Genomic DNA, 56,167 nt, shown 5'->3' with positions numbered 1-56,167 from the left:
CGGGCAGGGTGGCAGCGTGCTCACTAAGGCTCCTTGAGGATGTGGTTCGCTAAAAGTCGCACATTGTATAAGGTTTTTGCCGTGAGAGGGCAGGCAACAAAAAGCCGCAGGCTTCAGAGAAGGCTGCGGCTTATGGTGAGGCGGGCAGAATCAGTGCGTGCGCGCGACCGCAAACTCACTCAGTTCAACCAGTGCATCGCGGTATTCGCTGGCCGGCAGCGCATCGAGGCACTTGATCGCACGGGCCACGTAATCACGGGCCAGTTGCGCGGTGTACTCCAGCGAACCGGACGCTTCCACGGCGACGCGGATGCTTTCCAGGTTTTCGATCCCGCCTTTCTGGATCGCCTGGCGCACCAGTGCAGCCTGCTCAGGCGTGCCTTCGCGCATGGTGAAGATCAGCGGCAGAGTCGGTTTGCCTTCGGCCAGATCGTCACCGACGTTCTTGCCCAGGGTTTCGGCGTCGCCCTTGTAGTCGAGCAGGTCGTCGACCAGTTGGAACGCCACGCCCAGGTGATCACCGAAGGTGCGCAGGGCTTCGCTCTGCTCGGCGGTGGCACCGGCCAAAGCGGCGGCGCTGTGGGTCGAAGCTTCGAAGAGCATCGCGGTCTTGCCGCGGATGACTTCCATGTAGGTTTCTTCGGTGGTGCTGGCGTCGCGCACCTTCGACAGTTGCAATACTTCGCCTTCGGCGATGATGCGCGTGGCCTGGGACAGGATCTTCATCACCGGCATCGAGCCCAGTTCGACCATCATTTCGAACGAGCGCGAGTACAGGAAGTCGCCGACCAGCACGCTCGGGGCGTTGCCCCACATGGCGTTGGCGGTTGAACGGCCACGACGCATGCCGGACATGTCGACGACGTCGTCATGCAGCAGGGTGGCCGTGTGCAGGAATTCGATGGTCGCCGCCAGCAGGCGCATGTCGTCGCCTTCGCGACCCAAGGCCTTGCCACACAGCAACACTAATAAAGGACGCAGACGTTTGCCGCCGGCCGACGTGATGTAGTCGCCGATTTTCGATACCAGCGGCACTCGGGAAGTCAGCTGCTTCTTGATGATGCCGTCGACGGCGCTAAAATCGTCCGCCACCGCGCGGTAGAAAGCTTGGGGTTGCATCAGCGAGAGTCGCTCCAGAAGGGTTGCGCGGCATGCTAGGACCCCCGTCCAGACCTGTCAAGGCGCGATGGACGGCTACTTGCAAGCCTGCCGCGCCTTGCGTACAATCGCGCACCCTGAACTTCCTGGGCAGCACCTGCCTTACGCAATTGCAAGCAGGCCTTCCAGCCTCATGCAGCCATGCCAGCCAATACCTCTTCTTATAAAGAGCTGGGTGAGCAGGATTATCGGAGAAATACCATGTCTTATGCAGTAATCGTTACTGGCGGCAAGCAATACAAGGTCGCCCCAGGTGAATACCTGAAGATCGAAAAACTGGAAATCGCTACTGGCGAATCCGTTACCTTTGATCGCGTTCTGTTGGTTGCCAATGGCGACGACGTGAATATCGGCGCTCCAGTTGTTGCTGGCGCTACTGTTGTGGCTGAAGTGATCTCCCAAGGTCGTCACGATAAAGTCCGCATCATCAAGTTCCGTCGTCGTAAGCACCACATGAAGCGTATGGGCCACCGCCAGTGGTACACCGAGATCAAAATCACCGGTATTCAGGCTTAATTTCAGCCTAATTCCTCACTAGGAGAATTGAACTCATGGCACACAAAAAAGCTGGTGGTAGTACCCGTAACGGTCGCGACTCAGAAGCCAAACGCCTTGGCGTCAAGATGTATGGCGGCCAGAAAATCATTCCGGGCAACATCATCGTGCGTCAGCGCGGCACCCAATTCCACGCCGGTTACGGTGTTGGCATGGGTAAAGATCACACCCTCTTCGCGAAAATCGAAGGCGTGATCAAGTTTGAAGTAAAAGGCGCGTTCAACCGCCGTTACGTGAGCGTTGTCGCAGCTTAATTGCGCAATCGCTGGAAGAGCCCTGTCTTGCGACGGGGCTTTTTCGTTTGTGGGGTGAGTCTCTTGCAAAACTGTTTGTATGGGCTGTCGGCGTGCGATGCAGGTCGTGTATTGGGGTCGCTGCGCTCATTTTTGCAAGAGTCTTATGTCTTGATTGTTTTTCGGCTCGTCCGTATGGCGAGAGGCGTTGGTTATGAAGTTTGTTGATGAAGTATCGATTCGCGTAAAGGCTGGTGACGGCGGCAATGGTGCCATGAGTTTCCGTCGGGAAAAATTCATCGAAAACGGTGGTCCGAACGGTGGTGATGGCGGTGATGGCGGTTCCATCTACATGATGGCCGACGAAAACCTCAACACCCTGGTGGACTACCGTTACACCCGGCACTTCGATGCCGAGCGTGGCTCCAACGGCGGCAGCACCGACTGCACCGGCAAAAAAGGTGAGGATCTGATCCTGCGCGTGCCGGTCGGTACCACGGTGATCGACTCCGCCACCCAGGAAGTCATTGGCGACCTGACCAAGGCTGGCCAGAAGTTGATGGTTGTGCAGGGCGGCTGGCACGGTCTGGGCAACACCCGTTTCAAATCCAGTACCAACCGTGCGCCGCGTCAGACCACTCCGGGTAAGCCGGGTGAGCAGCGCGACCTGAAGCTGGAAATGAAAGTGCTGGCCGACGTCGGTCTGCTGGGCTTGCCGAACGCCGGTAAAAGTACTTTTATCCGTTCGGTTTCGGCGGCCAAGCCGAAAGTTGCCGACTACCCGTTCACCACGCTGGTGCCGAACCTGGGTGTGGTCAGTGTCGATCGCTGGAAGAGCTTCGTCGTTGCCGATATTCCGGGCTTGATCGAAGGTGCTTCTGACGGTGCTGGCCTGGGTATTCGTTTCCTCAAGCACTTGGCGCGCACGCGTCTGCTGCTGCATCTCGTCGACATGGCGCCGCTGGATGACTCCAGCGCTCCGGATGCGGCGGAAGTGATCGTCAACGAGCTGATCAAATTCAGCCCGTCCCTGGCTGAGCGTGATCGCTGGCTGGTGCTGAACAAGTGCGACCAGATCCTTGAGGAAGATCACGATGCTCGCGTCAAGGAAATCGTTGATCGCCTAGAGTGGACTGGTCCGGTTTACGTGATCTCGGCCATCGCCAAGATCGGCACCGAGCGTCTGTGCCACGACATCATGCGTTACATGGAAGATCGCGCCGATCGTCTTGCTGCCGACCCGGCTTACAAGGAAGAGCTGGCCGATCTGGATCAGCGCATCGAAGACGAAGCGCGTGCGCAATTGCAGGCGCTGGACGACAAGCGTGCCCTGCGTCGCAGCGGCGTGAAGTCGGTCCATGACATCGGTGACGATGACTGGGATGAAGAAGATGTGGATGACGAAGACGGTCCGGAAATCATTTACGTGCGTGACTGATTCGTTGCAGTAAACTTAAGCGCCGCTCAATCGAGCGGCGTTTTAGTATCTGGAAATCGATCGTTGGTCAGGAACAGCCACGAATAACGTCACGGGCAGCGCTGGGTCGCGCTGTCCTCAAGCTAAGGTTGAAGATGATGCGGAGCAAGGTGACAGGTGCGCAGCGTTGGGTCGTAAAGATCGGCAGCGCTTTGCTGACAGCTGATGGCAAAGGGTTGGATCGTGCGGCAATGAGTGTCTGGGTTGAGCAGATGGTGGCCTTGCATGAGGCCGGCGTCGAGTTGGTGCTGGTGTCCTCCGGGGCGGTGGCGGCCGGCATGAGTCGTTTGGGCTGGACCGCACGACCCAGTGCGATGCATGAGCTCCAGGCGGCCGCTGCGATCGGTCAGATGGGCTTGGTGCAGGCGTGGGAATCGAGCTTCGCCGAGCATGGCCGACACACGGCGCAGATTCTCCTGACCCACGACGACCTGTCCGATCGCAAGCGCTACCTGAACGCCCGCAGTACCTTGCGTGCGCTGGTCGAGCTGAAAGTCATCCCGGTGATCAACGAAAACGACACTGTAGTCACTGATGAAATTCGTTTCGGTGACAACGATACGCTGGCGGCGCTGGTGGCCAACCTGGTCGAGGCGGATCTGTTGGTGATCCTGACGGATCGCGATGGCATGTTCGACGCTGATCCGCGCAACAATCCCGATGCGCAGATGATCTACGAGGCGCGTGCCGATGATCCGAGTCTGGATGCGGTGGCGGGCGGCACTGGCGGTGCGCTGGGGCGCGGCGGTATGCAGACCAAATTGCGCGCGGCGCGGCTGGCGGCGCGCTCAGGTGCCCACACCATCATCGTCGGTGGGCGGCTTGAGCGGGTGCTTGATCGTCTTAAGGCTGGCGAGCGTATCGGCACCTTGCTGTCGCCTGAGCGAGGCATGCTGGCTGCACGCAAGCAGTGGCTGGCCGGGCATCTGCAGACCCGTGGCACCTTAGTGCTGGATGATGGTGCGGTGTCGGCGTTGTCACAGGGCAACAAGAGCCTGCTGCCGGTGGGCGTCAAACTGGTGCAGGGCAGTTTCCGTCGCGGGGAAATGGTGGTTTGCGTGGCGCCGGACGGTCGTGAGATCGCTCGTGGTCTGGCCAACTACAGTGCGCTGGAAGCACAAAAAATTATCGGACAGTCGTCGGATGCGATTGTCGGTTTGCTGGGTTACATGGCTGAGCCGGAACTGGTTCACCGTGACAATCTGATTCTGGTTTGAGGAAAGCTCGATGCGTGTAGCAAAAGGATTGTTGGGTCTGCTGATTGCGTTGCCATTGCTGGCCTCGGCCGAGGAAATCGGTCAGGTGTCGACGGTGTTCAAGTTTGTCGGGCCGAACGACCGGATCGTGGTCGAGGCCTTTGATGATCCGAAGGTGGAAGGTGTGACCTGTTATCTGTCGCGCGCCAAGACGGGTGGTGTGAAGGGTGGTCTGGGTCTGGCCGAGGATCGCGCCGAAGCCTCGATCGCTTGCCGTCAGGTCGGTCCGATCAATTTCAAAGGTGAGCTGAAAGATGGTGATGAGGTGTTCAAGGAGCGCACGTCACTGGTGTTCAAGACCATGCAGGTGGTGCGTTTTCTCGACAAGAAACGCAATACGTTGGTGTACCTGGTCTACAGCGACCGCTTGATCGAGGGCAGTCCGCAGAATGCGGTGACGGCGATTCCGATCCTGCCGTGGGTGCCGGTTCAGCAATAAGGCAAGAAAATCCATGTGGGAGCCAGCTCCCACATTTTTTTGCTCTGTATTCACCAAATCGCAGGCAATAAAAAACCGACCCTGAGGTCGGTTTTTTAATGACTACGTCGCTTAGGCAGCTTCTTTCAGTGCCTTGACGTGGCCATTCAGACGGCTCTTATGACGAGCAGCCTTGTTCTTGTGGATGATGCCTTTATCGGCCATGCGGTCGATAACTGGCACAGCCAGAACGTATGCAGCTTGAGCTTTTTCAGCGTCTTTTGCGTCGATGGCCTTAACTACATTCTTGATGTAGGTACGAACCATGGAACGCAGGCTGGCGTTGTGGCTGCGACGCTTCTCAGCCTGTTTTGCACGTTTTTTGGCGGAAGGTGAGTTGGCCACCGTCGAGCTCCTCGAAAGACTTTTTAGGAAATAGCAAACAAAATAGGCCGCGAATCATGCCGATGAAGAGATGTCTTGTCAAGGGCACTTCAATCGTTCCGCTAAGTGGTAGGTATAAAGAGGCGGGATATTTATTTCCGGCGCTTGACCTGTAAACTCGCGAGCTTTGGCTCTGTGCTGTTGCGGCGCGGAGTATCGCACAAGTAGGCGCATTGTTCGCCTGCTGTTTATCGAAAGGCCCTGATTTCCTCAATGAATCTGCTCAAATCGTTGGCCGCCGTCAGCTCTATCACGATGCTTTCCCGTATTTTGGGATTTGTTCGTGACACGCTCATTGCTCGCACATTCGGCGCCGGAATGGCGACTGACGCCTTCTTTATCGCCTTCAAACTGCCCAATCTGCTGCGGCGAATTTTTGCCGAAGGCGCGTTCTCTCAGGCATTTGTGCCGATTCTGGCCGAATACAAAAGCCAGCAGGGCGAGGAGGCGACTCGAACCTTTATTGCCTACGTATCGGGTCTGTTGACCCTGGTATTGGCCGTGGTAACGGCCCTGGGCATGATCGCTGCGCCTTGGGTGATCTGGGCCACAGCCCCCGGTTTCACCGATACACCGGAAAAATTCCAGCTCACCTCTGATCTGTTGCGGGTGACCTTCCCTTATATATTGCTGATCTCCCTGTCGTCGCTGGCCGGGGCAATTCTCAATACCTGGAACCGTTTCTCGGTGCCGGCCTTTGTGCCGACATTGCTCAACGTCAGCATGATCGTGTTTTCGCTGTTCCTCACGCCGTACTTCGATCCACCGGTCATGGCCCTTGGCTGGGCGGTGCTGGTCGGTGGTCTGGCGCAATTGCTCTATCAACTGCCACACCTGAAAAAGATCGGCATGCTGGTGCTGCCGCGCCTGAATCTGCGCGACACCGGTGTCTGGCGTGTGATGAAGCAGATGCTGCCGGCGATCCTTGGTGTCTCGGTGAGCCAGATTTCGCTGATCATCAACACCATCTTTGCCTCGTTTCTGGTCGCAGGTTCGGTGTCGTGGATGTACTACGCCGACCGCTTGATGGAGTTGCCATCCGGCGTACTGGGCGTCGCGCTGGGCACGATTCTGTTGCCGACTCTGGCCAAAACCTACGCCAGCAAGGACCGCCACGAGTATTCGCGCATTCTCGACTGGGGCCTGCGCCTGTGCTTCGTGCTGGTGCTGCCGTGCTCGCTGGCGCTGGGAATTCTCGCCGAGCCATTGACCGTTTCGCTGTTCCAGTACGGCCAGTTCAGTGGCTTTGATGCCGAGATGACTCAGCGCGCATTGATTGCCTATTCTGTCGGCCTTCTCGGGATTATCGTGATCAAAGTGCTGGCGCCGGGCTTTTACGCGCAACAGAACATCCGCACTCCGGTGAAAATCGCAATCTTCACGCTGGTGGTTACTCAACTGTTCAACCTGGTGTTGATCGGCCCGTTGGCCCACGCCGGGCTGGCGTTGGCCATCAGTGCAGGTGCCTGTCTGAACGCCGGTTTGCTGTTCTATCAACTGCGCAAACAGCAGATGTACCAGCCGCAGCCTGGTTGGGCGAAGTTCGGCTTCAAGCTGGTTGTGGCCGTGGCGGTGATGTCGGTGGTGTTGGTGGTCGGCATGCATTTCATGCCGGCCTGGGATCAGGGGCACATGCTGGAACGCTTCCTGCGTCTGGGCGCTTTGGTCGCGGCGGGCGTGGTTTCGTATTTCGGTATGTTGCTGCTGCTCGGTTTCCGTCTGCGCGACTTCAATCGCAAGGCCTTGAGCTGAGGTTTTACCCCTTATAAACGGGCACGGGCCGGCGGTTTTGTCGGCTCGATCACTTTGCGTTACGGTGTTGCCTGTCGTCTGCCGCCGGGTGTGGTTATAATCGGCCACTTTATGAGCAAGAAGCGCGTTATGCAGCTGGTTCGAGGCCTCCACAACTTGCGCCCCCAGCATCGGGGCTGCGTCGCCACTATTGGCAACTTTGACGGTGTTCACCGTGGTCACCAGGCTATCCTGGCCCGGCTGCGTGAGCGTGCGCTTGAGTTGGGCGTACCCAGCTGCGTGGTGATTTTCGAGCCGCAGCCACGGGAGTTCTTTGCACCCGAGACCGCGCCGGCACGTCTGGCCCGGTTGCGCGACAAACTGCAACTGCTGGCGGCCGAAGGTGTTGACCGGGTCTTGTGCCTGGCCTTCAACCAGCGTCTGAGCAAGCTCAGCGCCAGTGAGTTCGTCGACACCATTCTGGTAGACGGCCTCGGCGTGCAGCATCTGGAGGTCGGTGACGACTTCCGCTTCGGCTGCGACCGCCTCGGTGATTTCGATTTCCTGCTGCAGGCCGGGCAGGTTCACGGGTTTAGCGTGGAAGCTGCGCAAACCGTCGAGCTGGACGGCATTCGCGTCAGCAGCACCCAGGTGCGCAACGCGTTGGCCGCCGCCGATTTTGCCTTGGCCGAACGGTTGCTCGGCCGCCCGTACCGCATCGCCGGTCGCGTGCTGCATGGCCAGAAACTGGCCCGGCAACTGGGGACGCCCACTGCCAATATTCAACTCAAGCGTCGTCGCGTGCCGTTTACCGGGGTGTATCTGGTGGATGTCGATATCGACGGCAAGACCTGGCCCGGCGTCGCCAATATTGGCGTGCGGCCCACGGTGCAGGGTGATGGCAAGGCCCACCTTGAAGTCCATCTTTTAGATTTTGCCGGCGATCTGTATGACCGGCGTTTGACGGTGGTTTTCCACCAAAAGCTGCGTGAAGAGCAGCGTTTCGCCTCCCTGGAGGCGCTGAAAACGGCGATCAATGCGGATGTCGCCACCGCCCGTGCACTAGCCGCACCTAGCGCCCATCGCTAATGAAGAGCCTTAAATGACCGACTATAAAGCCACGCTAAACCTTCCGGACACCGCCTTCCCAATGAAGGCCGGCCTGCCACAGCGCGAACCGCAGATCCTGCAGCGCTGGGACAGTATTGGCCTGTACGGAAAGTTGCGCGAGATTGGCAAGGATCGTCCGAAGTTCGTTCTGCACGACGGCCCTCCGTATGCCAACGGCACGATCCACATCGGTCACGCACTGAACAAGATTCTCAAGGACATGATCATCCGCTCGAAAACCCTTTCGGGTTTCGATGCGCCGTACATTCCGGGTTGGGACTGCCACGGCCTGCCGATCGAGCACAAGGTTGAAGTGACCCACGGCAAGAACCTGGGCGCGGACAAGACCCGCGAACTGTGCCGTGCCTACGCTACCGAGCAGATCGAAGGGCAGAAGACCGAGTTCATCCGCCTCGGCGTGTTGGGCGACTTCGCCAACCCTTACAAAACCATGGACTTCAAGAACGAGGCCGGTGAAATCCGCGCCCTCGCCGAAATCGTCAAGGGCGGTTTCGTGTTCAAGGGCTTGAAGCCTGTGAACTGGTGCTTCGACTGCGGTTCGGCTCTGGCTGAAGCGGAAGTCGAGTACGAGAACAAGAAGTCCTCGACCATCGACGTAGCGTTCCCGATCGCTGACGAAGCCAAACTGGCTGCCGCGTTCGGTCTGCCGTCCCTGAGCAAGCCTGCCTCGATCGTGATCTGGACCACCACCCCGTGGACTATCCCGGCCAACCAGGCGCTGAACGTTCATCCGGAATTCAACTACGCCCTGGTCGACGTCGGCGACAAGCTGCTGGTGCTGGCTGAAGAACTGGTCGAAGCCTGCCTCGCTCGTTACAGCCTGGAAGGCTCGGTCATCGCGACCACTACCGGTAAAGAGCTGGAACTGATCAACTTCCGTCACCCGTTCTACGACCGTCTGTCGCCGGTGTATCTGGCCGACTACGTCGAGCTGGGCGCTGGCACCGGTGTGGTTCACTCCGCTCCGGCCTACGGCGTGGACGACTTCGTGACCTGTAAGAAGTACGGCATGGTCAACGACGACATCCTGAATCCGGTGCAGAGCAACGGCGTTTATGTGCCGTCGCTGGAATTCTTCGGCGGTCAGTTCATCTGGAAGGCCAACCCGGCCATCGTCGACAAACTGACCGAAGTCGGTGCGCTGCTGCACACCACCGTCATCGAACACAGCTACATGCACTGCTGGCGTCACAAAACTCCGCTGATCTACCGTGCCACCGCGCAGTGGTTCATCGGCATGGATAAAGAGCCAACCAGCGGCGACACCCTGCGTGTGCGCTCGCTCAAAGCCATTGAAGACACCAAGTTCGTCCCGGCCTGGGGCCAGGCGCGCCTGCACTCGATGATCGCCAATCGTCCGGACTGGTGCATCTCCCGTCAGCGCAACTGGGGCGTGCCGATCCCGTTCTTCCTGAACAAGGAAAGCGGCGAGCTGCACCCACGCACCGTCGAACTGATGGAAGAAGTCGCCAAGCGCGTTGAAGTCGAAGGCATCGAAGCCTGGTTCAAGCTCGACGCCGCCGAATTGCTGGGCGATGAAGCGCCGCAATACGACAAGATCAGCGACACCCTCGACGTCTGGTTCGACTCGGGTACCACGCACTGGCACGTCCTGCGCGGTTCGCACCCGATGGGCCACGAGACCGGCCCGCGCGCCGACTTGTACCTGGAAGGTTCCGACCAACACCGTGGATGGTTCCATTCGTCCTTGCTGACTGGTTGCGCCATCGACAACCACGCGCCGTACCGCGAACTGCTGACTCACGGCTTCACCGTCGATGAGTCCGGCCGCAAGATGTCCAAATCGCTGGGCAACGTGATCGCACCGCAGAAAGTCAACGACACCCTGGGCGCCGATATCATGCGTCTGTGGGTCGCTTCGACGGACTACTCCGGCGAGATGGCCGTGTCCGAGCAGATCCTGCAACGCAGTGCGGACGCCTATCGTCGTATCCGTAACACCGCGCGCTTCCTGCTTTCCAACCTGACCGGTTTCAATCCGGCCACCGACCTGCTGCCGGCTGAAGAAATGCTGGCGCTGGATCGCTGGGCGGTGGATCGCACCCTGCTGCTGCAACGCGAGCTGCAAGAGCACTACGGCGAATACCGTTTCTGGAACGTCTACTCGAAGATCCACAACTTCTGCGTGCAGGAGCTGGGTGGTTTCTACCTCGACATCATCAAGGATCGCCAGTACACCACCGGCGCCGACAGCAAGGCGCGCCGCTCGGCGCAAACTGCGCTGTTCCACATCTCCGAAGCGCTGGTGCGCTGGATCGCGCCGATCCTGGCGTTCACCGCCGACGAGTTGTGGCAATACCTGCCGGGCGAGCGCAACGAATCGGTGATGCTCAACACTTGGTACGAAGGTCTGACCGAGCTGCCAGAAGGCTTCGAGCTGGGTCGTGAGTACTGGGATCGCATCATGGAAGTGAAGGTTGCGGTCAACAAAGAAATGGAAATCCAGCGCGCGGCCAAAGCCGTCGGTGGCAACCTGCAAGCCGAAGTGACGCTGTTCGCCGAAGAGGCGCTGAGCGCCGATCTGGCCAAGCTGAGCAACGAACTGCGCTTTGTCCTGATCACTTCGACCGCAAGCGTTGCGCCTTTCGTGCAGGCTCCGGCCGATGCCGTAGCCACCGAAGTCAGCGGCCTGAAGCTGAAGATCGTCAAGTCTGCCTTCGCGAAATGCGCCCGTTGCTGGCACTGCCGCGAAGACGTCGGCGTGAACCCGGAGCATCCGGAAATCTGCGGTCGTTGCGTCGACAACATCAGCGGCGCTGGCGAGGTTCGTGACTATGCCTAATGCCGTTGGCCGTTTCGGACGGTTGAGCTGGCTCTGGTTGAGTTTGCTGGTTCTGGTCATCGACCAGGCCAGCAAGTTCTACTTCGAAGACAAGCTCGAAATGTTCCAGCAGATCGTGATCATTCCCGATTACTTCAGCTGGACCCTGGCTTACAACACCGGCGCTGCGTTCAGCTTCCTGGCTGACAGCTCTGGCTGGCAGCGCTGGCTGTTCGCTTTGATCGCCATTGTTGTCAGTGCGGTGCTGGTGGTCTGGCTCAAGCGTCTGGGCCGCAACGAAACCTGGCTGGCCGTCGCTCTGGCGCTGGTGCTGGGCGGTGCGCTGGGCAATTTGTATGACCGCATTGCCCTGGGCCATGTGATCGACTTCATTCTGGTGCACTGGCAAAACCGCTGGTACTTCCCGGCGTTCAACTTCGCCGACAGCGCCATCACCGTTGGTGCGGTGATGCTCGCACTGGATATGTTCAAAAGTAAGAAAACCGGAGAAACCGTTCATGACTGAACAGGTATTGGCTGAGCAACGCATCGGCCAGAACACGGAAGTCACCTTGCACTTTGCATTGCGCCTGGAGAACGGCGACACGGTCGACAGCACCTTCGACAAGGCCCCAGCGACGTTCAAGGTCGGCGACGGCAACCTGCTGCCGGGTTTCGAAGCCGCGCTGTTCGGCTTCAAGGCTGGCGACAAGCGTACCCTGACCGTTGAACCGGAAAACGCTTTCGGCCAGCCGAACCCGCAGAACGTTCAGGTTATCCCGCGTTCACAGTTTGCTGATATGGAACTGTCGCCTGGTTTGCTGGTGATCTTCAACGATGCAGCCAATACTGAGCTGCCGGGTGTGGTGAAAGAATTCGACGACGCGCAAGTGACCATCGACTTCAACCACCCGCTGTCTGGCAAGACGCTGACCTTTGACGTCGAGATCATCAACGTCAAAGCGCTGTAAAAAATGTAGGAGTGAGCCTGCTCGCGATGAGTGCCTGACATTCAAGGTTGATGTTGATTGACACTGCGCCATCGCGAGCAGGCTCGCTCCTACAGTTTTGAAATTCTTTGTTTTTTCGCGCGCAAGACACGAGGCACAGCATGCAAATCAAACTCGCCAACCCCCGTGGCTTCTGTGCCGGTGTGGACCGGGCGATCGAAATCGTCAACCGCGCCCTTGAAGTCTTCGGGCCGCCGATCTACGTGCGCCATGAAGTGGTGCACAACAAGTTCGTGGTCGAAGACCTGCGCAGCCGTGGCGCAATCTTCGTCGAAGAACTGGATCAGGTGCCGGACGACGTCATCGTGATCTTCAGTGCCCACGGCGTATCCCAGGCTGTGCGTACCGAAGCCGCTGGCCGTGGCCTGAAAGTCTTTGACGCCACCTGCCCGCTGGTGACCAAAGTGCATATCGAAGTCGCGAAATACAGCCGCGACGGTCGTGAATGCATCCTCATTGGCCATGCCGGTCACCCGGAAGTCGAAGGCACCATGGGGCAGTACGACGCCAGCAATGGCGGCGCCATCTACCTCGTCGAGGACGAGAAAGATGTGGCCGAATTGCAGGTGAACGATCCAGAAAGATTGGCGTTCGTCACCCAGACCACCCTGTCGATGGACGACACCAGTCGTGTTATCGACGCCCTGCGCACACGTTTTCCGGCCATCGGCGGCCCGCGCAAGGACGACATCTGCTACGCCACGCAAAACCGTCAGGATGCGGTCAAGCAACTGGCCGACGAATGCGACGTGGTGCTGGTGGTCGGCAGCCCGAACAGCTCCAACTCCAACCGCTTGCGTGAGCTGGCTGAACGCATGGCCACGCCGGCCTACCTGATCGACGGCGCCGAAGACATGCAAAAGAGCTGGTTCGATGGCGTCGAGCGTATTGGCATCACCGCCGGGGCTTCCGCGCCGGAAGTGCTGGTGCGTGGCGTGATTCAGCAATTGCAGGCCTGGGGCGCTACCGGTGCCGATGAACTCGCCGGCCGCGAAGAGAACATCACGTTCTCGATGCCTAAAGAGTTGCGCGTGCGTTCGATCTGACGCTTTTGACTTTTTGACACAGCGGCTGTTCAGTCTTCTCACTGCCCAGGCGCACTCGACCGGTCGCCGCCAGCACCACTTGACGCTGGCTGACCGGCTCGCGAGTCGAGCAAATATGTAATGTTCCTGCCTGAAACGCCCGCCCGGGCATCAGTGGTTGTCCAAGACTGCTGAACCGCACGTAACGACTGACCAACCAATTGCCGACAATCGGCACCCCCGCGTCACGCGCATTTTCCATCATAAGTGGATTGCTGCTGTCTTCCGGCCCCTTGCCGCTGATATCCAGAATGATCCGCCAGCCCTGACTCCAGTCACCGTTGATGCCGTGAATCACCACGCTCTGATTGCGCGTGATCGCCATTGTGCGGGCGTTGCGAATGCCGTCGAGCAAAGCCTGCGCGGCCTGATCGCGATGATTCGATTCCGTGATAGTGGCAAACGCCGGGCTGACCAGCAGCAGAACAATTGCGCCAATCGCCAGTCCCATAAGCAGTTCTATCAGGCTGAAACCCTGTTGCGACATGAAAACTCCCTCCATGGAGTGTGATGAGCGGCGCGCTCCTGCGCCGGGCAGGGCAAATCAACCGACAGAGTCCGGTTGAATGTTCTAGCGTGTACAAGCAGGTATAGCCGACGGCAACGGAGGGCATCGATGGATCATCGTACAAAAGGTTTCACGCTGATCGAGTTGCTGGTCGCGGTCGCGATATTCGTGATCCTGATCACCCTGGCGGTGCCTGCGTTCACCCGTTCGATACAAGGCAGCAAGGCCGATACCGAAATGGGCGACCTGCAACGGGCCATCAATTTCGCCCGTCTTGAAGCGATTGATCGAGGCGTGACAACGCGGCTGCGACCGACGGCTGGCGGCAGCGTCTGGACCGGCGAACTGTCGGTCTACGACAGTACTGGCAATCCGGCCAATGTGTTGCGGGTTGTTCCGGCGATGAGCAGCGGCGCAACTCTGACGCTAACCTCTGGAGTGACCGCGCTGGATTTCAACAACCTTGGCGGTCTGGCCGCACCCTCGACGGCGGTGGTCATCAGCTACACGCTGGGAACGCAAAGCAGGACGCTTAACGTGTGTTTGAACGGACGAATTCAATTGGGTGGAAGTTGCGGATGAGGCCAGGGAGCAAGGGCGTTCAGCAGGGCATGACGCTGATCGAAGTGTTGGTCGCGTTGCTGATTCTGACGGTCGGGCTGTTGGGTGCGGCGGCGGTGCAAATGAATGCACTGAAGTACACCGACAGTTCACGCATGACCAGTCAGGCCAGTTTCATCGCCTACGACATGATGGACCGCATCCGCGCCAACTCCGGCGCCGACTACACCGTCACGCCACCGACGTCAGGAAACCTCAGTGTTGCCCGGGATCAGGACCTCTACGACTTCACTACCAACATCGTCAACTTCGGCGGGCCGACCGCCACCGGCACGATCGCCCGCAATCAGCGGGTGTACACGATCACAATCAACTGGAATGACTCACGTGCAGCGAATGCCGCCGGCACTGCGCGCAGCTTTGTCCTGACCAGTCGCGCCACGGTAGAACCGGTGGCCACGCCATGAAGCGCCATAACCGTGGTTTCGGCCTTATCGAAATGCTCATCGCCCTGGCGCTCGGGCTGATCGTGGTGCTGGGAGTGGTGCAAACTTTCCTCGCTGCGAAGAATACCTACGTCAGCCAGAACAGTGCTGCCGCCATGCAGGAAGACGCACGCTTTGTGCTGAGCAAAATGATTCAGGAACTGCGCATGGTCGGAATGTTCGGTTGTCTGGGCACGATCACGGATTCAAGCTCCGCCGGTGACTTCAGCGCCGCGCAGATCACGCCGATCAGTTGGGACAACGCCAATCTCAAGTTGACGCTGGTGACCGCTGACGTCGGCAGCGCTGGTGGCACTCCCACCTGGACTGTGGTCTCCGATTGTCGCAACAGCGCGACGGCCTATACCGGGTTACGCAGCGCGGCGAGCGGACAAATCGCCTTCCCGATCCGGCGTCTTGTCTACAGCTTCAGCAACAACCAGATCCTGATGGGCACCGGCAGCGGCACACCGACCCAGCAGGTGCTGGTTAACAACGTCAGTGCCTTCAACGTGACGTTCGGTCTGGCCAGTTCCGCGACTGATGTAGCCGCCTCGACTTACAGCACCAACCCCAGCGATCCGGCGCGTATTCGCAGTGTGCGCCTTAGCCTGACTCTCAACGATCCGAACAGTCGGGTCGCCAATCAAACCTTCAACGTGGTTGCCGCTTTGCGCAACCGCTTGCAGTGAGGGCCTGGGTGATGAGGATTTCTCTCCATCAACGTCAGACCCAGCGCGGCATGGTGTTGCTGGTCAGTCTGGTGTTTCTGTTGTTGCTCACAGTGATTGGCCTGTCGTCGATGCAGAGTGCCAACCTGCAGGAGAAAATGGCCGGCAGTGTGAGCCTGCGCAACCAGTCGTTCCAGACCGCCGAAGCGGCGTTGCGTGTGGGCGAGAGCGCGGTGCAACTGGACAGCTACTCGTTGGCCGTATGCAGCGGCACGACGCAATGTGCGCCGCCTGAGGAGTCATCGGTGGTCAGTGCGGCAGGGCTCAATTCGACGTCCGGTGTAACCTGGATCGCCGCCGGGAGCGGGTTCTATGGCGTGCAGAACATCGGCACAACGCTGACCGCCGTGAATGTGCCGAGCAACACCTCGGCGACGCTGTATCGAGTGACCGCTGTCGGGATCGTCGGCACTTCGCGTAGCGTGGTGGAGAGTGTCTATGCGAAGTATTGAACGCTACAAATCGCTGCTGATCGGTATGTTGCTGAGTTTCTATCTGACGGCGCCTGCCTATGCATTTACGCCGTCCGATTCGCCGCTGCTGAGCGCTGCGGCAGTGGCGCCGAACGTCATGCTGCTGATCGATGACTCGGGGAGTATGAACAGCATCATTTATGCAGCGGGATTCGATCCCACCGAAGACCGAACGCCGGCCCGGGAGTGCAATGCATTCCTCGGGTTGTGCTCGGCCCTGAATGCGCCAGCGATTACCGGCGATACCGTGTTTTTATCGAGCCTTCCAACCTCCGGATGCTCCGGTGGGGCGTATGCGTTCTACAACAACAGCCTGGCGCCGCTGTGTCTGAAACTGCCGGACCCGGTGGGCAACGGCAACACGCGTTATTCAGGGGATTACATTGCCTACGTGGTCAGTCTTGCGATCAACAACGGCACCCGCGACTTCACCAATGGGGCGATTCCCAACGATTACCGCATCAACGTTGCGCGCAACGTCTCCACGGCACTGGTCACAAGCAACAGGACGTTGCGCATCGGTCTGTCGACATTCAACCCGGCCACCAACAACAACTCGGGCAATGGCGGTTACATCGCCCGCACCATCACCGACATGTCACCGGTTTCCGGCAGCGTGACCCAGGGCCAGGCTGATACCAACTACAACGCGCTTATTTCAGCCATTAACAATCTGAGTGCCGTGGCCAACACGCCATTGGCGGAAACCTATTACGAAATCACCCGCTACATGCGCGGCATGGCGCCGTATTACAACAACACGCCGAATACTTACACCAGCCCGATCCAATACCGTTGTCAGAAGAATTATGGCGTGGTGATTACCGACGGTTTGCCCACCTTTGACCGTACCTTCCCGAGCAACGACCCGCTGGGCGGCAGCCGCTTGCCGAACTGGGACGGGGTCAACAATGACGGCAATAACCTCAATGGCGACAGCGAGGGCAACACGCTGTATCTGGACGATATCGCCAAGTTCGCTTTCGATATCGACATGCGTTCGACCGGCAATGATGCGGCGGGCAAGAGCTGGAACGCAGTGGATTTTCCCAAACAGAACATGAACACCTACACCGTGGGTTTCGCTGCTGACAACGACATGCTCTCTGATGCGGCGAGTTACGGGCAGGGCAAGTACTATCAGGCGACTGACGACACAGGCCTCAACGCCGCCTTGTCATCGGCTCTGAGCGATATCACCTCCAAGGCCGGTTCTGGCGGCGCCGGTGTCGTTAGCGGAACCACCTTGAGCAGTAACAGCAATTTCTTTCAGACCACCTATGACCCCAAGGATTGGCGCGGCACTATCAAGTCTTTTGGCTTCACATCGGCGGGGGCGCTGAACACGTCTACTGCAATCTGGAGCACTGACACGACCATTGTGCCGGGTGCCACCGCACCGACTTATCAATCGTGGAACACTTCCAGCAACGCTGCTGTGACACTGGCATACGGTAACTTTTCCGCAGCGCAACAGACGACGCTCAGCCAAGGCCTGCCCACCGGCATCACGGGTATCGATCTGGTGGAGTGGAGCAAGGGCACCAACAAAACCGGGCTGAAGGTCCGCAGCGTCTTGTTGGGCGACATCATCAACTCGCCACTGGTGCTGGCATCGCCAACGGACAAGACCGCCTCCGATCTGTCGGGCGACACCACCTACAGCACTTACCTGGCGACCAAAGCAGCGAACATGAATACCAGTCTGGTGGTGAATGCCAATGACGGATTCGTCAACGTCATCAACTCGGCCAACGGCACTCGACGTTACGCTTACATGCCGTCCAGTGTTTTGCCGTCTCTGCGGCTGATTGCCGATCCGACCTACATCAATGGTGTCAGCCATAAGTTTCTGGTCGACGGCCAGGTCGGGGTGTTTGACGCCCAACTCAACAGCGCCTGGAAGACTCTTGCCATCGGTGGCACCGGTGCCGGTGGCAAGACGTTCTACGCGCTGCAACTGTTCGACGCGTCGGCCGGTAATGTTTTACGCGCACTTTGGGAAGTCAGTGCGCCAACGACAGCAAACACCTCCAACGTTTTTAATGATCTGGGTTATGCCTACGCGCGGCCGGAAGTGGCACGCTTGGCCGATGGTCGATGGGCGGCGTTCATTTCCAACGGCTACGGCAGCAACTCCGGCGTGGCAGCGTTGTACGTGCTGGATGTGCGCGATGGCTCGCTGATCAAGAAAATCGTGATCGACAGTTCGGAAACCACCAACGGTCTGTCGTCGGTGAAGCTCAAGGTCAATTCGCAAAATGTGGTGCAGGCTGCTTACGGCGGTGACTTGAAAGGGCGGTTGTGGAAGTTTGATCTGAGTGCCACGTCGACGGACAGCTGGGGCGTGGCGTTTTCCGGCAAACCGCTGTTCACCACGGCGGGCGGCGCGACTCAGCCGATCACCGCGCAGCCACTGCTGGCGGACAATTCGCTGGGCGGCAAACAGATCTTCGTCGGCACCGGTAAATTCAACGAAACAGCCGACAAGACCAACAAGGATTTGCAGGCGTTCTATTCGGTGTGGGATGCCGATGGCGGCTCGGGACAGCTCACCGTCAGCAGTTTGCAGCCACAGGCGATAACCGGTTCATTCTCCGGCAGCTCCGGGCAATTCCTGACCACAACGCAGAATGACACGACCTATCCGGGGGAGAAGGGCTGGTACCTGCCGCTTGTGTATAACAACGTGCTGACCGGCGAGCGAGTCATCAATCAAGCGAATATCGTGCTTGGCCGTATCGTCTTCACCACCGCGAGTGTCGACACCACAGACCCCTGTGCGAGTCTCGGTACGGGCAAACTGGTCGAACTCGATGCGTTCAGCGGTAAGATGCTCAACTACGCCGTGATCGACACCAATTCCGACGGCCTGGTTGACAGCAATGACACGATCTCCAGCGGTGTGATATTCACTGGCGGCAATCCGACGGTGAACTTCATCTCCAGTGACGGGAAGCGCAAGGGAGTGACCGACTCCAGTGGCAACATCACGATCGTTGTAGAAAAGGGCGGCGGCGGCAGCCGTCGTATCATGTGGCGACAAATACAGTAAGTGAGAGTTTGAGGCATGCGCAGATCCAACCGAGGCTTCACCCTGATCGAAATCATGATCGTGATTGCGATCATCGGGATCATGCTCACCATTGGCATCCCAAGCTATACCGAATACGTGAAGAAGGGCCGTCGCGCCGAAGTGGTGTCGCTGCTGTCGGAACAGGCGCAAAGCCTCGAACGTTTCTACACCAGAAACAATCTCTACACCGGCATCACTGGTCTGAGTGCGGGCAACGATTTCTACACCATCACGCCGACGATCACTGACCAAACTTTCCTGCTGACTGCCACACGCAAGTCGGGCACGGCCATGGCCACCGACAAGTGCGGGGATTTCACCTTGACCAATACCGGCGTCAGAAGCATGAGCAATGCGACTACCGGGCTGACCACCAAGGATTGCTGGGGCCGCTGAGGCGCTTCTTTCGGGCGCCATTTTGCGCCCACTGTCTTTTTTACGGTTGGATCAAACATGACCAGGCAACAGCAAGTGGTGATTGTCGGTGGCGGGGTGATTGGCCTGCTGACCGCCTACAATCTCGCCTCCGAAGTGGGCAGCGTAGTGCTGCTGGATCGCTCGAACGTCGGCCAGGAATCGTCCTGGGCGGGCGGCGGCATCGTTTCTCCGCTGTATCCGTGGCGCTACAGCCCGGCGGTCACAGCGCTGGCGCATTGGTCACAGGATTTTTATCCACAGCTCGGCGAGCGATTGTTTGCTGATACCGGTGTAGATCCCGAGGTTCACACCACAGGCCTGTACTGGTTGGATCTGGACGACGAAGCCGAAGCGCTGGCCTGGGCTGAGCGGGAGAACCGGCCCCTGCGGGCTGTGGATATCTCGGCGGCCCATGACGCGGTGCCGGTACTTGGCGGTGGCTTCTCGCGGGCTATCTACATGGCTGATGTGGCCAACGTAAGAAACCCGCGTCTGGTGAAGTCGCTGAAAGCGGCATTGCAGGCGCTGCCGAACGTGATCATTCACGAGCAGTGCGAGGTCAGCGGGTTTGTTCGTGAGGGTGAGCGGGTTGTTGGTGTGCAAACCGCCACTGGCGTGATCAAGGGCGATCAGGTTGTGCTGACGGCAGGTGCGTGGAGCGGTGATTTGCTCAAGACGCTTAACCTGACGCTCCCGGTGGAGCCAGTCAAAGGCCAGATGATTCTCTACAAATGCGCGGCTGACTTCTTGCCGAGCATGGTGTTGGCCAAGGGCCGTTATGCGATTCCGCGTCGCGACGGGCATATCCTGATCGGCAGCACGCTGGAACATGAGGGCTACGACAAGACGCCGACCGATGTTGCGCTGGAAAGCCTGAAAGCCTCGGCGGTGGAGTTGTTGCCAGCGCTGGCGGAGGCCGAAGTGGTCGGGCATTGGGCCGGGTTACGTCCGGGCTCGCCTGAGGGGGTTCCTTATATTGGCCGAGTGCCGGGGTTTGATGGCTTGTGGCTCAACTGTGGGCATTACCGAAATGGGTTGGTGCTGGCGCCGGCGTCATGTCAGTTGTTTGCCGATGTGATGCTGGGGCGCACGCCGATTATTGATCCGGCGCCGTATGCGCCAGAAGGCCGCATCTAGCCAGATACCCTCTGGTGTCTGTTAGGCCGCCATCGCGGGCAAGCCCGCGATGAGGCCCTCAATCCAGACCGAGTTTTTTCAGCCTGTAGCGCATCGACCTGAACGAAAGACTTAACCGTTGCGCCGCCGCCGTGCGGTTCCAGCGGGTCTCCTCCAGCGCCTGCAGGATCAGTTTGCGCTCGACGCTCTCCAGGTAATCCTCCAGATTGTCGATCTGCGTCAAATCCGCAATGCCGCCATCCGCCGCGCAGTTGCCTTCGCTCAAGCGCAGGTCTTCAGCCTCGATCACGCGGTTCTCACACAAGGTGTGCGCGCGTTCGAGAACGTTCTCCAATTCCCGCACATTGCCCGGAAAGCGATAATTTTTCAGCGCTTCCAACGCCTGCGGATGCAGGCGCGTAGCTGGTTGCCCGGTGTCTTTGGCCAAGCGCTGGAGCATGTGAGCCGCCAGCACTTCAATGTCATCGCGGCGCTCGCGCAGGGACGGCACGCGCAGTTCAATCACGTTGAGCCGGTAATACAGATCCTGGCGAAAACGCTCGGCGGCAACTTCTGCATCGAGATCCTTGTGCGTGGCACAGAGTATTCGTACATCAACCACGGTTTCCTGCTGGCCGCCAACGCTGCGCACGGCTTTTTCCTGAATCGCCCGCAGCAACTTGACCTGCATCGAGAGTGGCAAGTCTGCCACTTCATCAAGAAATAACGTGCCGCCGTGTGCGGCCTGAAACAGCCCCGGCTTGTCCTCGACCGCGCCAGTGAAACTGCCTTTGCGATGGCCGAAAAACTCGCTTTCCATCAGCTCCGAAGGAATCGCCCCGCAATTGACCGGCACAAACGGTTGGCCGGCACGCGGGCCTTGTTCGTGAATCAGCCGCGCAACCAACTCTTTGCCGCTGCCGGATTCGCCGCTGATATACACCGGCGCCTGACTGCGAGCCAGTTTGTCGATTTGTTTGCGCAGCGTTCGCATCGGTAATGAATCGCCAAGCAATCGTCGATCAATCGAGACAGAAACGCCGCCCACCGCCGGCATGCGCAGCGCTGTTGCGACCAGTTCGCGCAATCGTGTGAGATCCACCGGCTTGGTGAGAAAGTCGAACGCACCGGCCTTCAGCGCGTTGATCGCCGTTTCGAGGCTGCCATACGCGGTAATCATCGCCACCGGCAACTGGGGATAACGATGCTGGATGTGCTGCACCAGTTCCAGCCCCGTGCCGTCGGGCAGGCGCATGTCGGTCAGGCACAGGTCAAAGGCCTCGCGCTGCAGCAACGCTTGGGCTTCGCCAAGATTGCGTGCGCTGAAGGTGTCGAGTTTCATCCGTCCCAGGGTGATTTCCAGGAGTTCGCGAATATCCGGTTCGTCGTCGACGATGAGGACTTTTTGCCGTGGGCTCGTGTTCAACTTTGTTTCCGTCCGTGAGCAAAGGTGATGCGAAAGCAGCCGCCGCCTTGGCGTGATTTGAAGTCTAGGCGCGCCTGATTGCTTTCGCACAGCTCACGGGACAGATAAAGCCCAAGGCCGGTGCCCTGGCTGCTGGTAGTGAAGAACGGTTCGAACAGATGAGCCTGTTCATCGAGCGCCACGCCGGGGCCGTTGTCCTGCACTTCGAGCACTGCCAGCTGGCTGTCGAGATCCATGAACAGATACAGCCAGACTTCAGCATGCTCATGCAGCAGGGCGCTGTGGCGCCAGCCGTTGCGTAGTAGATTGTCGAGAATTTGCGTGAGCTGGTTGGGGTCCATCAGGGTGGTGAAGTCGCCCGAGTTGATCCGCAGATGGATCTGCTGGCGCTCGGTGGCCTGTTCGCGGCTTTCGGCGACAAAGTTTTCCAGCCACGGCTTTAGATCCAGCCGTTGCGGGGCGCTCTGTTGGCGGCGGGACAGTTGCAGGACGTTTTCGATGACTCGGTTCATGCGTTGGGAGTGATCTTGAATGATCTGCGTCAGACGCCGATCCGCGCCATCGAGTTCCTCGGATTCCCCCAATAGCTGTGCGGCGTGACTGATGGCCCCCAGTGGATTGCGAATTTCGTGGGAGATACCGGCTGTCAGGCGCCCGAGCGCGGCGAGTTTCAGTTGTTGGGCCTGTTGGGCGATTTGTGCGAGGTCTTCGAGAAACACCAGTGTCTGTTGATTGGGGCTCTGTTCGAGGGCGATGAAGCTTGGCTGCAGTTCAAGGCCGTTGCCGGGGATTTTCAGGCTTTGCGGGCGCAGGGTCGGGTTGTTCATCCACAGTTGCAGGCGATCGACTAGCGCGGGCGAATAATCGTCGATCAAATGGCCTTGAAGGTGCGATTGCGCGAGCAAGGTCTGGGCGCTGTGATTGGCCAGTTGGACGCGGCGCTGTTCGTCGAGCACCAGGATCCCGGTGCGCATGCGTTGCAGAATCAGCGCGTTAAGGGCTTCAAGGCCGACCACCTCGCTGGCCCGTCGCTCAGCCAGAGTTTCACTGACTTCAAGGCGCCGGATCAGACCCTGGACCAGCAACGAGGCAGCAAAACACAAAGCACCGAGGGTGCCCGCTTGCAGGTATTCATTGGCGCTCAGCGGATGGCTGAAGTTGAGCAGAAAACTAAAACCGACAATACCGAGCGCAGCGATAGCGGCAATCAGCAGGCCTATGCGTCGGCGCAGCAGGGTGTTGCTGATCGCCACCGAGACCACCAGCAAATTGCCGAGGGCACTGGCGACACCGCCCGCCGCGAAGAACAAACCGCACAGCAGCAGCACATCGACAAGGGCCAGGCTGAACAGTTGCGCGGGCCGCCGGGTGTTTTCAAGAAACACTACCAGAAGAATGTTCAGCACCAGATACAGCCAACTGCCGCCGCGCAGCAGATCGTCGTTGGCCGACGTCAGCAGGCGGTTGTCCATGTTGCTGGAGATCAGCAGCACCAGGGTGATGCCGACACTTAAACGGTAGAGATGATAAAGGCGCAGCAGACGCTGAGCCTGTTTGCTGTCGGCGTTGGCGGCCTCAGCGATCACTGGAACCAGGGCCTTGCTCAAGATGAGCCTGGCTGCAGTACCACTGTTGTTGAAGGTTCAGTGCGCGGTCGCGGGGCAGGTGCACGCCGCAATGGGCACAGCGCACCATCGGCGCGGCGTCTTGCTCGCGGGGAGATTGTGCGGATGAGGCGGGGGCCTTGAATTTACGCCACAACCATATCGCAGCGAAAATCAGGGCAATCCAGAACAATAAACGAAGCATGATGAGCGGCTTTTCGACTGATGATCCGGCAGTTTAGCCAAGGACATGACAAGCGCACAGCCTATTAAAGCGCGGTCATGAAAAAGGGAGATCCGAAGATCTCCCTTTTCTGTGCATCCGGTGTGATCAGTCGAACACGCCGAAAGTCATGTAGCTGAACCAGGAACGGTCGGTGTCGCTCGACTCAGGCTCCGGCTCTTCGATCACGTCACCGTTCTCGTCTTTAGGCTTCAGCTCGTTCGGGATCGCGTCTTTCGCGTCCTGGAACTGCTTCTGCACGTCCTGGTTGGCGCGGGTCTCTCCCGGCGGCAGCGGTGGACGCGATTCGATCAGACCCAAAGTTGCCTTGCTCAGGAACGAACGGTTGTCGGCTTCGGCAACCCTTGGCACGAACTGGCCATCTTGCAGGCTAGGGTGGTTCGGGTAGTTGAGCTTCAGGGTTTCCAGGCTGCTGGCCGCCAGTTCGTCCAGGTGCAGACGCTGATAGGCTTCGGTCATCACCGCCAGGCCGTCACCGACCGATGGGGTTTCCTGGAAGTTTTCCACGACATAACGACCACGGTTGGCAGCGGCAACGTACGCCTGACGGGTCAGGTAATAGTCGGCCACGTGGATTTCGTAGGCCGCCAGCAGGTTGCGCAGGTAAATCATGCGCTGCTTGGCGTCCGGCGCGTAGCGGCTGTTCGGATAGCGGCTGGTCAGCTGGGCGAACTCGTTGTAGGAGTCGCGGGCAGCGCCCGGGTCACGCTTGGTCATGTCCAGCGGCAGGAAGCGCGCCAGCAGGCCGACGTCCTGGTCGAAGGAAGTCAGACCTTTCAAGTAATACGCGTAATCCACGTTCGGGTGCTGCGGATGCAAACGAATGAAACGCTCGGCGGCGGACTTTGCAGCTTCCGGTTCGGCGTTTTTATAGTTGGCGTAGATCAGCTCCAGCTGTGCCTGATCGGCGTAGCGACCGAACGGATAACGCGACTCCAGAGCCTTCAGCTTGGCTGTGGCGCTGGTGTAGCTATTGTTGTCCAGGTCAGTCTGAGCCTGCTGATACAGCTCGGCTTCACTGAGGTTTTCGTCTACGACTTCCTTCGATGAGCAAGCAGCGGTCAATGCGAGGATGGCGATCAGCAGCAGGTGTTTCACTTGCATGGCGGCTTGCGTCCCTATGACGGCCGCTGTCTTGGGCGGGGCCGTCCTGTTATGATGAGCGCCCCGTTGAAAAGCCTCGGGGCAAAAGACGCCGTATTTAACCACAAGCGCGCAGCCGAAACCAAAAGCTGTGCCGACGCCCAGTCAGAGCATGTCCGATAAAATTGAACTTCGCGCAGAGGTGCCGTCCGAATTGGGCGGCCAACGCCTCGATCAAGTCGCCGCCCAACTCTTCGCTGAGCACTCACGCTCGCGCCTTTCCGCCTGGATCAAAGAAGGTCGCCTGACTGTGGACGGGACGGTCATCCGCCCGCGCGACATCGTGCATGGCGGTGCCATCCTTGAGCTGACTGCCGAGCAGGAAGCCCAGGGCGAGTGGATCGCCCAGGACATCGAGCTCGACATCGTCTATGAAGATGACGACATTCTGGTGATCAACAAGCCTGCGGGCCTGGTGGTGCATCCGGCTGCCGGTCACGCCGATGGCACCTTGCTCAACGCCTTGCTGCACCACGTGCCGGACATTATCAATGTCCCGCGCGCCGGTATCGTGCATCGTCTGGACAAGGACACCACCGGTTTGATGGTGGTAGCCAAGACCATTCAGGCGCAGACAAAGCTTGTGACTCAATTGCAGAGTCGCAGCGTGAGCCGGATCTACGAGTGCATCGTGATTGGCGTGGTGACCGCCGGTGGCAAGATCAACGCCCCGATCGGCCGTCACGGCCAGCAGCGTCAGCGCATGGCAGTGATGGAAGGCGGCAAGCCTGCCGTCAGCCACTACCGCGTGCTGGAGCGTTTCCGTTCCCACACCCATGTACGGGTGAAACTGGAAACCGGTCGTACTCACCAGATCCGTGTACACATGGCGCACATCAACTTCCCGTTGGTCGGCGATCCGGCGTACGGCGGTCGTTTCCGCATTCCGCCTGCTGCGAACCTGAACATGGTCGAAACCCTCAAGAACTTCCCGCGACAGGCTCTGCATGCGCGTTTCCTTGAGTTGGATCATCCGACGAGCGGTGAGCGCATGAGCTGGGAATCTCCGTTGCCGGAAGACTTCGTCTGGCTGCTGACCCTGCTAAAGCAGGATCGCGAGGCCTTCATCGGATGAACTGGCTGACGCCGGACTGGCCTGCGCCGGCCAGCGTCAGGGCCTGTGTCACCACCCGTGAGGGTGGTGTCAGCGAGGCGCCGTTCGACAGCCTCAACCTGGGCGATCATGTTGATGATCGTCCCGAGGCTGTTGCCGAGAACCGTCGGCGTTTGACTGATCACTTCTCTATAAAGCCTGCCTGGTTGCAGCAAGTCCACGGCATTGCCGTGGCGCATGCGGATCCTGCCGTTGTTGCGACTGCCGACGCCAGTTGGACTGCCACTCCTGGAATTGCCTGCGCTGCAATGACGGCCGACTGCTTGCCAGCGTTGTTCTGTGATCGCGACGGTACTCGCGTGGCAGCGGCCCATGCCGGTTGGCGTGGTCTGGCGGCGGGCGTCCTCGAAGCCACACTCGACACGCTCGATGTCCCGGCGCAAGAGGTTCTGGTCTGGCTCGGCCCAGCCATCGGCCCACAAGCCTTTGAAGTCGGCCCGGAAGTTCGGGAAGTCTTCATCAATCAATTGCCGGAAGCGGCAAGCGCCTTCGTGCCGAGCCACAATGCTGGCAAGTTCATGGCTGACATCTATTTGCTGGCGCGCCTGCGACTGGCAGCGCGTGGTGTCACAGCGGTTTACGGTGGCGGTTTCTGCACCGTGACCGATCCGCGCTTCTTTTCTTACCGCCGTGCATCTCGCACTGGTCGGTTCGCCTCCCTGATCTGGCTGACCCGCTAGACTTGCCTGACCTGCATCAACTCTCCGCCGCTTGAATCTCGCAGAATCGACCGCATCTACAGTGGTATCTGGCAGGTTTCTTTATTCAGGATGGTTTTAGGTCCGGCCTGCTCAAAAGGAAGGTGACCCATGCGTATAGACCGTTTAACCAGTAAATTACAGTTGGCATTATCCGACGCCCAATCGTTGGCTGTCGGCCACGATCATCCGGCCATTGAGCCGGCGCACTTGATGCAGGCCATGCTTGAACAGCAGGGTGGTTCGATCAAACCCCTGCTGATGCAAGTGGGTTTTGACGTCAACAGCTTGCGAAAAGAGCTGACCAAAGAGCTCGATCAATTACCGAAAATCCAGAACCCCACCGGCGACGTCAACATGTCGCAGGATCTGGCGCGCCTGCTCAATCAGGCTGACCGTCTGGCCCAGCAGAAGGGCGACCAGTTCATCTCCAGCGAACTGGTGCTGCTCGCCGCGATGGACGAAAACAGCAAGCTCGGCAAGTTGCTGCTCGGCCAAGGCGTGAGCAAAAAGGCCCTGGAAAACGCGATCAACAACCTGCGCGGTGGCGACGCCGTCAATGATGCCAACCACGAAGAGTCGCGTCAGGCGTTGGACAAGTACACCGTCGACCTGACCAAGCGTGCCGAAGACGGCAAGCTCGATCCGGTGATCGGGCGTGACGACGAAATTCGTCGCACCATTCAGGTTCTGCAACGCCGCACCAAGAACAACCCGGTGCTGATCGGTGAGCCTGGCGTGGGTAAAACCGCGATTGCCGAGGGTCTGGCCCAGCGCATCATCAACGGCGAAGTGCCGGACGGCCTCAAGGGTAAGCGTCTGCTGTCGCTGGATATGGGTGCGCTGATTGCGGGTGCCAAGTACCGCGGTGAGTTCGAAGAACGCCTGAAATCGCTGCTCAATGAGCTGTCGAAGCAGGAAGGGCAGATCATTCTGTTCATCGACGAACTGCACACGATGGTCGGCGCGGGCAAGGGCGAAGGCTCGATGGATGCCGGCAATATGCTCAAGCCAGCGCTGGCGCGTGGCGAGTTGCACTGTGTCGGCGCGACCACACTCAACGAGTACCGCCAATATATAGAGAAGGACGCGGCACTTGAGCGGCGCTTCCAGAAAGTGCTGGTGGATGAGCCGAGTGAAGAAGACACCATCGCGATCCTGCGTGGCCTCAAGGAGCGTTACGAGGTCCACCACAAGGTTGCGATCACTGACGGCGCGATCATCGCGGCGGCCAAGCTCAGCCATCGTTACATCACTGATCGGCAGTTGCCAGACAAGGCCATCGACCTGATCGACGAGGCTGCCAGCCGTATCCGCATGGAGATCGACTCCAAGCCGGAAGTGCTTGATCGTCTTGAGCGTCGCCTGATTCAGTTGAAGGTCGAATCACAGGCGCTGAAGAAAGAAAGCGATGAAGCGGCGATGAAGCGTCTGGAAAAACTCCAGGAAGAAATCGTTCGTCTTGAGCGTGAGTATTCGGATCTGGAAGAAATCTGGAACTCGGAAAAAGCCGAGGTACAGGGTTCTGCGCAGATTCAGCAGAAGATCGAACAGTCCCGTCAGGAACTGGAAGCCGCACGCCGTAAAGGTGATCTGAACCGCATGGCCGAGTTGCAGTATGGGGTGATCCCGGATCTGGAGCGCAGCCTGCAAATGGTCGACCAGCACGGCAAGAGCGAAAACCAGTTGCTGCGCAGCAAGGTGACTGAAGAAGAGATCGCCGAAGTTGTGTCGAAGTGGACAGGCATACCGGTGTCGAAAATGCTCGAAGGCGAGCGCGACAAGCTGATGAAGATGGAAAGCCTGTTGCACCAACGTGTGATCGGTCAGGACGAAGCGGTAGTGGCGGTGGCCAACGCGGTACGGCGTTCCCGCGCCGGCCTGTCTGACCCGAACCGTCCAAGTGGCTCGTTCATGTTCCTCGGTCCGACCGGTGTCGGTAAAACCGAGCTGTGCAAGGCGTTGGCCGAATTCCTCTTTGATACTGAAGAGGCGATGGTGCGGATCGACATGTCCGAGTTCATGGAGAAACATTCCGTGGCTCGTTTGATCGGTGCGCCACCGGGATACGTCGGTTACGAAGAGGGCGGTTATCTGACCGAGGCGGTTCGGCGCAAGCCTTACTCGGTGATCCTGCTGGACGAAGTCGAGAAGGCGCATCCGGATGTGTTCAACATTCTGCTGCAAGTGCTTGAGGACGGGCGTCTGACCGACAGCCACGGCCGTACGGTGGACTTCCGCAACACTGTGATCGTCATGACCTCGAACCTCGGTTCGTCGCAGATCCAGGAACTGGTCGGTGACCGTGAAGCCCAGCGTGCAGCTGTAATGGATGCGCTGACGTCGCACTTCCGGCCGGAGTTCATCAACCGGGTCGACGAAGTGGTGATCTTCGAGCCTCTGGCGCGGGATCAGATCGCGGGCATTACCGAGATCCAGTTGGGCCGTCTGCGCAGTCGTCTGGCCGAGCGTGAGCTTAAGCTGGAGCTGAGCCCGGAAGCGATGGACAAGTTGATTGCTGTCGGTTACGACCCGGTCTATGGCGCTCGTCCTTTGAAACGGGCGATCCAGCGCTGGATCGAAAACCCGCTGGCGCAGTTGATCCTGTCGGGGCATTTCCTGCCCGGCGCGACGGCGACCGGTGCCGTTGTGAACGACGAAATCGTTTTCAACTGAGCCGCAGCGTCAATGAAATAGGGAAGGCCTCGCATTGCGAGGCCTTTTTTTCGCCAGGCTGTTGAACTCAAAGGAAAAGGCTTGTAAAGTGCGCCCCGCAGTCAGTCACCCACAAGGTTTCAGCTCACTGAGCAGGAATCTGAAATAAGTTGCAAATCATTAACTTGAAAGCAATTTAGGGGGTTGACAGAGGTGATCTAGGTTGTAGAATAGCGCGCCTCAGACACACGAACGCAGCGATGCGAACGGAGTCTAAGAGCTGTAAGTTTCACCGTTGTAAATTGAAATATGTAGTTCCGTGATAGCTCAGTCGGTAGAGCAAATGACTGTTAATCATTGGGTCCCAGGTTCGAGTCCTGGTCACGGAGCCAATTTCAAACCGGGGTATAGCGCAGTCCGGTAGCGCGCCTGCTTTGGGAGCAGGATGTCAGGAGTTCGAATCCCCTTACCCCGACCATTTTTGGGTCGTTAGCTCAGTTGGTAGAGCAGTTGGCTTTTAACCAATTGGTCGTAGGTTCGAATCCCACACGACCCACCATTTTTGAAACCAGTTTGCACTGGGATCGAATCTTAAGATCAGAGGCCAAAAGCGCTGATCGAAGAAGGCGATCTTTGAAAGGTCGCCTTTTTTTTACCGGGGTATAGCGCAGTCCGGTAGCGCGCCTGCTTTGGGAGCAGGATGTCAGGAGTTCGAATCCCCTTACCCCGACCATATTAAAAATCCTCGTATCGAAAGATACGGGGATTTTTTTTGTCTGGCGGTCAGGGCCTGGCACCAGACGTAAAAAAGCCGCGCCTCCTTCAGGGAGAGCGCGGCTTTTTGTTTTCAGCGAATCAGACGCCGTCTTGATCTTTCAGATGCTCGAACAGGCCCTTGGGCATCTTCTTGCCATTGGCTTCGAAGTTGGCCTTCACGTTGTTGTAGGCCTCTTGCTCGTCGATGAAACCGTCATGGTTGGTGTCAATCTTGTCGAAATCAGATTTCGGCGCGACTTTGAGGAATTCGGCACGGGAAACCTTGCCGTCTCCATCGGAGTCGGTCTTGGCCATCGACGCATCGCCACACTTGCCTTCACCGCATTTGCCTTCCGGTGTCTTTACCGATGTTTCTGCCGAGGCAACCATATAGCCCTGAGCCAGTGGCTGGGCGGCAAACACCGAGCCGGACAGCATCAGACCACCCGCCAGTGCGGCGCCGATCAGGCCAATGGATTTTTTACCGAGAGTCGAAGTACGGGACATTACATTCTCCTACGGTTGCACAGTGCAACCACATGTTAAGGACGACATCCGGAGCAGAGGTGCTCGGGTGAGGCCATTAGGCGGTGGCGGTGTATCGCGACTGTGTCGTGGAGCGGGGGAGTTTGTAAGCGAAGGTGGGGAAGGTGGGGCGGAGATACAGTCAGACACATATCTCCCAATCAACATGAAACACTGTGGGCGCGAGCTTGCTCGCTCCCACAGTTCTTACATCAATGCAGCTTCAGACGCGGCTCAGTCCCGCGACCAATCTTGCTACCGAGCATCAACATCGCCGTGCGGAATGGCCCGTACAGTGCCATTTGGTGCATGCGATACAGCGACACGTAAAACATCCGCGCCAGCCAGCCTTCAAGCATCACGCTGCCGGTCAGGTTGCCCATCAAGTTACCCACAGCCGAAAAACGCGACAGCGAAATCAGCGAGCCGTAGTCGGTGTACTTGTACTCCGGCAGAGTCTTGCCTTCGATGCGCAGCTTCAGCGATTTGGCCAGCAAGGATGCCTGTTGGTGTGCAGCTTGCGCACGTGGCGGCACGTTGCGATCCGAACCCGGTTGCGGGCACGCGGCGCAGTCACCGAAGGCGAAAATGTTTTCGTCCCGGGTGGTTTGCAGCGTCGGCAAAACTTGCAGTTGATTGATGCGGTTGGTTTCCAGGCCGTCGATGTCCTTGAGGAAACCCGGTGCACGAATGCCGGCCGCCCAGACTTTCAGGCTGGCTTTGATCTCGTTGCCGTCGGCGGTAATCAGGCTGTCGGCGGTAACTTCGCTCACCGACGCATTGGTCATCACGTTGACCCCGAGTTTCTCCAGAGTCTTGTGTACCGGCCCGCTGATACGCTCCGGCAGGGCCGGCAGCACCCGTGGCCCGGCTTCGATCAGGGTGATGTGCATGTTTTCCGGTTTGATCCGGTCCAGACCGTAAGCCGCCAGCTCATGGGCGGCGTTATGCAGTTCTGCCGCCAGTTCGACGCCCGTGGCGCCGGCGCCGACGATCGCCACGCTGATCTGTTCGACCACATCGGTTTGCCCGGCGTGCGCACGCAGATAGTGGTTGAGCAGTTGCTGGTGGAAGCGCTCGGCCTGTTTGCGGGTGTCGAGGAAAAGGCAGTGCTGCGCCGCACCCTGGGTGCCGAAATCGTTGGTGGTGCTGCCGACGCTGATCACCAGCGAGTCATAGGCCACTTCGCGGGCCGGCACCAGTTCCACGCCGTTTTCGTCGTAGGTGGCGGCTAGCTGAATTTTCTTCGCGGCACGATCAAGCCCGCTCATGCGCCCCAACTGGAACTCGAAGTGGTTCCATTTGGCCTGGGCAACATAGTTGAGTTCGTCTTCGGAAGAGTTCAGCGATCCGGCGGCCACTTCATGCAACAGTGGTTTCCAGATGTGCGTCAGGTTCGCGTCGACCAGCATCACACTGGCCGTGCCGCGCTTGCCCAGAGTCTTACCCAGACGGGTAGCCAACTCCAGACCGCCGGCGCCGCCGCCGACAATAACAATACGATGGGACATAGGGATAACTCGCAAGGTTTTTAAAGGAAATCGGTGCGGTTACCTTCGCGAGCGCCAGGCAGCTCATAGCGTCAGATAACTTATAAGTCGGCTCAACAGGCCCAGACCAATGGTCACTGCCAGCACCAGCACCAGGAGCATCCACGGCCGGAAAGGCCGGCGCTCGACACGGTGTTGGGACAATTGCAGGTACTCTTCGACATGCTTTTGGTCTTCGGGGTTCAGGCGGCTGGTCATAAAGGCCTCGTCAGGTAGACGTTGCTGAATGTGCAGAAGCTACAGCGGTTTTCAACCGGGGTTGAACGCAGCATAGCCGCTGTCCGGAACCGGTTCGACAGACACACCGTCGTCGAGGCGAATGATCCCGCTTTGTAACACCCGTGCGGTGATTCCGCCATGCCCGCGCACCGCTTGGAAAGTGCCGGGGCCGAGGTTGTTTTGCAGGCGGGCGCAAGGCTGACACCAGCCGGTGGTCTCGAAAATTGCCTGACCGATGCGAAAGCGCCGACCCTTGAGGCTGAACAGGTTGATCCCACTGATAACGAGATTGCGCCGCAGATCTTCAGGTTTGACCGGTTGATCGGCCGGGCGGCCCATCAGCGCGCTGATCACCGCGAGGTGTTCAAACTGGATCAGCGTCACCTGCCGCGCGTTGCGCACGCCGGGGCGGGCGTGATCGCCAGTCAGTCCGGCTTCCAGCCGCGCTTCCACAGCATCGAGTTCGATCATTGGCCCACGGGATTCGGGACGCACGCCAATCCAGCGCACTCGGCCGGTTTGCGGAACATCGGCGATCAATTGCTGAAGCGGCGTCACAGGCTGATTCCAACATCAAACACGATGCTTCTTCCAAGGTTGCTGCGCAGAAAGTCCGGTGCATCGGGGTGGGCGAACAGCACGCGGGCGAATGTCGGGCCGACAAGGGACAGCGAGCGCCAGCCCTGACGCAAATATTCGGTCGGTGGTGGAAAGTGGCTGTTCAGATCCAGCACTTCGCGCTTGAGGCTGGCGAAGGCGATGATATCCAGTTCGCCCAGATCCATGCCACGCTCTTTGTAGTTGTGGGCTTTCTTGCGCAAGGTCGGCGCCAGTCTGAGCAGGAATTCATTGGCCGGAATCCGTCGCGGCTTGGCTTCTCGGCGCACCAGTTGGCTGAGGGAGAATGCACTGCGTCGCCGCTGCAATTCGTCGCGCCATTCGTCGTTGAGTCGGCGGCCTTCGTCGAGAACGAAGAACACTTCGAAGTTGGCATCACGAAACAGCACGTCCGGTGGCTCGCCGGCAGGGGCGAACTCGTCGGCGCGGTAGGGAATGTTCAGGCCTTGCAGCAGGCGCTGGCAGACCCAACGCTCACGCTCCCATTTGCGGGCATTGGACAGGAACGCGTTGGCCTGCTCGGCCGCGATGGTCAGCAGGCGTAAATAATCTGAGTCATCCATAGGCCCAAGCTTAGCGTTCAAATGCGGCAAGCAGAAAGCCTTGCGTGGCAAAGTGCGTCAGTGGGCAGTCGAGAATGGCGGTGTAGACTCAATACAGCCGAGTCATTACGTCAAACCAAGGGGACTTATCGTGAAATTTCGCTGGCTAATGGTGTTTGCTCTTGTCCCGCTGTGGGCCCACGCCCTCGAAAACGGCGACCGACTTGCCCCCTGGACGCTGCTGGATCAGTACGATCAGGCCTACACGCTCGATAACGGCACCACGACGCTGTTGGTGGCGCGGGACATGGATGGCGCCAAGCTGATCAAGGAAGCCATGAAAGATCAGCCCAAGGGCTATCTGGAGGCGCGCCACGCGGTGTTCGTTGCGGACATCCAGCGCATGCCGGCGCTGATCGCCAAAATGTTCGCCGTGCCCGCCATGCGGGACTACAGCTACCGGGTCATGCTCGACCGTGAGGGCCGGGTCGCGTCGCGCTATCCCGGCGCAGAAGGGCAGGTGTTGTGGCTGCAATTGAAGGACGGTCGGCTGCTCGAACAGCATGAGTACGCCAACGCTACCCAACTGCGCGAGGCACTGGAGAAGGCGCGGCCATGATCGGTGTCGAGGTGCTGTCGACTGAAAGCCTGGTAGTGGGCTGGCTGATTTATCTGCCGGTGCTGCTCTGGGCGATCTTTCGCGCACCTTGGGTCGAGTTGTTCAGCGACATCCGCCGTCAGCACTTGTTGTTCGGCACAGTGTTCGCGTTGTTTCTGTTGTGGCTGGTGCGCAGGGATTTCGACACCGGTGTGTCTTATCACTTCATCGGCATGACGGCCGTGACGTTGCTGCTGGACTGGCCGCTGGCGATTGTCGGCGGGTTGATCGCTCAGATCGGCCTGGTGCTGCTCGGGCGTCAGGATCTCGCGGCGCTTGGGGTCAATGGCGCTTTGTTTATTCTGCTGCCGGTGCTGATTACCGAATGCGTGGCGATCCTCGTCGAGCGCGCTCAGCCGCGCAATCCATTTGTGTATATCTTCTGTTCCGGGTTTCTGGCGGCTGCGCTGTCGGCGTTGATGTGCCTGCTGTTGAGCCTGACGCTGCTCTGGTACGACGGTCTCTTTGCCATGCCGGAGTGGCTGGAAGACTTCATCGGCTACCTGTGGCTGATCATTTTTCCCGAGGCATTCATCAACGGTGTGGTGATCAGTGCGCTGGTGGTGTTCAGCCCTGAGTGGCTGGAGACCTTCAATCGCACGCGCTACCTTTCGGCGCCGTGGAAGGACGACGATCCGAAGTCTTGATCCACATCAAACCAGCCCGGCAAGCGTCATTTCATGCTCGTGCAAATCCCTTCAGGAGCAGCGGCATGAGTGTGTACGAGTGGGCGAGACAGGAAACACGGCAGAGTCTGGAGATGGCGCAGGAGGTGGGGTTTGATCCGGGACTGAGCCTGCGGGCCTTGCTCAGTGCGGTGGTGCAACAGAGCAAGGCTGTGCGCAATGCCGAAGACCTTGCCGACGAGTTGCGCTTTCTGGCGGAAAACCTCGACGACGATCAGGACTACGGCTTCATGCGTCCTTGAGCGGGATCAGTGACGCGGGTCGAAATCGCCGGAAAACAGTTCATCCTCGGCATCCGGGGCGACCGGAATCTTGTGTTCCTCGGAGGCCCACGCACCGAGGTCGATGAGTTTGCAGCGATCGGAGCAGAACGGGCGGAATTTGTTCTCGGGCGTGAATTCCACGGGTGCGCCGCAGGTTGGGCATTCTACGGTTGGGATCTGGCTCATGATTGGCCTCCACTTAAAGTCAGGTAAAAGTCATGCAGGCGCTCGACCTCGCTGTGCAGCCAGGCGAGGTCGCGGTCGTTGACCACCACGTCGTCGGCACGGCTCACACGGTCTTCGCGGCTCGACTGGGCCTTGAGGATCGCCTGAACTTGCTGTTCGCTGGTCTGGTCACGCTGCAAGGTGCGTTCGATCTGCAGTTGTTGCGGGGCGTCGATCACCAGGATGCGCTGAGTCATTGCGTATTGCCCGGATTCGATCAGCAGCGGTGATACCAGAATCGCGTAAGGCGATTTTGCCAGCGCCAGGTGATGGGCGATTTCCTCGGCGATCAACGGATGCAGCAGGGCTTCGAGCCAGCGGCGTTCCTCCGGAACCTCAAAGATCAGTTTGCGCAGCGCGGCGCGATCCAGCGTTCCGTCCGCTTGTAACACGCCAGCGCCAAAGTGTTCGGCAATCTTCGCCAGCGCCGGACGCCCCGGTTCGACCACCCAGCGCGCCGCGTGATCGGCGTCGACCACATGAATGCCGAGGTCGATAAAGTGCTGGGCCGCGGCGCTTTTGCCGCTGCCGATGCCGCCGGTCAGGCCGAGAATCCAGGGTTTTTCCACAGGGGTATTCATTTCAAACCGACAAACTGCCAATAGAAGTCGGTTATTTGACCACCCCAGAGCAAGGCAATCCAGCCGGCAATTGCCAGATAGGGGCCAAACGGGATTGGCGTCGAGGTTTTCTGGTCGCGCAGGCGCAGCAAAATCACTCCGATGATCGCGCCCACCAGCGATGAGAGCAGGATCGTCAGCGGCAAAATCTGCCAGCCACCCCAGGCGCCGAGCAGCGCCAGCAGCTTGAAATCACCGTGGCCGATGCCGTCTTTGCCGGTCAGCAGTTTGAACAGCCAGAACACCGACCACAGCGCCAGATAACCGGCCACCGCACCCCACAGCGCATCGTGCAACGGCACGAACAGCCCGAAACTGTTGACGATCAGCCCCAGCCATAACAAGGGCAGCACCAGCACATCGGGCAGCAATTGGTGATCTGTGTCGATCAGGCTCATCGCCAGCAAGCCCCAGGTGAGGAAGATCAACAGGCACGCTTGCCAGCCGAATCCCAGGTGCCAGGCAATGAACGCCGAGAGCAGGCCGCAGGCCAGTTCCGTCAGCGGATAGCGTTTGCTGATCGGCGCGGCACACGCGGAACAACGTCCGCGCAGCCACAGATAACTGAGCAGCGGAATGTTTTCCCAGGCGCGGATTCGATGCGCGCAGTGCGGGCACTCGGAGTGGGGAAGCATCAGGTTGTAGGTCGGCAGCGGCGTTTCGCCGGGAAGACCTAGTACGTCCTGGGCCTGCTGGCGCCAGTCACGCTCGAGCATCTTTGGCAGACGCCAGACCAGCACATTGAGAAAGCTGCCGACCACCAGCCCAAGCAACAGCGCGGTGAAGACAAAAGCCAGCGGATAGAGGACAAACAGTTCGTCGATAGGCATGTCAGATCGCTGAGCCGAGTTGGAAGATCGGCAGGTACATGGCCACCACCAGACCACCGACGATCACCCCCAGGACCACCATGATGAACGGCTCCATGAGGCTGGTGAGGTTGTCGACCATGTTATCCACTTCGTCCTCGTAAAACCCTGCGACTTTGGCGAGCATCTCGTCCAGCGCGCCGGACTCTTCGCCGATTGCGGTCATCTGCACCGCCATGTTGGGAAACACGCCGGTGGTGCGCATCGAAAAATTCAGCTGCATACCGGTGGAGACATCTTGGCGGATCCGCAGAATCGCTCTCTTGAACACGACGTTGCCAGCGGCACCGGCCACCGAATCCAGCGCTTCGACCAGCGGCACCCCGGCGGCGAAGGTAGTCGACAGGGTTCGGGCGAAACGAGCGACGGCAGATTTGTACATCAGCGTGCCCACCAGCGGCAGCTTCAGCAGCCAGGTGTCGCGACGGTCGCGCAAGGCCTGGGAAGTTTTCAGCGCATGTCGAATGCCGAAAAACGCCACGACCAGAAAGATCAGAATCGCCCACCACCATTGCTGCATGAATTCCGAGAGGCTGATCACCATCAGGGTAAAGCCCGGCAATTCGGCGCCGAATCCGGAAAATACCGACTGGAACTGCGGCACCACTTTCACCAGCAGAGTCCCGGTCACTATGGCGGCCACCAGCACCACGGCGGTGGGGTAGGTCATGGCCTTCTTGATCTTGGCCTTGAGGCTTTCGCTCTTTTCCTTGTAGGTCGCGACCCGTTCCAGCAACGTGTCGAGGGCGCCGGACTGTTCGCCGGCATCCACCAGGTTGCAATACAACTCGTCGAAATATTGCGGCTTTTTGCGCAGGGCGTTGGCGAAACTGTTACCGGCAGCGACCTCCTGTTTCACCTCGTCCACCAGTTTGCGCATGGCCGGGTTCTCGAAGCCCTCGCCGATGATGTCGAACGACTGCAACAGCGGCACTCCGGCCTTCATCATGGTTGCCATTTGCCGGGTAAACAGCGCGATGTCCCGGACCTTGATGCGGTTGCCGAAACTCAGAATCGATGCGGATTTTTTGCGCACCTTGCCCGGATTGATCCCCTGTTTGCGTAGTTGCGCCTTGATCAGGGCCGGATTAAGACCGCTCAATTCACCACTGAGTTTGCTGCCTTTCTTGTCCGTGCCTTCCCAGGCGTAGACGCTGATTTTCGCTGCCTTGCCCGCCATATTCAGTCCTTGGTGACCCGGTTGATTTCTTCCAGGCTGGTGATGCCTTGCATGGCTTTATGCAAACCGGAAGTGCGCAGGTCGTCGAAACCGTCGCGGCGCATCTGAATGTCGATTTCCAGCGAATTGCCCTCGGCCATGATCAGCCGTTGCAGGTCGGGTGTGTTCTTCACCACTTCATAAATCCCCACGCGTCCCTTGTAACCGCCGTTGCAGTGATCGCAACCGACCGGCTCGTAGATCGTGAAACTGCCGATGCGTTCCTCGGGGAAGCCTTCCTTGATCAGGGTTTCGCGGGGGATCTCGATGGCTTTCTTGCAATGGCTGCACAACTTGCGCGCCAGCCGCTGGGCGATGATCAGGCTGACCGAAGTGGCGATGTTGAAGCCGGGAATACCCATGTTGTGCAGGCGGGTGAGGGTTTCCGCCGCGCTGTTGGTGTGCAGGGTCGAGAGCACGAGGTGACCGGTCTGCGCAGCCTTGATCGCAATCTCGGCGGTTTCCAGGTCACGGATCTCGCCGACCATGATCACGTCCGGGTCTTGCCGCAGAAACGAGCGCAGGGCCTGGGCGAAATCCAGCCCCTGTTTAGGATTGACGTTGACCTGGTTGATGCCTTCCATGTTGATCTCCACCGGGTCTTCGGCGGTGGAGATGTTGATGTCGACGGTGTTGAGAATATTCAGCCCGGTATACAGCGACACGGTTTTACCCGAGCCGGTGGGGCCGGTGACCAGAATCATGCCTTGTGGCTGCTTGAGCGCGGCCATGTACAGATCTTTCTGCGCTGGCTCGTAACCGAGTGCATCAATGCCCATCTGCGCGCTGGACGGGTCGAGAATCCGGATCACCACTTTTTCGCCCCACAGGGTCGGCAGGGTGTTGACCCGGAAGTCGATCGACTTGCTCTTCGACAGGCGCATCTTGATCCGCCCGTCCTGCGGTTTGCGCCGTTCCGAGATGTCGAGGCTGGCCATGACTTTCAGGCGTGCGGCAATTCGCCCGGCCAGTTGGATGGGCGGTTTGGCTACCTCGCGCAAAATGCCGTCGGTGCGTACCCGCACTCGGTAGTTCTTTTCGTAAGGCTCGAAATGCAGGTCGGAGGAGCCGCTCTTGATCGCGTCCAGCAGCATCTTGTGAACGAAACGCACCACCGGCGCATCGTCGGCATCGAGTCCGCCGATGGCGTCCTGTTTGTTGTCATCGATGGCTTCGACATCAATGCCGTCGAGATCGACATCGGCCATGTCTTCGAGACCGCTGGCATGGGTGTCGAAGAATTTTTCGATGGCATCGATAAGCTTGTCGTCTTCTACCAGAATGGCTTCGGTGTTCAGCCCGGTGCTGAACTGAATGTCGTTGATCGCTTGATGATTGCTCGGGTCGGAAATCCCCACGAACAACTTGTTGCCGCGTCGCCACAAGGGCAGGGCGTGATGCTGGCGTACCAGTTTTTCACTGACCAGGCCTCTGGGCTGGGTTTCCTTGTCCAGACAATTGAGGTCGAGGAAAGCCATGCCGAAGTGCTCCGAGGCGATCTCGGCCACCTGTGAGCTCTTCACAAGTTTGTTCTGCACCAGATAGCTGACCAGTGACTGTCGATTGCGCTGGGCCTGTTGCCAGGCCTGCTGGGCGCTTTTTTCCGTAAGCAGTTCGGCCTGCACCAATTGCTTGGCCAGACCGCTCAGAGCGATGTCATTCATGGGGATTCCGCACGCTTGCAGTTCATGACTTATAGCGTAGTCAAGTGACAGCGCCAAACATGGCCGGTGCAGGTGACAAAAAGTGTCAGATAGTGCGGTTACAGGTTGTAGGAAGCTGCGTCGAGCGCGGTAACTGCCTAGTGCGCAGGGCATTGAGGCGCTTGGCATGGGCTATGCTCAGTCCTTCTCAGATCATGAGAATTCGACTCATGCATGGAGCGTGTCTATGAAAAAACAACAAGGCTTTACTCTGATCGAGCTGCTGATCGTTGTGGCAATCATCGGGATTCTGGCGACCATCGCCCTGCCGCAGTATTCGAAATATCAGGCGCGGTCGAAGGTGACGGCGGGGCTGGCTGAAATCAGCGCACTGAAAGTGCCGTTTGAGGACACCATCAATCAAGGGACAAACCCGACGCTTGCAATCGTGAAGGGTGATGCGGTCACTACCACTTCAAATTGTGCATTGACGGCTTCAGGTACGGCCGCTGACGGTGCGGGAACCATTGTTTGTACAATCGCTAATGCTCCAGCGCCAGTGTTGGGCAAAACTATCACGCTGACTCGTTCCTCCGGCACGGGCGCAGGCGTTTGGAGCTGTGGTACCACAGTGGCTCCGGACTACTCGCCAAAAGGCTGCACTGCCAGCGGTACATAATGTCAGGCCATTTCTGAAAAATGCCCCGCCAATGCGGGGCATTTTTCATTGCGCAGTGGTTCTCAAAAGCTTCAATAATTTCAGCACCTTAGGAACTTTCCGAAAAACCGCAACTTGCATGTGAATATTTCCCGAGTCATGCAATTTGCATGAATCCGTAATTTTGCAAAATTCATAAGTTGTTGATTTGTATGGTTTTTATGCTAATGGAAAAGTTGGCACAGCGTTCGCAATATCTCCAGTAACCCTGCTGACAAGACATCCAGCAGACTTTCCAGAAAAACAGGAGTTACTCGTATGAAGAAGTTCGCTATCACTGCCGCTGCTGCTACCGCGCTGACCCTGACCATGGCTTCCGGTGCATTCGCTCAATCCACCCAGGCTACCCAGGCTCCAATGACTCTGGCCGCCGGTGAAGTTACTAAAGCGAAAGAAGCTACTTCCGACACCTGGATCACTACCAAAGTCAAAAGCGACCTGGTAACCGAAAAAGGCATCCCAGGCACTGACATCAAAGTTGAAACCAACAAAGGCGTCGTGTCCCTGTCGTCGACTGTTGCAGTCACTGACGCTCAGAAAGCTACCGCTGTAGCGATCACCAAAAAAATCAAAGGCGTCAAAGCGGTCTCCGCTGACGGCCTGAAAGCCGAGTAAGGCATGACTTCTCGCCTGGACCGGGAGAAGGCGCGACAGACGGGCCGAGCAATACGTCTGCCGCAACTTTAGAGTTCATGCGAACGGTCACACGGAGGTGACCATTACAGGCCCCGGCACTTGTGTCGGGGCCTGTTCTATTTCCCAAGGCAAAAAGATCGCAGCCATCGGCAGTTCCTACATTGTTTTCCTGTAGGCGCTGCCGAAGGCTGCGATCTTTTGATTTTCAGTTGCCGCGTTTGCTGTTGATCTGGCGCAGACGATTGCCTTCAAAGCGCAGGTATTGATACATGCCGTTGCTCGGGCCGTAGGTCCATTCCTCGACCTGAAACTCTTCGCGGCGATTGGCGCTACGCTTGTAACCCAGCGCATCGCGACTGACCGGCTCTCCGCACTTTTGCAGTACTTCGCTTGCGCGGTCGCCAAGGCTGATCAGTTGGCTGCCGCAACGCAACGTATCCGACGCCGAGGCTTGGCCAACAACGAGTGTCAGTGTCATCACGGCCAGCCATTTGCGCTTCATCACTCGGCATCCAGATGCATTTGCGTCACCACCCGACCATCGCTTTCAGCCTCGCCCAGATTGGTGTCGATGAAGTACACGCGCTCGTCAGCCAGTTGACCTTTATCCACCAGATAATCCTTGATGCTGCTGGCGCGGTCCTGGCCCAACTGGCGCAGCAACACATCGCTGCCGCTCCAGAAATTGATCACGCCTTCGCGCATTTTCGCGGTGCGTTCTTCCTTGCCCAGATCCTTCCATTCGGCCGGCGGCTGAGTCTTCAGGCGAGTCCGATAGATGCCTTCGAGCAATGGGCCTTTCTCGCTGTCCGGCACTTCTATCAAGGAAGCCTGAGCCGGGACTTTATCGCCACGGCGCTGGAGCATCTTGTAGTAGTTGTACTGGTATTCACGTTCCAGGCGCTGCTCGGCGAGCAATGGCCCGTCGCTGCTTTTTGCGGCGGCGCCCTCGATTTCCAGGCGTAGGGCCGGACGTTCCTTGAGTGCCTGGGATAGCTTGATCAGTGCACTCTCGGCATCCTTGTTCAACTCGCTGGACCCCGGCGCGAACGACACTGTGCCGAGGTCTTCGGAACCGCCACCGCTGACAAGTCCGCCAATCATTTTGAAAGGCGCGGCAGCGGCTTTGACGATCAGGTTGCGCAGGGTCTGCCAGACAATCGGCATCACGCTGAACTGCGGGTTGTTCAAGTCGCCCGTCACCGGCAGTTCGATGGAGATCTTGCCGTCGACGTCCTTGAGCAACGCGATTGCCAATTTCAGCGGCAGGCTTGTCGCGTCCGGGCTGTCGACTTTTTCACCGAGTTGCAATTGCTCGACCACCACTTTGTTCTCGGCTTTCAACTGGCCTTTGGTGATCAGGTAATGCAGATCGAGGTTGAGTCGGCCCTTGCGGATGCGGTAACCGGCGAATTTGCCGGAGTAGGGCGTCAGTGTGGTCAACTCGACACGTTTGAAACTGGTGGTGATATCGAGGCTGGCCATCGGGTCGAACGGATTGACCGCGCCCTTGATGGTCACTGGCGCATAGCGATCAACCTTGCCCTTGATATCGACAGTGGCCGGTTTCACCTGTCGACTGTCGATGGTGCCGATCTGGCCGTTAAGTTGCTGGACGGCGGTGGCGAAGTTCGGGGTCAGGCTGAAGTCGGCGAAGTTGGCCGAACCGTCATTGATTGCGATGCCGCCGATGTGGATGCCCAGCGGTTTATCTTTGCTCGCCGGTTTGGCGGCGGCGGTTTTTGCGCCGCTGTCGGCAGGCTGAGGAATCAGCAGGTCGTCGATGTTGGTGGTGCGGTCATCGTTGATCATGAAACGCACATACGGCTGGAACAGGTTGACCTTGTCGATCGACAGGCTGTCGCCGTGCTGATAGTTCAGGCCTTCCACCACCACTTGCTGCCATTTCAGGAAGTCGCGGGTTTTCAGGGTGTCGAGGGTGTGCAGTTGATCGATCTGAGCCCGGCCGGTCACGCTGAGCGCCAGCGGGTCGGTGCTCTTGAGATTGACCTTGAGGTCACTGCCAAGCATGCCGCTGCGCAATTCGAGGCGAATGAACGGATTGATATAGGACTGTGCAACACGCAGGTCGATGTCCTGGGCTTTCACGTTGAGCTGGGCGGTGACCGGCGCGAGATTGACGACGCCGTCGGCCATGATCTTGCCTTGCTTGCCCAGCCCGGAATCGAGTTTAACCTTGAAGGGCGAACCGTTGAGGCTGTCGAAATCCTGCAAGTCAGCGTTCAGCGGGCCGACATCCAGCGCCACCGGCGGATTGGCCGAACGGTCAGCCAGATGCACCTGGTAGTTGCGCAACTGCACATCTTTGAGCAGCACCTGCCATGGCTTGCTCGGGGCAGTGGATTCAGCCTTGGGCGAATCGGCGGCGGCCGGCGTACTGGCCGGTTCGGCGGCGGCTTTGGCGGCGGGCTTCGACGGTTGGCTGGCGAACAGTTTCTGCCAGTCCAGTTGGCCGTCGGCTTCGAGGGCGGCCCAGGTTTCCAGTTTGTTGCTGCGGATCTTGCCGACCACTACTTGCTGTTTGGCCAGGTCCACGGTGGTGTCGCTGATGTCGAGGCGTTCGAGTTTTGCCAGTGGGCGCCCGTCCGGTGCCTTGATGGCGAACGGCGCGATGCTGACCGCAACGTTGTTCAGCAGCAGTTCGGTTTCTTTCGACAGGTTGAGCTTGTAGTCGGTGCTGAGGCTAACCACGCCGTTCTCCAGCACCAGTGGCACCGCATCACGCACGTACGGCCAGAAGGATTTCATCTGGCCGTCGGTAATTTTCAGTGTGCCTTCGGAGGCAATCGGGATCAGGCTGAAGTTGCCTTTCCAGTCGATCTGCCCACCGGCCGGGCCGGCGGCGACCAGCGTCATGTCGGCGCTGTCTTCAGGCAGGGTGCTGAGGTTTTTCAGTTCGAAGTCGAGTTTGTCGTAAAGGAACTCGATCGGCTCACTAGGGCGCGCATCCTCGAAATGCAGGGCGCCACCCGCCAGTTTGATCCGGTCGATGCGCAGCGGGAACGGTTTTGCATCCGGGTCGGTCGGAGTCGGTTCACTGGCCGGCAGCTTGAACAAGCCCAGCAGGTTGAGCTTGCCGTCTTTGGCGAAGAGGATTTCAGTCTTGGATTTGTCCAGTTCGATATCGGACAGGTGCAGCGCTTTTGTCCACAGGCTGTCGAGTTGCAGGTTGGCGTACAGGCGTTCGAAGCCGACCTGCTCTTTGCCCGGTTCGCCGATAACCAGGCCCCATAGGGTGACCTCAAGGCTGAACGGATTGAGTTCGATGCGCTGGATATGCGCAGGCACCGTGGCGTAGTTGGCCAGTTGCTGGTTGGCTACACGCAGGGCGATGCCCGGCAAAATCAGAAACCCCAGCAGGCTGTAGAGGGCCAGAGCGGTCAACAGGGCGCCAATCGCGCGAATCAATCCTTTGGGCATGTGCGGCTTCATCTGTCTGAATCGGAGTGCCTTGGAGTATGGCACGCGATTCTGGTTCCGAAGTACATGGCGTGGGACAGGATTGTTCAGATTTTTCCGCAATCGTTGTAGGAGCAACCTTCGGCAGCTCCTGCAAAGGGATGCGATCAGAGCTGCAGGATCAGGGTTTTCAACGGCGGCTGCTGATCCATTGACGGAAAGTCGGCGCCCGGCGTCATCACGCTCCACTCGCGCACCGGACGTCCGGCCTTCTCGGCGCAGCGCAACACCTGCTCACGCCAGTCGTCCATGCTGACTTTCGCCAGGTTGTTGCAACAGATCAGCACGCCGTTGTCGGCGGTGGTCAGCAGGGCCGGTTTGAGCAGGCTCTGATAGTCGCGCAGCAGGTCGACGGTGCCGAATGCGCTCTTGGCCCAGGCTGGCGGATCAAGCAGCACCAGATCGTATTGGCGTTGTTCGAGGCGCTGATAGCTCGGCAGCTTCTGCCCGCGCCGCTGGCTGATCGGCAGGCCGGCGAGTTGGCGAATCGCAGGGAAGTAATCGGACTGGATAAATTCCATTTCGGCCAATTGCGGATTGAGCTGGCCATTTTCGCGACCGACTGCGAGGTTGCCTTCGGCGAAGTCCAGATTGCACACCTCACGCGCACCACCGGCCGCGGCACTGAGGCCAACGCCGCAGGTGTAGGCGAACAGGTTGAGCACGCTTTTGCCGCGGGCGTGATCCTTGACCCAGCCGCGGGTGTTGCGCAGGTCGAGGAACAGCAACGGATCTTGCCCGGCATGGCGCCCGCGAATGCGATAGTTCAGGCCCCACTCGTGGCCGATCAGATCGGCCAACGCGGCGGCGTCGGCTTTATAGACGCTGTCTTCGCGGTCGATACGCGAGTTGCCGCGGGAGCGGTCGTTGTAGACCAGCAAGGTTTCAAATCCAAGGGTCTGGTTGACCATGGCGTGCAGTTGCAGCAGGTCGTCACGCTCCAGCGTCTGGTGAAAACTTTGCACCAGCAGTTGCGGGCCGTAGCGGTCGATCGTCAGGCCGCCGGCGCCTTCCTGGCTGCCGTGGAACAGCCGATAGCAATCGGTGCCCTGGCTATGCAGCTCGGCGAGCAGGTCTTGGCGTTGGTCGAGGGCGGCGCGCAGCGCCTGATTCAAGGAAGACATGCGTGCGCCTTGCTGGTGAGAATTGGGGCGCGGGAGTTTAGCATTGTGCTGCTACCGATGCCCTGAGGCATTACCGATTACCTGTGTGCAGCTCAGGTGAACAGGCCCATCCGCCGCTTGGCCCGTTGCACCGACCCATTACGCATCGCCCAACGCAGCATCGGCGCGCTGCGCCTGACGCTGGCGCGGATCAGTTGCCGTTGCAGCGAACTCTGCCGCACATCGAGCATGTCGCTGGCCCAGTCCGGCAAGAGGTCGATACCGGCCTTCATCATCAGATCGCCAAAGGGCCGCGCCAACACGCTGGGGGCTGGCGCGTCGAGCAGCAGACGCAAGACTTCGCGGCTGCGCTCATCGCACAGCAATTGCGGGCGCATGCGTTGCAGATAATCCGCCACAGCTTGCCGTGACTTCGGCACGTCGCGGGCGCCCAGGCGTTCGGCGACCACAGCGATCTCCGCGTAATAACGATCCTGATCCGCCGGCGACAATTGCGGATTGCGATAACGCAAATGCGCGGCGAGGAAGTTGCTGACTTCCGCCACATGCACCCACGTCAGCAGATCCGGATCGCTGGCCGCATATGCTCGGCCATCCGGCGCAGTGCCGACCACTTGCAGGTGAATGGTGCGCACTTTTTCGATCAGCCATTCGGCGTCCCGCCGCGAGCCGAAGGTGGTGCCGGACACGAACTGGCTGGTACGGCGCAATCGCCCGAGCATGTCCTGGCGAAAGTTCGAATGATCCCAGACCCCGGCCAGCGCCAGTGGATGCAGCGCTTGCAGCAACAATGCGCTGATACCGCCGATCAACATGCTGCTGAAGTCACCGTGCACCTGCCAACTGATCGAGTCGGGGCCGAACAGGCCGGGATCGCCCTTGGGATTTTCCAGGTCGAGCTGACCAAGAGATAACCCGGTCAGGCTCATGAGTTGGGTTTCGATACGGCTGCGGATAAATTCCATGACCACTCATTGTTGAAGAGCGGGCGCGACCGGTTGATCGCGCCCGGGATGTTACTGATTGAGGCGCTTGTCGATCAGGCCTTGCACCACGCTCGGGTCGGCCAGGGTCGAGGTGTCGCCGAGGCTGTCGAGTTCGTTGCAGGCGATCTTGCGCAGAATGCGCCGCATGATCTTGCCTGAACGGGTTTTCGGCAAGGCCGGCGCCCACTGGATCAGGTCCGGTTTGGCGAAGCTGCCGATTTCCTTGCTGACGTGGGCCAGCAATTCTTTCTTCAGCTCATCATTCGGTTCGGTGCCGTTCATGGGGGTGACGAAGGCGTAGATGCCCTGGCCTTTGACGTCGTGGGGATAACCGACCACCGCGGCCTCGGCAATGCTGTCGTGCAGCACCAGCGCGCTTTCCACTTCGGCAGTGCCGATGCGGTGACCGGAAACGTTGATCACATCGTCGATACGCCCGGTGATCCAGTAATCGCCATCCTCGTCGCGACGGGCGCCGTCGCCGGTGAAGTAATAGCCGGGGTAGGGTTTGAAATAGGTGTCGACCATCCGCTGCGGGTCGCCATAGACACTGCGGATCTGCGCCGGCCAACTCGATTTGATGGCGAGCACGCCGCTGCCAGCGCCTTTGATTTCCTTGCCCTGCTCATCGAGCAGCACCGGTTGCACGCCGAACATCGGCTGTGTGGCGCAGCCCGGTTTGATCCGCTGCGCACTGACCAAGGGGCTGAGCATGATGCCGCCGGTCTCGGTCTGCCACCAGGTATCGACAATGGGGCAGCGCTGTTCGCCGACCACATTGAAATACCATTCCCACGCCTCCGGGTTGATTGGCTCACCTACGCTGCCGAGTAATCTGAGGCTCTGGCGCGAAGTTTCCTTCAGCGGTTCGGCACCTTCACGCATCAACGCGCGCAGCGCGGTGGGCGCGGTGTAGAAGATGTTGACCTTGTGTTTGTCGATCACCTGCCAGAAACGCGAACTGCTCGGATAGCTCGGTACGCCTTCGAACATCAACGTGGTCGCACCATTGGCCAGCGGGCCGTAGACGATGTAGCTGTGGCCGGTGACCCAGCCGACGTCGGCGGTACACCAGAACACTTCGCCGTCGCGGTAGTCGAGCACGTACTTGAAGGTCATCGCCGCTTGCAGCAAGTAGCCGCCAGTGGTGTGCAGCACGCCTTTGGGTTTGCCGGTGCTGCCGGAGGTGTAGAGGATGAACAGCGGATCTTCGGCGTCCATCGGCTCTGGCGGGCAGTCGTCGCTGACCTCGCGCACAGCCTGGTGATACCAGAGATCGCGGCCCTCGACCCAGTCCACATTGCCCTGGGTGCGCTCGACTACGACGACGGTGCTGACAGCCGGGCAATTTTGCAGGGCTTTATCGACGTTCTGTTTCAGCGGCACGAATTTGCCGCCGCGCACGCCTTCGTCGGCGGTAATCACGGTGCGGCAATCGGCATCGAGAATGCGGTCACGCAGTGAATCAGGGGAAAAGCCGCCGAACACCACCGAATGAATCGCGCCGATCCTCGCGCAGGCGAGCATGGCGTAGGCGGCTTCCGGGATCATCGGCATGTAGATGCACACCCGGTCGCCTTTCTTCACGCCACGGTTTTTCAGCACGTTGGCCAGTCGGCAGACGTGGTGATGGAGTTTCTTGTAGGTGATTTGCGCCGATTCGGCAGGGTCGTCGCCTTCCCAGAGCAGGGCGGTCTGATCGCCGCGCTGTTCGAGATGGCGGTCGATGCAGTTGTAACTGACGTTCAGTTGGCCGCCGGCAAACCAGGCGGCTTCACCGGTTTTCAGGTCATAGCGCTGAACGGTCTGCCACGGTGTACTCCAGTCAAGGAAGCGGGTGGCCTGTTCTGCCCAGAAAACGCTGGGGTGTTCAATGGATTCGCGGTACAGGCGTCGGTAGTCGTCCTGACTCAACTGAGCAGCCCGGCGGACGGCATCGGCTTTGGGGAACGTGCTGATATCGAACATGACGGTTCCTTATTCTTGTTGTGCGAAGAATAAAGATGCGCCGAGAGATCGAGAGGTTCAAGTCATCCACAAAACAACTGTGGGAGCGAGCCTGCTGGCGAAGGCGGGGTGTCAGTCAACAAAGATGCTGAATGACAAACCGCATTCGCGAGCAGGCTCGCTCCCACAGTGGAGAAGTGTTGCCCGCAGGATCTGTGGGCAACACAGTCAAATCACCCGCGGTGACGACCGCGGAAGTAGTTGATCAGGCCTTGGGTGGACGGATCGTCAGCGGTCGTTTCATCGCTGCCGACCAGACGGTTGTAAACGCCTTTGCCCAGTTCCTTGCCCAGTTCCACGCCCCACTGGTCGAAGGCGTTGATGCCCCAGACCACGCTTTGCACGAACACTTTGTGCTCATACATGGCAACCAGCGCGCCGAGACGACGCGGGCTGATGCGTTCGACCACAAGGGTGTTGCTCGGACGGTTGCCCGGGATCACCTTGTGCGGTGCGATTTTGTGCACGTCTTCTTCGCTCACGCCTTTGTCGCGCAGTTCTGCTTCGGCTTCCGGCAGGGTCTTGCCGAGCATCAGCGCCTGGCTCTGCGACAGGCAGTTGGCGTACAGCCACTGGTGGTGGTCGGACACCGGGTTGAAGCTGACGATCGGCACGATGAAATCGGCCGGAATCAGTTGGGTGCCTTGATGCAGCAACTGGTGGTAAGCGTGCTGACCGTTACAGCCGACGCCGCCCCAGATCACCGGACCCGTGTCAGTCGACACCGCAGTGCCGTCCTGACGCACGCTCTTGCCGTTGGATTCCATGTCCAATTGCTGCAAGTGCTTGGTGATGTTACGCAGGTAATGGTCGTACGGCAGGATCGCGTGGCTTTGCGCGCCCCAGAAGTTGCCGTACCACACGCCGAGCAGCGCCAGCAGCACTGGCATGTTCTGTTCGAAGGGCGCGGTCTGGAAATGCTGGTCCATGGTGTAGGCGCCGGACAGCAGTTCCTTGAAGTTGGACATGCCGATGGCCAGGGCGATCGGCAAACCGATGGCCGACCACAGCGAGTAACGGCCGCCGACCCAGTCCCACATCGGGAAGATGTTTTCTTCACGAATACCGAACGCAATGGCGGCGGCGTTGTTGCTCGATACGGCGATGAAGTGACGATACAGCTCGGCTTCCGAACCGCCCTGAGCCAGGTACCAGGCGCGAGCGGCCTGAGCATTTTTCAGGGTTTCGAGGGTGTTGAACGACTTCGACGAAACGATGAACAGCGTGGTTTCGGCGCGCAGCTTTTGCGTCAGTTCGTGGAACTCGCTGCCGTCGATGTTCGCCAGATAGTGGCAACGCACGCCTTTCTGCGCGTAGGACAGCAACGCTTCGGACACCAGTTCAGGGCCGAGGAACGAGCCACCGATGCCGATGTTGACCACGTCGGTGATCGGCTTCTCGGTGTAACCGCGCCACAGACCGTCGTGGATGCGGCCGACCAGATCGGTGATCTGGTTCAGAACCTTGTGGACTTCCGGCATCACATTGACGCCGTTGACCGACAATTTGTCGCCCACCGGGCGGCGCAGGGCGGTGTGCAGTGCCGGGCGGCCTTCGGACGAGTTGACGATTTCGCCGTCGAACAGCGCTTTGATCGCGCCCTTCAGATCGACTTCATTGGCCAGACCCACCAACAGATTGCGGGTCTCGGCGTTGATCAAATTCTTCGAATAGTCGAGAAACAGTCCGCAGCTGCTGAGGGTGAACTGATTGAAGCGCTGCGGATCGGCGTTGAAGGCCTCGCGCATGCTGAAATCCTGCATGGCTTGGCGGTGGTCTTTCAACGCTTGCCAGGCAGGCAGAGCGGTAACGTCGTGAGGAGTGCGGTAGTACGCCATCGCTGCGGTTTTCCTTTTTACTTGAACGGCCTTTTGAACACGGAACAGGCCAGCACGCCATGGTTGGGCATGGGCCACCTGCGTCGACAGGGTTTCTGGACACAGGGCGAATACAGTAAACCTCGCGCTGCGTTCTGTCTTGACTTTGTCTGACCCGATCCCTGTACTTTTTTAACATTGATACCGGTAACGAGGCGACAAACGGAGAATAGCGAGACTGAATTGAGCACAAACGACTGTGGGAGCGAGCTTGCTCGCGAAGGCGTCGTGTCAGTAGACGCTTGGTCATCTGACAGATTGCATTCGCGAGCAAGCTCGCTCCCACAGTGATATTGCAGTGTACTCAGGTCGGCGTATCGAGATTCAGGTGCAGGTTATCGATCAACCGCGTGGTGCCGAGGAACGCCGCGACCAGAATCACCAGATCGCGATCTTCAGCCGTCGCCGGACGCAAGGTCAGGGCATGCCGAATCTCCAGGTAATCCGGGCGCAGGCCTGCGGCTTCCAGTAGTTGCAGCTGCGCGCTGATCAGCGCCGGGAAATCCCGCTCACCCTGTTTGATCGACTCGGCAATCGTGCTCAGGGTGCGATAGACCACCGGGGCTACGGCACGTTGTTCTTCGCTGAGGAAACCGTTGCGCGACGACAGCGCCAACCCATCGGCGGCACGGACGGTCGGCTCGCCGATGATCTGGATCGGCATGTTCAGGTCATGCACCAGTGCGCGGATCACCGCCAGTTGCTGTAAATCCTTCTGGCCGAAAATCGCCAGATCCGGCTGAACCATGTTGAACAGTTTGCTGACCACCGTCGCCACGCCTTCAAAGTGCCCCGGACGGCTGGCGCCGCACAGACCTTCGGAGAGGTGCGGCACGCTGACCCGGGTCTGTCCGGCCATGCCGTCGGGGTACATTTCCTCGACAGTCGGCGCGAACAGCAGCGAACAGCCAGCTTCCAACAGCTTTTCCTGATCCGCTGCCAGGGTGCGCGGATACTTGTCGAGGTCTTCGCCGGCGCCGAATTGCAGCGGATTGACGAAAATGCTCGCCACCACGAAGTCGACCCGCTGGGTGGCCTTGGTGACCAGCGCCACGTGGCCGCTGTGCAGGTTGCCCATGGTCGGCACGAAGCCGATGCGCTTGCCTTCGCTACGGGCGCGGGCTACGGCGGCGCGCAGTTCGCGTACGGTTTTAACGGTGTTCATGCAGAGAATCCGTGTTCGATCCCAGGGAAAGTAACGCCTTTGACTTCGTTGACGTATGCCTTCAGTGCGGACTGGATGCTGTCCTGACCCTGCATGAAGTTTTTAACGAACTTCGGTACGCGGCCGGTGATCGACAGGCCGAGCATGTCGTGCAGCACCAGTACTTGGCCGTCGGTATCGCTACCGGCGCCGATGCCGATGACCGGAATCTTCACGGCCTGACTGATTTCAGCGGCCAGTTCACTCGGCACGCATTCGAGCAGCAGCATTGACGCGCCTGCCTGCTCCAGCGAGATCGCATCAGCGCGCATCTGCCGCGCCTGGTTCTCGTTGCGGCCCTGCACTTTGTAGCCGCCGAGAATGTTCACCGCTTGCGGGGTCAACCCCATGTGCGCGCAGACCGGAACACCGCGTTCGGCCAGCAGACGAATCGACTCGGCCAACCACAGCTGACCTTCGACCTTGACCATGTGCGCACCGGCCTGCATCAGCATGGCGCTGTTGTTCATGGTTTGTTCGAGGGTGGCGTTGGCCATGAACGGCAAGTCGGCCAGGATCAGGGCGTCGCTGTTGCCGCGTTTGACGCAGGCGGTGTGGTAGGCCATTTCCGCAGTGGTCACCGGCAATGTGCTGTCATGACCTTGCAGGACCATGCCGAGGGAGTCGCCCACCAGCAGCACTTCGACACCGGCCTCGTTGCAGGCGTGGGCGAAGGTCGCGTCATAGCAGGTCAGCATGGTGATCTTTTCACCTTTCTGCTTGAGGCTCTGGAGCGTGGTCAGGGTGATGGCTGGCATGTAAAAAATCCTCGTTCAGGCGCTCTGGAAACTACTGCGAGTAACGCGCGTGATTCTTCATCTACTCAGGCGCACGCTCTTTTGTCGTGCTTATAAGGCCTGGATTGCGCCCGTATGTGCCGGGTTGGCGGCAGCGGGACGCCTATAGTCGTGAGGAGAACCTAGGAAGTCAATTGCGTGTGTTACCGCGTTGTTACGAGGGGAGTGTTACCGGCGTTACTGATGCGATTCAGCGCGGCGGCGGGGCTTGATCGGGGCGTTTTTGTCCGACAAAAAACGAATACGGAGCATCGCTTTTGTGGCGAGGGGATTTATCCCCGATGGGCGGCGAAGCGGCCCCAAAATGGTAGTACGCATTAATCAGTCACTCCGCATTTGCCGGTTTTGCGACTGCTGCGCAGCCGATCGGGGATAAATCCCCTCGCCACAAAAGCCTGCACCCAAGGGAAATGGGTGTCAGGCGTGAGGGAGGCGCTCGAGGCCGACGAACGGGCAGGCGGCGAGCAGGTCGGTGAGGGTGCGGCCATCGGCCAGGCGCAGCTCTTCAGGAGCTAGCTCGGCGAGGGGATAGAGGACGAACGCACGTTCCTGAATTTGATAGTGCGGGACTTTCAACCGTGGTTCGTCGATCAGCCGATCACCGAACAGCAGAATATCCAGATCCAGCGTGCGCGGCCCCCAGCGCTCCAGACGTTCGCGGCCCTGATCGTTCTCGATGGCTTGCAAGGCATCGAGCAGTTCCAGCGGCGCCATATTGCTCTCGAGCGCTGCAACCGCGTTGGTATAACGCGGTTGGCCCGGCAGCAACGAGTCGCTTTGGTAGAAGGCTGAAACGCCGGCCAGCGTGGTCAGCGGCAATTGCCCCAACGCCTCGACGGCGCTGCGCAATTGTTCGGCAGGGTCAGCGAGGTTGCTGCCCATGCCGATGTAGATACGTTCCATGCCTTACTCGCCCGATGCGCTCGGAGCACCGGCGGTGCGCTTGCGCTTGGAACCGCTGCTGCGGCGACGCTTGCGCGGAGCACCGCTGGCGTCATCACCTTTGCCGCTCAGATCACGGATCATGTCGCGACGCTCGCTGTCGTTGGCGTCCTGATAATCGGTCCACCATTCGCCCAGGCCATCGGTCTGCTCGCCAGCGCTCTCACGCAACAGCAGGAAGTCGTAACCGGCGCGGAAACGTGGATTGTCCAGCAGCAGATCGGCACGTTTGCCGCTGCGCCGTGGCAGGCGTTCCTGCATGTCCCAGATTTCGCGGATCGGCATGGTGAAACGCTTCGGGATCGCAATGCGCTGGCACTGTTCGGCAATCAGTTCGTGCGCCGCTTCCTGCATGGCCGGAATCGGCGGCATGCCACGTTCTTGCAGACGCAACACACGGGCCGGCAGGGCAGGCCAGAGCATGGCGGCAAACAGGAACGCCGGGGTTACCGGTTTGTTCTGCTTGATCCGCAGATCGGTGTTGGTCAGCGCTTCACTGATCAGCGTGTGGGTGTATTCCGGGTTGTGTTCCAGTGCGTCGGCACTGGCCGGGAACAGCGGGGCGAACAGCTGCAGATCGACCAGCATTTCGAAGGTGATCGCGCCGTGGCCGGAGAGGAACAGCTTGAGTACTTCTTCGAACAGGCGTGCCGACGGAATCTCGCGCAGCATCGGCGCCAGTTCACGGATCGGCTGGACGGTGTGCTTCTCGATGCCGAAATTGAGCTTGGCGGCGAAACGCACGGCTCGCAGCATGCGCACCGGGTCTTCCTGATAGCGCTGCTTCGGGTCGCCGATCAGACGAATCAGATGATTGCGGATGTCGTGTACGCCATTGGCGTAATCGAGAATGCGCTCGCTGACCGGATCGTAATACAGGGCGTTGATGGTGAAGTCGCGGCGCTGCGCGTCTTCTTCCAGGGTGCCGTAGACGTTGTCGCGCAGAATCCGCCCGCTTTCGTTACGCGAAGACTGATTGCTGTCTTCGTCGTCTTCGTTCTGCGGGTGATTGGCGCGGAAGGTCGCGACTTCGATGATTTCGCGACCGAAGTGGATATGCACCAGTTTGAAGCGACGTCCGATGATTCGCGCATTGCGGAATTCGGCACGGACTTGCTCAGGGGTGGCGCTGGTGGCGACGTCGAAATCCTTGGGCGTGATGCCCAACAGCATGTCACGCACGCAACCGCCGACCAGATAGGCCTGGTAACCGGCGCCCTGCAAGCGTTCGACGATATTGACCGCGTAGCGGCTGAACTGCGTTTTCTGCAGCGAATGTTGGCCGCTGTTGAGCACTTCAGGGGTGCTGCGGATGTGTTGCGTACGACGCACGGGAGCTCGGAATGACTGGAACAACTTCTTCAGCATGGGATGCACTGTTTGAAGGAATGTTCGGCCATACCAAAGAATGACCGCATGATGGGCGCAGATTCTAGCATTTAGTCGGGGGATGGTGTAGGACGCAGCCGTTTTACGCTGCAAGCCGCGGGCTACAGGCGTCGAGCCTTGAAAATGTGGGGAGTTTTGCCGGGAGGGAGAAACTACAAGGGGAGCCGAAGCTCCCCAAGAAGTAGTTGCGTGCTCTTTTTATTATTGATTCGGGCTTCTTGTTTTTGTTGAGTGCCCTCGCCATGAAGCTTTTCCTTCATGACCCTCCCAATCGGGAGCCAAGAGCAAACGGATTGCTTTGGTCGCTGAATTGCAGTGATCTCTCGATCCAACCAGTACAGGCTCTGTCTTAGGACAGTTTTTGTTGTTCTCGGCCTGGTCGTGGGGCAAGCCCCAAATACAACGCCTCTCCAAAAGAATCAGTTAGCTGCGCCTCTCGCCGTCTTGTTTTTATTGTGCGTGAGTCGATTCGTCTTATTTTTATTGTCTTGTGCATTGCTTGTTATTGTTCTTGTACCAAACATATAGCAGGTGCCGTGCCAACTTTTGCGAAGGCCAATAAAACAAGGGGTTAGGTCGATATAACCGTTTTAGAGGGGCGAAAAAAAGCCGGGGTTTCGTTACCGATAACCCCGGCTTCTGTTACGTGAAAAGGCTGAGGTAACAGTTTTTTCACATCTTCATGCGTTACCCGCACACTCGACAGGTAACGTTCAGCTCTCGCTGGCGACCCCGGTCTTGCGCCGCGGGATGCCCAAGCGCTGACGGCGTTCCCACAGGCATTTACGGCTGACGCCCAGTTTGCGCGCCAGTTCGGTCTCGGTCATGTGGTCTTGATGCTCAAGCACGAAGTGCTGGAAGTAGTCTTCCAGCGACAGATCTTCGGTCGGTTCATGGCTGCTGTTGCTGGTGTTACCCGCCGTCTGTGGCGGCAGACCGATGAACTCGTCGTCTTCCAGATCGCTCAGCTCGATATCGATGCCCAGCAGGTCGGCGGAGATTTCCGGGCTCTCGCTGAGGATCACCGCGCGCTCGACGGCGTTTTCCAGCTCTCGCACGTTACCCGGCCAGGAATAGTGACGG

General features: G+C 59.0%; 55 protein-coding genes and 4 tRNA genes (2 of these 59 only partly in view). 30 read left to right on the top strand and 29 right to left on the bottom strand.

The window, feature by feature from the left end; genetic code table 11:
* Positions 1-24: the 5' end (the start) of a zinc ribbon domain-containing protein YjdM gene (locus ACA043_RS25365; RefSeq protein ID WP_003228364.1), read on the bottom strand. The gene continues 318 nt to the left of window position 1, outside the view; the window shows 24 of its 342 coding nt (coding positions 1-24); the start codon lies at positions 22-24; its stop codon lies off the left edge, out of view.
* A gap of 126 nt (positions 25-150) precedes the next feature.
* A complete protein-coding gene (locus ACA043_RS25360; RefSeq protein WP_187679198.1) occupies positions 151-1,119 on the bottom strand; it encodes a polyprenyl synthetase family protein in 969 nt (322 codons plus the stop codon).
* Positions 1,120-1,359: 240 nt separating this feature from the next.
* Here ACA043_RS25360 and rplU point away from each other — a divergent pair, with 240 nt between their 5' ends.
* The 5 genes from rplU (at position 1,360) to ACA043_RS25335 (ending at position 5,118) form a co-directional block, all read left to right on the top strand.
* Positions 1,360-1,674 (top strand): 50S ribosomal protein L21, encoded by a 315-nt coding sequence (gene rplU / locus ACA043_RS25355; RefSeq protein ID WP_003176051.1) that lies wholly within the window; start codon positions 1,360-1,362, stop codon positions 1,672-1,674.
* Between the two features lie 35 nt (positions 1,675-1,709).
* Complete coding sequence (rpmA, locus tag ACA043_RS25350) at positions 1,710-1,967, top strand: 50S ribosomal protein L27 (RefSeq protein WP_003176049.1); 258 nt, start codon at positions 1,710-1,712, stop codon at positions 1,965-1,967.
* Positions 1,968-2,160: 193 nt separating this feature from the next.
* Complete coding sequence (gene cgtA, locus ACA043_RS25345) at positions 2,161-3,384, top strand: Obg family GTPase CgtA (protein WP_401272240.1); 1,224 nt, start codon at positions 2,161-2,163, stop codon at positions 3,382-3,384.
* Positions 3,385-3,521: 137 nt separating this feature from the next.
* Positions 3,522-4,640, top strand: coding sequence for a glutamate 5-kinase (proB, locus tag ACA043_RS25340; RefSeq protein WP_401272239.1), 1,119 nt, complete (start codon positions 3,522-3,524; stop codon positions 4,638-4,640).
* A 10-nt stretch (positions 4,641-4,650) separates the two neighbouring features.
* Positions 4,651-5,118, top strand: a complete 468-nt coding sequence (locus ACA043_RS25335; protein ID WP_401272238.1) for a CreA family protein — start codon at positions 4,651-4,653, stop codon at positions 5,116-5,118.
* Between the two features lie 111 nt (positions 5,119-5,229).
* Here the strand turns inward: ACA043_RS25335 and rpsT are convergent, their stop codons facing one another.
* Positions 5,230-5,502, bottom strand: coding sequence for a 30S ribosomal protein S20 (rpsT, locus tag ACA043_RS25330; RefSeq protein ID WP_003228351.1), 273 nt, complete (start codon positions 5,500-5,502; stop codon positions 5,230-5,232).
* Between the two features lie 252 nt (positions 5,503-5,754).
* Between rpsT and murJ the strand changes: the two genes are divergently transcribed.
* The 6 genes from murJ (at position 5,755) to ispH (ending at position 13,241) form a co-directional block, all read left to right on the top strand.
* Positions 5,755-7,293: a murein biosynthesis integral membrane protein MurJ gene (gene murJ, locus ACA043_RS25325; RefSeq protein ID WP_497658127.1), complete on the top strand. Its 1,539-nt coding sequence runs from the start codon at positions 5,755-5,757 to the stop codon at positions 7,291-7,293.
* 129 nt (positions 7,294-7,422) lie between these two features.
* Positions 7,423-8,361, top strand: coding sequence for a bifunctional riboflavin kinase/FAD synthetase (gene ribF / locus ACA043_RS25320; RefSeq protein WP_167394884.1), 939 nt, complete (start codon positions 7,423-7,425; stop codon positions 8,359-8,361).
* Between the two features lie 13 nt (positions 8,362-8,374).
* A complete protein-coding gene (gene ileS, locus ACA043_RS25315) occupies positions 8,375-11,206 on the top strand; it encodes an isoleucine--tRNA ligase (protein ID WP_489879970.1) in 2,832 nt (943 codons plus the stop codon).
* Complete coding sequence (gene lspA, locus ACA043_RS25310; RefSeq protein ID WP_187679204.1) at positions 11,199-11,711, top strand: signal peptidase II; 513 nt, start codon at positions 11,199-11,201, stop codon at positions 11,709-11,711. The genes ileS and lspA overlap by 8 nt, the downstream gene beginning before the upstream one ends.
* 7 nt (positions 11,712-11,718) lie before the next feature.
* Positions 11,719-12,156, top strand: a complete 438-nt coding sequence (fkpB, locus tag ACA043_RS25305) for an FKBP-type peptidyl-prolyl cis-trans isomerase (RefSeq protein WP_185037054.1) — start codon at positions 11,719-11,721, stop codon at positions 12,154-12,156.
* Between the two features lie 140 nt (positions 12,157-12,296).
* Positions 12,297-13,241, top strand: a complete 945-nt coding sequence (gene ispH / locus ACA043_RS25300; protein WP_187679205.1) for a 4-hydroxy-3-methylbut-2-enyl diphosphate reductase — start codon at positions 12,297-12,299, stop codon at positions 13,239-13,241.
* Here the strand turns inward: ispH and ACA043_RS25295 are convergent.
* Positions 13,213-13,767 (bottom strand): GspH/FimT family pseudopilin, encoded by a 555-nt coding sequence (locus ACA043_RS25295; protein WP_497658126.1) that lies wholly within the window; start codon positions 13,765-13,767, stop codon positions 13,213-13,215. The genes ispH and ACA043_RS25295 overlap by 29 nt on opposite strands.
* Positions 13,768-13,896: 129 nt before the next feature.
* Between ACA043_RS25295 and ACA043_RS25290 the strand changes: the two genes are divergently transcribed.
* The 7 genes from ACA043_RS25290 to thiO are packed head-to-tail and all read left to right on the top strand — an operon-like array spanning position 13,897 to position 20,668.
* Positions 13,897-14,370, top strand: coding sequence for a GspH/FimT family pseudopilin (locus ACA043_RS25290; protein WP_401268500.1), 474 nt, complete (start codon positions 13,897-13,899; stop codon positions 14,368-14,370).
* A complete protein-coding gene (gene pilV / locus ACA043_RS25285) occupies positions 14,367-14,816 on the top strand; it encodes a type IV pilus modification protein PilV (protein ID WP_497658125.1) in 450 nt (149 codons plus the stop codon). Before ACA043_RS25290 ends, pilV begins: the two co-directional genes overlap by 4 nt.
* On the top strand, positions 14,813-15,526 hold the full coding sequence (locus ACA043_RS25280) for a PilW family protein (protein WP_401268496.1): 714 nt from the start codon (positions 14,813-14,815) through the stop codon (positions 15,524-15,526). Before pilV ends, ACA043_RS25280 begins: the two co-directional genes overlap by 4 nt.
* A gap of 11 nt (positions 15,527-15,537) precedes the next feature.
* The gene (locus ACA043_RS25275) at positions 15,538-16,017 is read left to right on the top strand and encodes a pilus assembly PilX family protein (RefSeq protein WP_497658124.1); all 480 of its coding nucleotides are present in this window, start codon (positions 15,538-15,540) and stop codon (positions 16,015-16,017) included.
* Positions 16,004-19,093, top strand: coding sequence for a pilus assembly protein (locus ACA043_RS25270; RefSeq protein ID WP_497658123.1), 3,090 nt, complete (start codon positions 16,004-16,006; stop codon positions 19,091-19,093). Before ACA043_RS25275 ends, ACA043_RS25270 begins: the two co-directional genes overlap by 14 nt.
* A gap of 15 nt (positions 19,094-19,108) precedes the next feature.
* Positions 19,109-19,510: a type IV pilin protein gene (locus ACA043_RS25265; RefSeq protein WP_401268489.1), complete on the top strand. Its 402-nt coding sequence runs from the start codon at positions 19,109-19,111 to the stop codon at positions 19,508-19,510.
* A 57-nt stretch (positions 19,511-19,567) separates the two neighbouring features.
* On the top strand, positions 19,568-20,668 hold the full coding sequence (gene thiO, locus ACA043_RS25260; RefSeq protein ID WP_489879976.1) for a glycine oxidase ThiO: 1,101 nt from the start codon (positions 19,568-19,570) through the stop codon (positions 20,666-20,668).
* A 58-nt stretch (positions 20,669-20,726) separates the two neighbouring features.
* On the opposite strand, the gene ACA043_RS25255 is transcribed toward thiO, so the two are convergent.
* From ACA043_RS25255 to ACA043_RS25240, 4 genes are all read right to left on the bottom strand, one after another.
* Positions 20,727-22,073 (bottom strand): sigma-54-dependent transcriptional regulator, encoded by a 1,347-nt coding sequence (locus ACA043_RS25255; protein ID WP_187679214.1) that lies wholly within the window; start codon positions 22,071-22,073, stop codon positions 20,727-20,729.
* Positions 22,070-23,659 carry a sensor histidine kinase gene (locus ACA043_RS25250; RefSeq protein WP_489879981.1) on the bottom strand — a complete coding sequence of 530 codons (1,590 nt, stop codon included), beginning with the start codon at positions 23,657-23,659 and terminating at the stop codon, positions 22,070-22,072. The genes ACA043_RS25255 and ACA043_RS25250 overlap by 4 nt, the downstream gene beginning before the upstream one ends.
* Positions 23,649-23,882, bottom strand: coding sequence for a PP0621 family protein (locus ACA043_RS25245; RefSeq protein ID WP_262410350.1), 234 nt, complete (start codon positions 23,880-23,882; stop codon positions 23,649-23,651). The genes ACA043_RS25250 and ACA043_RS25245 overlap by 11 nt, the downstream gene beginning before the upstream one ends.
* Before the next feature lie 126 nt (positions 23,883-24,008).
* Positions 24,009-25,025, bottom strand: a complete 1,017-nt coding sequence (locus ACA043_RS25240; RefSeq protein ID WP_187679215.1) for an outer membrane protein assembly factor BamD — start codon at positions 25,023-25,025, stop codon at positions 24,009-24,011.
* A gap of 151 nt (positions 25,026-25,176) precedes the next feature.
* Between ACA043_RS25240 and rluD the strand changes: the two genes are divergently transcribed.
* The 7 genes from rluD (at position 25,177) to ACA043_RS25205 (ending at position 30,264) form a co-directional block, all read left to right on the top strand.
* The gene (rluD, locus tag ACA043_RS25235) at positions 25,177-26,139 is read left to right on the top strand and encodes a 23S rRNA pseudouridine(1911/1915/1917) synthase RluD (RefSeq protein WP_401268484.1); all 963 of its coding nucleotides are present in this window, start codon (positions 25,177-25,179) and stop codon (positions 26,137-26,139) included.
* Complete coding sequence (pgeF, locus tag ACA043_RS25230) at positions 26,136-26,858, top strand: peptidoglycan editing factor PgeF (RefSeq protein WP_497658122.1); 723 nt, start codon at positions 26,136-26,138, stop codon at positions 26,856-26,858. The genes rluD and pgeF overlap by 4 nt, the downstream gene beginning before the upstream one ends.
* Before the next feature lie 129 nt (positions 26,859-26,987).
* Positions 26,988-29,552 (top strand): ATP-dependent chaperone ClpB, encoded by a 2,565-nt coding sequence (clpB, locus tag ACA043_RS25225; RefSeq protein ID WP_401268480.1) that lies wholly within the window; start codon positions 26,988-26,990, stop codon positions 29,550-29,552.
* Positions 29,553-29,847: 295 nt separating this feature from the next.
* Positions 29,848-29,923: transfer RNA gene (locus ACA043_RS25220), tRNA-Asn, on the top strand.
* A 9-nt stretch (positions 29,924-29,932) separates the two neighbouring features.
* A tRNA-Pro gene (locus ACA043_RS25215) sits at positions 29,933-30,009 on the top strand.
* Between the two features lie 5 nt (positions 30,010-30,014).
* Positions 30,015-30,090: transfer RNA gene (locus tag ACA043_RS25210), tRNA-Lys, on the top strand.
* 97 nt (positions 30,091-30,187) lie between these two features.
* Positions 30,188-30,264 (top strand) — tRNA-Pro (locus ACA043_RS25205).
* Positions 30,265-30,386: 122 nt separating this feature from the next.
* Here the strand turns inward: ACA043_RS25205 and ACA043_RS25200 are convergent.
* The 5 genes from ACA043_RS25200 to ACA043_RS25180 form a co-directional block, all read right to left on the bottom strand.
* Positions 30,387-30,794: an HvfA family oxazolone/thioamide-modified RiPP metallophore gene (locus ACA043_RS25200; RefSeq protein WP_187679219.1), complete on the bottom strand. Its 408-nt coding sequence runs from the start codon at positions 30,792-30,794 to the stop codon at positions 30,387-30,389.
* Positions 30,795-31,024: 230 nt separating this feature from the next.
* The gene (locus tag ACA043_RS25195; RefSeq protein ID WP_489881338.1) at positions 31,025-32,323 is read right to left on the bottom strand and encodes an NAD(P)/FAD-dependent oxidoreductase; all 1,299 of its coding nucleotides are present in this window, start codon (positions 32,321-32,323) and stop codon (positions 31,025-31,027) included.
* A gap of 63 nt (positions 32,324-32,386) precedes the next feature.
* A complete protein-coding gene (locus ACA043_RS25190) occupies positions 32,387-32,560 on the bottom strand; it encodes a DUF3094 family protein (RefSeq protein WP_003228304.1) in 174 nt (57 codons plus the stop codon).
* 51 nt (positions 32,561-32,611) lie between these two features.
* Entirely contained in the window at positions 32,612-33,139 is a 528-nt protein-coding gene (locus tag ACA043_RS25185) for an MOSC domain-containing protein (RefSeq protein WP_489881339.1), read from the bottom strand.
* Positions 33,136-33,762, bottom strand: a complete 627-nt coding sequence (locus ACA043_RS25180) for a DUF1780 domain-containing protein (protein WP_003228301.1) — start codon at positions 33,760-33,762, stop codon at positions 33,136-33,138. The genes ACA043_RS25185 and ACA043_RS25180 overlap by 4 nt, the downstream gene beginning before the upstream one ends.
* Positions 33,763-33,910: 148 nt before the next feature.
* On the opposite strand from ACA043_RS25180, the gene ACA043_RS25175 reads away from it, so the two are divergent.
* The 3 genes from ACA043_RS25175 (at position 33,911) to ACA043_RS25165 (ending at position 35,327) form a co-directional block, all read left to right on the top strand.
* Positions 33,911-34,360, top strand: a complete 450-nt coding sequence (locus ACA043_RS25175; RefSeq protein WP_497659679.1) for an FAD/FMN-containing dehydrogenase — start codon at positions 33,911-33,913, stop codon at positions 34,358-34,360.
* Positions 34,357-35,046 carry an energy-coupling factor ABC transporter permease gene (locus ACA043_RS25170; RefSeq protein WP_187679223.1) on the top strand — a complete coding sequence of 230 codons (690 nt, stop codon included), beginning with the start codon at positions 34,357-34,359 and terminating at the stop codon, positions 35,044-35,046. Before ACA043_RS25175 ends, ACA043_RS25170 begins: the two co-directional genes overlap by 4 nt.
* Positions 35,047-35,111: 65 nt before the next feature.
* Complete coding sequence (locus ACA043_RS25165) at positions 35,112-35,327, top strand: hypothetical protein (RefSeq protein ID WP_007959584.1); 216 nt, start codon at positions 35,112-35,114, stop codon at positions 35,325-35,327.
* A 6-nt stretch (positions 35,328-35,333) separates the two neighbouring features.
* Here ACA043_RS25165 and yacG read toward each other — a convergent pair whose 3' ends face one another.
* From yacG to pilB, 5 genes are read right to left on the bottom strand one after another with little or no spacing between them, the layout of a single operon-like run.
* Positions 35,334-35,534, bottom strand: a complete 201-nt coding sequence (gene yacG, locus ACA043_RS25160) for a DNA gyrase inhibitor YacG (RefSeq protein WP_007959585.1) — start codon at positions 35,532-35,534, stop codon at positions 35,334-35,336.
* Positions 35,531-36,154: a dephospho-CoA kinase gene (gene coaE / locus ACA043_RS25155; RefSeq protein WP_489881340.1), complete on the bottom strand. Its 624-nt coding sequence runs from the start codon at positions 36,152-36,154 to the stop codon at positions 35,531-35,533. The genes yacG and coaE overlap by 4 nt, the downstream gene beginning before the upstream one ends.
* Positions 36,151-37,023 (bottom strand): prepilin peptidase, encoded by an 873-nt coding sequence (locus ACA043_RS25150; RefSeq protein ID WP_497658121.1) that lies wholly within the window; start codon positions 37,021-37,023, stop codon positions 36,151-36,153. The genes coaE and ACA043_RS25150 overlap by 4 nt, the downstream gene beginning before the upstream one ends.
* 1 nt (position 37,024) lies before the next feature.
* Positions 37,025-38,242 (bottom strand): type II secretion system F family protein, encoded by a 1,218-nt coding sequence (locus ACA043_RS25145; RefSeq protein WP_497658120.1) that lies wholly within the window; start codon positions 38,240-38,242, stop codon positions 37,025-37,027.
* A gap of 2 nt (positions 38,243-38,244) precedes the next feature.
* On the bottom strand, positions 38,245-39,945 hold the full coding sequence (gene pilB, locus ACA043_RS25140) for a type IV-A pilus assembly ATPase PilB (RefSeq protein ID WP_497658119.1): 1,701 nt from the start codon (positions 39,943-39,945) through the stop codon (positions 38,245-38,247).
* Between the two features lie 226 nt (positions 39,946-40,171).
* Here pilB and ACA043_RS25135 point away from each other — a divergent pair, with 226 nt between their 5' ends.
* A complete protein-coding gene (locus ACA043_RS25135; RefSeq protein WP_187679228.1) occupies positions 40,172-40,603 on the top strand; it encodes a pilin in 432 nt (143 codons plus the stop codon).
* A 297-nt stretch (positions 40,604-40,900) separates the two neighbouring features.
* Positions 40,901-41,257 (top strand): BON domain-containing protein, encoded by a 357-nt coding sequence (locus ACA043_RS25130; RefSeq protein WP_103306538.1) that lies wholly within the window; start codon positions 40,901-40,903, stop codon positions 41,255-41,257.
* Positions 41,258-41,483: 226 nt separating this feature from the next.
* On the opposite strand, the gene ACA043_RS25125 is transcribed toward ACA043_RS25130, so the two are convergent.
* The 11 genes from ACA043_RS25125 to ACA043_RS25075 all read right to left on the bottom strand — a co-directional run.
* The gene (locus ACA043_RS25125; RefSeq protein WP_401268456.1) at positions 41,484-41,780 is read right to left on the bottom strand and encodes a DUF2845 domain-containing protein; all 297 of its coding nucleotides are present in this window, start codon (positions 41,778-41,780) and stop codon (positions 41,484-41,486) included.
* The gene (locus tag ACA043_RS25120) at positions 41,780-44,731 is read right to left on the bottom strand and encodes a DUF748 domain-containing protein (RefSeq protein ID WP_497658118.1); all 2,952 of its coding nucleotides are present in this window, start codon (positions 44,729-44,731) and stop codon (positions 41,780-41,782) included. Before ACA043_RS25120 ends, ACA043_RS25125 begins: the two co-directional genes overlap by 1 nt.
* Before the next feature lie 134 nt (positions 44,732-44,865).
* Entirely contained in the window at positions 44,866-45,882 is a 1,017-nt protein-coding gene (locus ACA043_RS25115) for a class I SAM-dependent rRNA methyltransferase (RefSeq protein ID WP_497658117.1), read from the bottom strand.
* Positions 45,883-45,974: 92 nt separating this feature from the next.
* Complete coding sequence (locus tag ACA043_RS25110) at positions 45,975-46,847, bottom strand: oxygenase MpaB family protein (RefSeq protein WP_497658116.1); 873 nt, start codon at positions 46,845-46,847, stop codon at positions 45,975-45,977.
* 51 nt (positions 46,848-46,898) lie between these two features.
* Positions 46,899-48,836, bottom strand: coding sequence for an acetate--CoA ligase (acs, locus tag ACA043_RS25105; protein WP_497658115.1), 1,938 nt, complete (start codon positions 48,834-48,836; stop codon positions 46,899-46,901).
* A gap of 212 nt (positions 48,837-49,048) precedes the next feature.
* Positions 49,049-50,713 (bottom strand): glucose-6-phosphate isomerase, encoded by a 1,665-nt coding sequence (gene pgi, locus ACA043_RS25100; RefSeq protein ID WP_187679235.1) that lies wholly within the window; start codon positions 50,711-50,713, stop codon positions 49,049-49,051.
* 343 nt (positions 50,714-51,056) lie between these two features.
* Positions 51,057-51,917: a pantoate--beta-alanine ligase gene (panC, locus tag ACA043_RS25095; RefSeq protein ID WP_497658114.1), complete on the bottom strand. Its 861-nt coding sequence runs from the start codon at positions 51,915-51,917 to the stop codon at positions 51,057-51,059.
* Positions 51,914-52,714, bottom strand: coding sequence for a 3-methyl-2-oxobutanoate hydroxymethyltransferase (gene panB / locus ACA043_RS25090; protein WP_187679237.1), 801 nt, complete (start codon positions 52,712-52,714; stop codon positions 51,914-51,916). Before panB ends, panC begins: the two co-directional genes overlap by 4 nt.
* Positions 52,715-53,170: 456 nt before the next feature.
* The gene (gene folK / locus ACA043_RS25085) at positions 53,171-53,656 is read right to left on the bottom strand and encodes a 2-amino-4-hydroxy-6-hydroxymethyldihydropteridine diphosphokinase (RefSeq protein WP_497615368.1); all 486 of its coding nucleotides are present in this window, start codon (positions 53,654-53,656) and stop codon (positions 53,171-53,173) included.
* A 3-nt stretch (positions 53,657-53,659) separates the two neighbouring features.
* Complete coding sequence (locus ACA043_RS25080) at positions 53,660-55,063, bottom strand: polynucleotide adenylyltransferase PcnB (RefSeq protein ID WP_401268441.1); 1,404 nt, start codon at positions 55,061-55,063, stop codon at positions 53,660-53,662.
* A 734-nt stretch (positions 55,064-55,797) separates the two neighbouring features.
* Positions 55,798-56,167: the end of a sigma-54-dependent transcriptional regulator gene (locus ACA043_RS25075; RefSeq protein WP_489881352.1), read on the bottom strand. It continues 1,067 nt past the right edge of the window; 370 of the gene's 1,437 nt are visible here — the last part of the coding sequence; its start codon lies beyond the right edge, outside the window; its stop codon occupies positions 55,798-55,800.

It is taken from the genome of Pseudomonas sp. LBUM1648, assembly GCF_059716145.1.
This window is presented reverse-complemented; position numbering and strand designations above follow the sequence as displayed.

Excerpts from the sequence above, each read along its gene's own strand:
- panC (WP_497658114.1), bottom strand. The coding sequence starts at position 51,917 with ATGAACACCGTTAAAACCGTACGCGAACTGCGCGCCGCCGTAGCCCGC.
- rluD (WP_401268484.1), top strand. The coding sequence starts at position 25,177 with ATGTCCGATAAAATTGAACTTCGCGCAGAGGTGCCGTCCGAATTGGGC.
- ACA043_RS25290 (WP_401268500.1), top strand. The coding sequence starts at position 13,897 with ATGGATCATCGTACAAAAGGTTTCACGCTGATCGAGTTGCTGGTCGCG.
- ACA043_RS25265 (WP_401268489.1), top strand. The coding sequence starts at position 19,109 with ATGCGCAGATCCAACCGAGGCTTCACCCTGATCGAAATCATGATCGTG.
- ACA043_RS25335 (WP_401272238.1), top strand. The coding sequence starts at position 4,651 with ATGCGTGTAGCAAAAGGATTGTTGGGTCTGCTGATTGCGTTGCCATTG.
- rplU (WP_003176051.1), top strand. The coding sequence starts at position 1,360 with ATGTCTTATGCAGTAATCGTTACTGGCGGCAAGCAATACAAGGTCGCC.
- clpB (WP_401268480.1), top strand. The coding sequence starts at position 26,988 with ATGCGTATAGACCGTTTAACCAGTAAATTACAGTTGGCATTATCCGAC.
- ACA043_RS25080 (WP_401268441.1), bottom strand. The coding sequence starts at position 55,063 with ATGCTGAAGAAGTTGTTCCAGTCATTCCGAGCTCCCGTGCGTCGTACG.
- pgeF (WP_497658122.1), top strand. The coding sequence starts at position 26,136 with ATGAACTGGCTGACGCCGGACTGGCCTGCGCCGGCCAGCGTCAGGGCC.
- ACA043_RS25280 (WP_401268496.1), top strand. The coding sequence starts at position 14,813 with ATGAAGCGCCATAACCGTGGTTTCGGCCTTATCGAAATGCTCATCGCC.
- ACA043_RS25270 (WP_497658123.1), top strand. The coding sequence starts at position 16,004 with ATGCGAAGTATTGAACGCTACAAATCGCTGCTGATCGGTATGTTGCTG.
- ACA043_RS25175 (WP_497659679.1), top strand. The coding sequence starts at position 33,911 with ATGGTGTTTGCTCTTGTCCCGCTGTGGGCCCACGCCCTCGAAAACGGC.
- ACA043_RS25200 (WP_187679219.1), bottom strand. The coding sequence starts at position 30,794 with ATGTCCCGTACTTCGACTCTCGGTAAAAAATCCATTGGCCTGATCGGC.
- ACA043_RS25125 (WP_401268456.1), bottom strand. The coding sequence starts at position 41,780 with ATGAAGCGCAAATGGCTGGCCGTGATGACACTGACACTCGTTGTTGGC.
- ACA043_RS25275 (WP_497658124.1), top strand. The coding sequence starts at position 15,538 with ATGAGGATTTCTCTCCATCAACGTCAGACCCAGCGCGGCATGGTGTTG.
- ACA043_RS25360 (WP_187679198.1), bottom strand. The coding sequence starts at position 1,119 with ATGCAACCCCAAGCTTTCTACCGCGCGGTGGCGGACGATTTTAGCGCC.
- ACA043_RS25195 (WP_489881338.1), bottom strand. The coding sequence starts at position 32,323 with ATGTCCCATCGTATTGTTATTGTCGGCGGCGGCGCCGGCGGTCTGGAG.
- coaE (WP_489881340.1), bottom strand. The coding sequence starts at position 36,154 with ATGAATACCCCTGTGGAAAAACCCTGGATTCTCGGCCTGACCGGCGGC.
- murJ (WP_497658127.1), top strand. The coding sequence starts at position 5,755 with ATGAATCTGCTCAAATCGTTGGCCGCCGTCAGCTCTATCACGATGCTT.
- pgi (WP_187679235.1), bottom strand. The coding sequence starts at position 50,713 with ATGGCGTACTACCGCACTCCTCACGACGTTACCGCTCTGCCTGCCTGG.
- ribF (WP_167394884.1), top strand. The coding sequence starts at position 7,423 with ATGCAGCTGGTTCGAGGCCTCCACAACTTGCGCCCCCAGCATCGGGGC.
- yacG (WP_007959585.1), bottom strand. The coding sequence starts at position 35,534 with ATGAGCCAGATCCCAACCGTAGAATGCCCAACCTGCGGCGCACCCGTG.
- ACA043_RS25170 (WP_187679223.1), top strand. The coding sequence starts at position 34,357 with ATGATCGGTGTCGAGGTGCTGTCGACTGAAAGCCTGGTAGTGGGCTGG.
- proB (WP_401272239.1), top strand. The coding sequence starts at position 3,522 with ATGCGGAGCAAGGTGACAGGTGCGCAGCGTTGGGTCGTAAAGATCGGC.
- ACA043_RS25245 (WP_262410350.1), bottom strand. The coding sequence starts at position 23,882 with ATGCTTCGTTTATTGTTCTGGATTGCCCTGATTTTCGCTGCGATATGG.
- rpmA (WP_003176049.1), top strand. The coding sequence starts at position 1,710 with ATGGCACACAAAAAAGCTGGTGGTAGTACCCGTAACGGTCGCGACTCA.
- thiO (WP_489879976.1), top strand. The coding sequence starts at position 19,568 with ATGACCAGGCAACAGCAAGTGGTGATTGTCGGTGGCGGGGTGATTGGC.
- lspA (WP_187679204.1), top strand. The coding sequence starts at position 11,199 with ATGCCTAATGCCGTTGGCCGTTTCGGACGGTTGAGCTGGCTCTGGTTG.
- ACA043_RS25150 (WP_497658121.1), bottom strand. The coding sequence starts at position 37,023 with ATGCCTATCGACGAACTGTTTGTCCTCTATCCGCTGGCTTTTGTCTTC.
- ACA043_RS25180 (WP_003228301.1), bottom strand. The coding sequence starts at position 33,762 with ATGGATGACTCAGATTATTTACGCCTGCTGACCATCGCGGCCGAGCAG.
- ACA043_RS25130 (WP_103306538.1), top strand. The coding sequence starts at position 40,901 with ATGAAGAAGTTCGCTATCACTGCCGCTGCTGCTACCGCGCTGACCCTG.
- acs (WP_497658115.1), bottom strand. The coding sequence starts at position 48,836 with ATGTTCGATATCAGCACGTTCCCCAAAGCCGATGCCGTCCGCCGGGCT.
- pilV (WP_497658125.1), top strand. The coding sequence starts at position 14,367 with ATGAGGCCAGGGAGCAAGGGCGTTCAGCAGGGCATGACGCTGATCGAA.
- ileS (WP_489879970.1), top strand. The coding sequence starts at position 8,375 with ATGACCGACTATAAAGCCACGCTAAACCTTCCGGACACCGCCTTCCCA.
- ACA043_RS25115 (WP_497658117.1), bottom strand. The coding sequence starts at position 45,882 with ATGTCTTCCTTGAATCAGGCGCTGCGCGCCGCCCTCGACCAACGCCAA.
- ACA043_RS25145 (WP_497658120.1), bottom strand. The coding sequence starts at position 38,242 with ATGGCGGGCAAGGCAGCGAAAATCAGCGTCTACGCCTGGGAAGGCACG.
- folK (WP_497615368.1), bottom strand. The coding sequence starts at position 53,656 with ATGGAACGTATCTACATCGGCATGGGCAGCAACCTCGCTGACCCTGCC.
- ACA043_RS25135 (WP_187679228.1), top strand. The coding sequence starts at position 40,172 with ATGAAAAAACAACAAGGCTTTACTCTGATCGAGCTGCTGATCGTTGTG.
- panB (WP_187679237.1), bottom strand. The coding sequence starts at position 52,714 with ATGCCAGCCATCACCCTGACCACGCTCCAGAGCCTCAAGCAGAAAGGT.
- ispH (WP_187679205.1), top strand. The coding sequence starts at position 12,297 with ATGCAAATCAAACTCGCCAACCCCCGTGGCTTCTGTGCCGGTGTGGAC.
- pilB (WP_497658119.1), bottom strand. The coding sequence starts at position 39,945 with ATGAATGACATCGCTCTGAGCGGTCTGGCCAAGCAATTGGTGCAGGCC.
- ACA043_RS25240 (WP_187679215.1), bottom strand. The coding sequence starts at position 25,025 with ATGCAAGTGAAACACCTGCTGCTGATCGCCATCCTCGCATTGACCGCT.
- ACA043_RS25110 (WP_497658116.1), bottom strand. The coding sequence starts at position 46,847 with ATGGAATTTATCCGCAGCCGTATCGAAACCCAACTCATGAGCCTGACC.
- ACA043_RS25190 (WP_003228304.1), bottom strand. The coding sequence starts at position 32,560 with ATGACCAGCCGCCTGAACCCCGAAGACCAAAAGCATGTCGAAGAGTAC.
- ACA043_RS25295 (WP_497658126.1), bottom strand. The coding sequence starts at position 13,767 with ATGTCGCAACAGGGTTTCAGCCTGATAGAACTGCTTATGGGACTGGCG.
- ACA043_RS25165 (WP_007959584.1), top strand. The coding sequence starts at position 35,112 with ATGAGTGTGTACGAGTGGGCGAGACAGGAAACACGGCAGAGTCTGGAG.
- ACA043_RS25120 (WP_497658118.1), bottom strand. The coding sequence starts at position 44,731 with ATGAAGCCGCACATGCCCAAAGGATTGATTCGCGCGATTGGCGCCCTG.
- cgtA (WP_401272240.1), top strand. The coding sequence starts at position 2,161 with ATGAAGTTTGTTGATGAAGTATCGATTCGCGTAAAGGCTGGTGACGGC.